Origin of the sequence: Sphingobacterium sp. UT-1RO-CII-1, from assembly GCF_026711005.1 — a bacterium.
In the GTDB taxonomy this organism is placed as follows: domain Bacteria; phylum Bacteroidota; class Bacteroidia; order Sphingobacteriales; family Sphingobacteriaceae; genus Sphingobacterium.
The window spans coordinates 1-57671 of record NZ_JAPPVJ010000008.1 but is presented as its reverse complement, the minus strand read 5'-3'; the positions used below and the strand labels follow the sequence as shown (position 1 = coordinate 57671).

At 36.0% G+C, this 57671-nt stretch carries 52 protein-coding genes (1 of these 52 running past the window's edge); 24 read left to right on the top strand and 28 right to left on the bottom strand.

The window, feature by feature from the left end:
- Positions 1 to 793, top strand: the end of a protein-coding gene (locus ORI89_RS16270) for a DUF5916 domain-containing protein (protein WP_268231574.1). 1865 nt of this gene lie to the left of the window's left edge; the window shows 793 of its 2658 coding nt (coding positions 1866-2658); its start codon lies off the left edge, out of view; it ends in the stop codon at positions 791 to 793.
- A 146-nt stretch (positions 794 to 939) separates the two neighbouring features.
- Here ORI89_RS16270 and ORI89_RS16265 read toward each other — a convergent pair whose 3' ends face one another.
- The 10 genes from ORI89_RS16265 to ORI89_RS16225 all read right to left on the bottom strand — a co-directional run bounded on the left by ORI89_RS16265 (position 940) and on the right by ORI89_RS16225 (position 9526).
- A complete protein-coding gene (locus ORI89_RS16265; RefSeq protein WP_268231573.1) occupies positions 940 to 2046 on the bottom strand; it encodes a hypothetical protein in 1107 nt (368 codons plus the stop codon).
- An 86-nt stretch (positions 2047 to 2132) separates the two neighbouring features.
- On the bottom strand, positions 2133 to 2966 hold the full coding sequence (locus tag ORI89_RS16260) for a glycoside hydrolase family 16 protein (RefSeq protein ID WP_268231572.1): 834 nt from the start codon (positions 2964 to 2966) through the stop codon (positions 2133 to 2135).
- Positions 2967 to 3016: 50 nt separating this feature from the next.
- A complete protein-coding gene (locus ORI89_RS16255; protein ID WP_268231571.1) occupies positions 3017 to 5062 on the bottom strand; it encodes a GDSL-type esterase/lipase family protein in 2046 nt (681 codons plus the stop codon).
- A 149-nt stretch (positions 5063 to 5211) separates the two neighbouring features.
- Positions 5212 to 6306, bottom strand: coding sequence for a hypothetical protein (locus ORI89_RS16250; RefSeq protein WP_268231570.1), 1095 nt, complete (start codon positions 6304 to 6306; stop codon positions 5212 to 5214).
- A gap of 102 nt (positions 6307 to 6408) precedes the next feature.
- On the bottom strand, positions 6409 to 6882 hold the full coding sequence (locus ORI89_RS16245) for a CPBP family glutamic-type intramembrane protease (protein WP_268231569.1): 474 nt from the start codon (positions 6880 to 6882) through the stop codon (positions 6409 to 6411).
- Positions 6883 to 6951: 69 nt separating this feature from the next.
- Positions 6952 to 7095 carry a hypothetical protein gene (locus ORI89_RS16240; protein ID WP_268231568.1) on the bottom strand — a complete coding sequence of 48 codons (144 nt, stop codon included), beginning with the start codon at positions 7093 to 7095 and terminating at the stop codon, positions 6952 to 6954.
- Positions 7096 to 7523: 428 nt separating this feature from the next.
- Positions 7524 to 8192 carry a CPBP family glutamic-type intramembrane protease gene (locus ORI89_RS16235; RefSeq protein WP_268231567.1) on the bottom strand — a complete coding sequence of 223 codons (669 nt, stop codon included), beginning with the start codon at positions 8190 to 8192 and terminating at the stop codon, positions 7524 to 7526.
- Positions 8193 to 8299: 107 nt separating this feature from the next.
- A complete protein-coding gene (locus ORI89_RS19310) occupies positions 8300 to 8896 on the bottom strand; it encodes a CPBP family glutamic-type intramembrane protease (protein WP_442800893.1) in 597 nt (198 codons plus the stop codon).
- 20 nt (positions 8897 to 8916) lie between these two features.
- On the bottom strand, positions 8917 to 9114 hold the full coding sequence (locus tag ORI89_RS16230) for a hypothetical protein (RefSeq protein WP_268231566.1): 198 nt from the start codon (positions 9112 to 9114) through the stop codon (positions 8917 to 8919).
- A 94-nt stretch (positions 9115 to 9208) separates the two neighbouring features.
- Positions 9209 to 9526, bottom strand: a complete 318-nt coding sequence (locus ORI89_RS16225; RefSeq protein ID WP_268231565.1) for a hypothetical protein — start codon at positions 9524 to 9526, stop codon at positions 9209 to 9211.
- A gap of 131 nt (positions 9527 to 9657) precedes the next feature.
- Between ORI89_RS16225 and ORI89_RS16220 the strand changes: the two genes are divergently transcribed.
- Positions 9658 to 10308 (top strand): rhomboid family intramembrane serine protease, encoded by a 651-nt coding sequence (locus ORI89_RS16220; RefSeq protein WP_268231564.1) that lies wholly within the window; start codon positions 9658 to 9660, stop codon positions 10306 to 10308.
- On the opposite strand, the gene ORI89_RS16215 is transcribed toward ORI89_RS16220, so the two are convergent.
- A complete protein-coding gene (locus ORI89_RS16215) occupies positions 10305 to 10445 on the bottom strand; it encodes a hypothetical protein (protein WP_268231563.1) in 141 nt (46 codons plus the stop codon). The genes ORI89_RS16220 and ORI89_RS16215 overlap by 4 nt on opposite strands.
- 186 nt (positions 10446 to 10631) lie before the next feature.
- Here ORI89_RS16215 and ORI89_RS16210 point away from each other — a divergent pair, with 186 nt between their 5' ends.
- The 3 genes from ORI89_RS16210 to ORI89_RS16205 all read left to right on the top strand — a co-directional run bounded on the left by ORI89_RS16210 (position 10632) and on the right by ORI89_RS16205 (position 11951).
- A complete protein-coding gene (locus ORI89_RS16210) occupies positions 10632 to 10919 on the top strand; it encodes a helix-turn-helix domain-containing protein (RefSeq protein WP_268231562.1) in 288 nt (95 codons plus the stop codon).
- Positions 10920 to 11053: 134 nt separating this feature from the next.
- Positions 11054 to 11299, top strand: coding sequence for a helix-turn-helix domain-containing protein (locus ORI89_RS19305; protein ID WP_442800892.1), 246 nt, complete (start codon positions 11054 to 11056; stop codon positions 11297 to 11299).
- 325 nt (positions 11300 to 11624) lie between these two features.
- Positions 11625 to 11951 (top strand): hypothetical protein, encoded by a 327-nt coding sequence (locus ORI89_RS16205; RefSeq protein WP_268231561.1) that lies wholly within the window; start codon positions 11625 to 11627, stop codon positions 11949 to 11951.
- Positions 11952 to 12006: 55 nt separating this feature from the next.
- On the opposite strand, the gene ORI89_RS16200 is transcribed toward ORI89_RS16205, so the two are convergent.
- From ORI89_RS16200 to ORI89_RS16190, 3 genes are read right to left on the bottom strand one after another with little or no spacing between them, the layout of a single operon-like run.
- Complete coding sequence (locus tag ORI89_RS16200; protein WP_268231560.1) at positions 12007 to 13389, bottom strand: RagB/SusD family nutrient uptake outer membrane protein; 1383 nt, start codon at positions 13387 to 13389, stop codon at positions 12007 to 12009.
- On the bottom strand, positions 13386 to 16586 hold the full coding sequence (locus ORI89_RS16195) for a SusC/RagA family TonB-linked outer membrane protein (protein WP_268231559.1): 3201 nt from the start codon (positions 16584 to 16586) through the stop codon (positions 13386 to 13388). The genes ORI89_RS16200 and ORI89_RS16195 overlap by 4 nt, the downstream gene beginning before the upstream one ends.
- On the bottom strand, positions 16579 to 19002 hold the full coding sequence (locus ORI89_RS16190) for a TlpA family protein disulfide reductase (protein WP_268231558.1): 2424 nt from the start codon (positions 19000 to 19002) through the stop codon (positions 16579 to 16581). The genes ORI89_RS16195 and ORI89_RS16190 overlap by 8 nt, the downstream gene beginning before the upstream one ends.
- Before the next feature lie 614 nt (positions 19003 to 19616).
- Between ORI89_RS16190 and ORI89_RS16185 the strand changes: the two genes are divergently transcribed.
- The 5 genes from ORI89_RS16185 to ORI89_RS16165 all read left to right on the top strand — a co-directional run bounded on the left by ORI89_RS16185 (position 19617) and on the right by ORI89_RS16165 (position 22407).
- Positions 19617 to 19841 (top strand): helix-turn-helix domain-containing protein, encoded by a 225-nt coding sequence (locus ORI89_RS16185; protein ID WP_268231557.1) that lies wholly within the window; start codon positions 19617 to 19619, stop codon positions 19839 to 19841.
- Positions 19842 to 20535: 694 nt separating this feature from the next.
- Positions 20536 to 20982: a CPBP family glutamic-type intramembrane protease gene (locus tag ORI89_RS16180; RefSeq protein ID WP_268231556.1), complete on the top strand. Its 447-nt coding sequence runs from the start codon at positions 20536 to 20538 to the stop codon at positions 20980 to 20982.
- Between the two features lie 367 nt (positions 20983 to 21349).
- On the top strand, positions 21350 to 21511 hold the full coding sequence (locus ORI89_RS16175; RefSeq protein WP_268231555.1) for a hypothetical protein: 162 nt from the start codon (positions 21350 to 21352) through the stop codon (positions 21509 to 21511).
- 460 nt (positions 21512 to 21971) lie between these two features.
- Positions 21972 to 22175 (top strand): hypothetical protein, encoded by a 204-nt coding sequence (locus ORI89_RS16170; protein WP_268231554.1) that lies wholly within the window; start codon positions 21972 to 21974, stop codon positions 22173 to 22175.
- A 7-nt stretch (positions 22176 to 22182) separates the two neighbouring features.
- Complete coding sequence (locus ORI89_RS16165; RefSeq protein ID WP_268231553.1) at positions 22183 to 22407, top strand: hypothetical protein; 225 nt, start codon at positions 22183 to 22185, stop codon at positions 22405 to 22407.
- Positions 22408 to 23677: 1270 nt separating this feature from the next.
- Here the strand turns inward: ORI89_RS16165 and ORI89_RS16160 are convergent.
- The 5 genes from ORI89_RS16160 to ORI89_RS16140 form a co-directional block, all read right to left on the bottom strand.
- Positions 23678 to 24637, bottom strand: coding sequence for a hypothetical protein (locus tag ORI89_RS16160; RefSeq protein WP_268231552.1), 960 nt, complete (start codon positions 24635 to 24637; stop codon positions 23678 to 23680).
- A gap of 313 nt (positions 24638 to 24950) precedes the next feature.
- On the bottom strand, positions 24951 to 25181 hold the full coding sequence (locus ORI89_RS16155; protein ID WP_268231551.1) for a hypothetical protein: 231 nt from the start codon (positions 25179 to 25181) through the stop codon (positions 24951 to 24953).
- A 53-nt stretch (positions 25182 to 25234) separates the two neighbouring features.
- On the bottom strand, positions 25235 to 25801 hold the full coding sequence (locus tag ORI89_RS16150; RefSeq protein WP_268231550.1) for a hypothetical protein: 567 nt from the start codon (positions 25799 to 25801) through the stop codon (positions 25235 to 25237).
- A gap of 10 nt (positions 25802 to 25811) precedes the next feature.
- Entirely contained in the window at positions 25812 to 27236 is a 1425-nt protein-coding gene (locus ORI89_RS16145) for a hypothetical protein (RefSeq protein ID WP_268231549.1), read from the bottom strand.
- Positions 27237 to 28161: 925 nt separating this feature from the next.
- Entirely contained in the window at positions 28162 to 28539 is a 378-nt protein-coding gene (locus tag ORI89_RS16140) for a hypothetical protein (protein WP_268231548.1), read from the bottom strand.
- Between the two features lie 487 nt (positions 28540 to 29026).
- On the opposite strand from ORI89_RS16140, the gene ORI89_RS16135 reads away from it, so the two are divergent.
- From ORI89_RS16135 to ORI89_RS16100, 8 genes are all read left to right on the top strand, one after another.
- Positions 29027 to 29944, top strand: coding sequence for a hypothetical protein (locus tag ORI89_RS16135; RefSeq protein ID WP_268231547.1), 918 nt, complete (start codon positions 29027 to 29029; stop codon positions 29942 to 29944).
- Positions 29945 to 30643: 699 nt separating this feature from the next.
- Positions 30644 to 31507: a M48 family metallopeptidase gene (locus tag ORI89_RS16130; protein WP_268231546.1), complete on the top strand. Its 864-nt coding sequence runs from the start codon at positions 30644 to 30646 to the stop codon at positions 31505 to 31507.
- 340 nt (positions 31508 to 31847) lie between these two features.
- Positions 31848 to 32495, top strand: coding sequence for a hypothetical protein (locus ORI89_RS16125; RefSeq protein WP_268231545.1), 648 nt, complete (start codon positions 31848 to 31850; stop codon positions 32493 to 32495).
- A 99-nt stretch (positions 32496 to 32594) separates the two neighbouring features.
- Positions 32595 to 33389, top strand: coding sequence for a GLPGLI family protein (locus tag ORI89_RS16120; protein ID WP_268231544.1), 795 nt, complete (start codon positions 32595 to 32597; stop codon positions 33387 to 33389).
- Positions 33382 to 33747, top strand: coding sequence for a carboxypeptidase-like regulatory domain-containing protein (locus tag ORI89_RS16115; protein ID WP_268231543.1), 366 nt, complete (start codon positions 33382 to 33384; stop codon positions 33745 to 33747). The genes ORI89_RS16120 and ORI89_RS16115 overlap by 8 nt, the downstream gene beginning before the upstream one ends.
- Positions 33737 to 36043 carry a hypothetical protein gene (locus ORI89_RS16110; protein ID WP_268231542.1) on the top strand — a complete coding sequence of 769 codons (2307 nt, stop codon included), beginning with the start codon at positions 33737 to 33739 and terminating at the stop codon, positions 36041 to 36043. Before ORI89_RS16115 ends, ORI89_RS16110 begins: the two co-directional genes overlap by 11 nt.
- 129 nt (positions 36044 to 36172) lie before the next feature.
- Complete coding sequence (locus ORI89_RS16105; RefSeq protein WP_268231541.1) at positions 36173 to 36547, top strand: DUF3658 domain-containing protein; 375 nt, start codon at positions 36173 to 36175, stop codon at positions 36545 to 36547.
- A gap of 429 nt (positions 36548 to 36976) precedes the next feature.
- On the top strand, positions 36977 to 39529 hold the full coding sequence (locus ORI89_RS16100; RefSeq protein ID WP_268231540.1) for a DUF3857 domain-containing protein: 2553 nt from the start codon (positions 36977 to 36979) through the stop codon (positions 39527 to 39529).
- A 1888-nt stretch (positions 39530 to 41417) separates the two neighbouring features.
- On the opposite strand, the gene ORI89_RS16095 is transcribed toward ORI89_RS16100, so the two are convergent.
- The 8 genes from ORI89_RS16095 to ORI89_RS16060 form a co-directional block, all read right to left on the bottom strand.
- Positions 41418 to 43955: a tetratricopeptide repeat protein gene (locus tag ORI89_RS16095; protein WP_268231539.1), complete on the bottom strand. Its 2538-nt coding sequence runs from the start codon at positions 43953 to 43955 to the stop codon at positions 41418 to 41420.
- Positions 43956 to 44256: 301 nt separating this feature from the next.
- Positions 44257 to 45504 (bottom strand): tetratricopeptide repeat protein, encoded by a 1248-nt coding sequence (locus ORI89_RS16090; protein WP_268231538.1) that lies wholly within the window; start codon positions 45502 to 45504, stop codon positions 44257 to 44259.
- Between the two features lie 257 nt (positions 45505 to 45761).
- Complete coding sequence (locus tag ORI89_RS16085) at positions 45762 to 47855, bottom strand: heavy metal translocating P-type ATPase (protein WP_268231537.1); 2094 nt, start codon at positions 47853 to 47855, stop codon at positions 45762 to 45764.
- 138 nt (positions 47856 to 47993) lie between these two features.
- Complete coding sequence (locus tag ORI89_RS16080) at positions 47994 to 48404, bottom strand: Fur family transcriptional regulator (RefSeq protein ID WP_268231536.1); 411 nt, start codon at positions 48402 to 48404, stop codon at positions 47994 to 47996.
- 166 nt (positions 48405 to 48570) lie between these two features.
- Positions 48571 to 49104, bottom strand: a complete 534-nt coding sequence (locus ORI89_RS16075) for a hypothetical protein (RefSeq protein ID WP_268231535.1) — start codon at positions 49102 to 49104, stop codon at positions 48571 to 48573.
- 228 nt (positions 49105 to 49332) lie between these two features.
- Positions 49333 to 50571: a beta-ketoacyl-ACP synthase II gene (gene fabF, locus ORI89_RS16070; protein ID WP_268231534.1), complete on the bottom strand. Its 1239-nt coding sequence runs from the start codon at positions 50569 to 50571 to the stop codon at positions 49333 to 49335.
- Between the two features lie 61 nt (positions 50572 to 50632).
- Positions 50633 to 51226, bottom strand: a complete 594-nt coding sequence (locus ORI89_RS16065) for a TetR/AcrR family transcriptional regulator (RefSeq protein WP_268231533.1) — start codon at positions 51224 to 51226, stop codon at positions 50633 to 50635.
- A gap of 254 nt (positions 51227 to 51480) precedes the next feature.
- Positions 51481 to 52119: a carbonic anhydrase gene (locus ORI89_RS16060; protein WP_268231532.1), complete on the bottom strand. Its 639-nt coding sequence runs from the start codon at positions 52117 to 52119 to the stop codon at positions 51481 to 51483.
- A 316-nt stretch (positions 52120 to 52435) separates the two neighbouring features.
- Between ORI89_RS16060 and glsA the strand changes: the two genes are divergently transcribed.
- The 3 genes from glsA (at position 52436) to ORI89_RS16045 (ending at position 54841) form a co-directional block, all read left to right on the top strand.
- Complete coding sequence (gene glsA / locus ORI89_RS16055; RefSeq protein WP_268231531.1) at positions 52436 to 53437, top strand: glutaminase A; 1002 nt, start codon at positions 52436 to 52438, stop codon at positions 53435 to 53437.
- Between the two features lie 306 nt (positions 53438 to 53743).
- Positions 53744 to 54541: an alpha/beta hydrolase gene (locus ORI89_RS16050; protein WP_268231530.1), complete on the top strand. Its 798-nt coding sequence runs from the start codon at positions 53744 to 53746 to the stop codon at positions 54539 to 54541.
- Positions 54542 to 54619: 78 nt separating this feature from the next.
- Entirely contained in the window at positions 54620 to 54841 is a 222-nt protein-coding gene (locus tag ORI89_RS16045; protein WP_268231529.1) for a hypothetical protein, read from the top strand.
- A 99-nt stretch (positions 54842 to 54940) separates the two neighbouring features.
- On the opposite strand, the gene ORI89_RS16040 is transcribed toward ORI89_RS16045, so the two are convergent.
- Positions 54941 to 55825: an OmpA/MotB family protein gene (locus ORI89_RS16040; RefSeq protein WP_268231528.1), complete on the bottom strand. Its 885-nt coding sequence runs from the start codon at positions 55823 to 55825 to the stop codon at positions 54941 to 54943.
- Between the two features lie 495 nt (positions 55826 to 56320).
- Between ORI89_RS16040 and ORI89_RS16035 the strand changes: the two genes are divergently transcribed.
- The 3 genes from ORI89_RS16035 (at position 56321) to ORI89_RS16025 (ending at position 57545) form a co-directional block, all read left to right on the top strand.
- On the top strand, positions 56321 to 56599 hold the full coding sequence (locus tag ORI89_RS16035) for a hypothetical protein (protein ID WP_268231527.1): 279 nt from the start codon (positions 56321 to 56323) through the stop codon (positions 56597 to 56599).
- Positions 56600 to 56782: 183 nt separating this feature from the next.
- Positions 56783 to 57067: a hypothetical protein gene (locus ORI89_RS16030; RefSeq protein WP_268231526.1), complete on the top strand. Its 285-nt coding sequence runs from the start codon at positions 56783 to 56785 to the stop codon at positions 57065 to 57067.
- Between the two features lie 22 nt (positions 57068 to 57089).
- Positions 57090 to 57545: a hypothetical protein gene (locus tag ORI89_RS16025; protein ID WP_268231525.1), complete on the top strand. Its 456-nt coding sequence runs from the start codon at positions 57090 to 57092 to the stop codon at positions 57543 to 57545.
- Positions 57546 to 57671: the final 126 nt, after the last annotated feature.

Here is a 57671-nt window from a genome sequence, read left to right as displayed (position 1 = left end):
TGAAACTGATATCAAAGAAACTTTCAGCTGGAACACCGTAGATAGCCGCCGCCTCAGAGGAGGCCCGGATATCCGTTACAATCCTAATATAAAAACTGAGTTCCTATTCAGTACAGACCGTGCTAAAAAAACAATGTTTAAACTAAATTACATTGGCCAACACTTCTTCAACCAAGAAACAAGCTATAACACCATCAACCCTAGCTTAACCCTACGTTTAGGCAATCATGTACTGCTAACAGGGCAGCTCAACTATGCACAGAACACAGACGATCTGCAATACGTCAACACCGTTACATCCAGTGACTGGAGCGATCAGACAGCCTATCTCATGGGGCGAATGAAACAAGAGACCTACGGCTTTACATTAAACTTCCAAACAAATATAACACCCGACCTTTCCATACAATATTACGGATCTCCGTTTACATCGGTAGCAAAATACGACAATTTCAAGCTCGCTGCCGACACACGTGCGAGCCGCTATGAAGATCGCTTTTCGGCTTTTCAAGCCCATGAAATCACCGAACAGAACGATCACTATCACGTCGAGCAGGGCAATAATAAAATGACTTTTAAAAACCCTAATTTCAGTTTCAATGAATTTCGCTCCAACTTAGTCGCTCGATGGGAATATCTTCCCGGCTCAACCATACACTTCGTTTGGGAACACAACCGTTCGGGACAAGATGCCAGATATTATTCCGGATGGGGAAACAACCTCGATCATATGTTTGGCCTTCCGGCAACCAACACGTTTATGCTGAAGATAAATTACTGGTTTAACTTATAAACACAGCGAAGATACTATGTGTCGCTTTAATCATCACCGAAAATGCTATCAATATCCTTATGTAGCAACTCTTCGGTGATGTTGAAAAAGCTTTAACGTCAAACATTTTAGACTTAGTTCCTAAGTCAATAACAAATTATTTAACCTTATTTAATAAATTGCAACTTGCCACCTAGCTTCTCTTGCAACCCTTCTTGAACAGGTGGAATATTATATTCGTCAAGATTCTCCCAAAACTTGTTTTTATAGCTACTCTTTTCGACAGTTTTATAAATACTTTTAACAAGATTTTTTTCAATCTCTTTATATTCAGCCATGCTTATAAAAGAACGTTCAATCACATAAAACTCGTTTAAACTTTCATAAGGAATGCGTCCAAAAACCGACTTTCGTTTTATAGTAGCAACTATATTCTGATATATACTTTGTAAATTTCTATAGTCGATCTCTTCTATATCCATTGATGAATAATTCTCCATCTGTACAGCACTTTTAGTCCTTGCCTCCAGTCTAAATATTTTCTCTTTTTTTACAGAATCGGGCAATACCATATCTATATAGAATTGTGTGCTTCCTTTTTCTTCCGATTGTGTTATGTATCCAACTTTCTTCCCTTCTTTTAATAAAGCAGTCCGTCCATTCTCGACCTCCTGTACGTCCAACTTGCTCAATCGTTTCGACAGCTTTATTTCAACTAATTTAGGAACTCTAGGTATCTGAAAAAAGGGCCCCATCTTTTCATTATATTCTTTTAAAAGCGCCGAGTCCTGAAAAACTCTATATTCCAAAAGCCTATACTTAGGTTTTCCTTTTGCTATCGGAATATAATACTCCATTATACCGTCAACAAAATACTTTTGCTTCAAATCAAAAGTCTCCAACGAACGATAGTAGCCTTTCAAAACAATCACTTCTTTGGGTGTTGTTGCATTGATCGCTATATCTTCAATAATATTAGATCGGGGACTTAAACTATAAGTCTGCTCTTCCGCAGCACTGTTTATGACCCAACTCATCTGTTCGTAAGAAATATGCTGAACTGTTATCTTAAGAGGCCATAAGTTCTTCTGATCTACGTTTTCAAGTAGCGAGAGTACGCCCTCTTTATCTGTAAAGCCTAGCAAAGTTCCTTTCTCACTGTAAATATTGACAGCAGGAACCCCCAGCCCTGTATCTCGATCGACAAACCTAATTTGTGCATAACCAGTATACAGAGAAAACAAAAGAGCAAACACCAAAAACAACCCTTTCATAAATACAGTGTAAAATCTCCCTATATTTAAATATTCTAACCCCTATTTAACCTTGTTTAAGAACATTACAGCCATACATAAAATCTTTACTGATACACCTTCACCCAGTCAATCACCATCTCTACAGGCAACTGTTTTCTGTCCACCTCTCCTACCCAGCTTCCTCCCAACTGTTGGTCTATTAATAAAAAGAAAGGCTGATCGTACGGCCATTGCGAAGCGTCTACACCTTCTACCCGCGGATATGTAAAAGTATCCTTCCCGTTCAATTGGAAAACAATACGATCTGGATACCAGCTTATCCCATATGTATTATAAACTCCTGCATCAATCTGTGCAGTACCATGATGGGGCGGGTTTGTTTTTTCACCTAAATCCAGCGTATAATATGAGTGTGTAGTTTGGTATATAATTTTATCAAAATTAAGGTGCTCCATAATATCAATCTCTCCATTTCTGGGATATTTCCCATACTTATCCAACTCGGCCAGCATCCACATTGCTGGCCACGCTCCCTGCGCACTACCAAGTTTTGCACGTATCTCCACCCGTCCATATTGAAATGCAAATTTACCTTTACTCCATATTCCTCCCGTCAAGTAAGGCCGAGGGTCCACGCTTGTATCTGGGTTATTAATTCCTAACAAATGCAGCTTTCCATTCTCCATCTTAAAGCAAGCATCATCTATACTCATGTGCCTATTCCAATCTGAACTACCTGCCGGTATTCTTGTCCACTTGCTTGTATCTATTACTGTTCCGTTAAAGTCGTCCTGCCATACCAACTTCCATTTTTTATCTTCCCGCCCCTCCTGCTGTACATAAATATGCTTCCTTTCGCCAATTTTGTTCGTCACAGCACATGAAGACATTATAAAAAGCCCTCCTACTATTAATGTTGCTAATTTCCTCTGTAACATTATCGTTTACCTTAGTTTTTATAATTCTTATTTCCTTAAATCCTGAATAACTACTTTTTCGTCTTTAAAATTTGCCCTATTGCTACTGCCCACTTTCTATACCCCTCTGTATTCAGATGAATTCCGTCTTTCGAATAATCTTCAAGAGCTATTGTTCCGTCGTCTTGAATAAACACATCCGTCATAGGTATATATATGGCTTTAGTACCTTTAACGCTCTCTTTCAATATTTCTTGTATAGCATCATACTTCTTTCTACGAGGGTCTTCTACAGACAAGCCTACGGGCAATGGACCTGTCAGAAAGAGTTTAGTATGGGGCATCTCTTCCAACACCCAATTATGAATATCCATGATCGCTTCCGCTATTTCCTCCGCAGAATCGCCGTCCAAGAAGTTATTAACCCCTATTGTTAAAACTATTGCTTTAGGTTTAGCATTTTTATACTTTCCATTCTTCAATCGCCAAAAAACATGCTGTGTCCGATCTCCTGCAATCCCTGCCGACTCCCATGTATACCCATGTAGCTGCTGTTCAAAAATTTCTTTTGCAGCAGGCTTATAGGCCAATTTACTCCTATTTCCTCCTAAACCTTGCGTTATCGAATTTCCTACAAAAAGCACATCCAATTGTCCTTCTTTTTCCAGCAACAGACTATCAATATCCGCATGCTGTCCCCACCAGCCCGCCCCCTCTTTCCAGCCTGCTCCTACCCTGTACTCTGCTCCAGGAGCAGCTATCTTAGCAAAATTTATTTTACGGCTTTCAGCACGAAGTATAAAGTCAACAATAAGCTGCGGATTAGGCAAACTATGTGGATGATGACCAATATGTGCTTTATGAACAATAGTTATATCTCCTTTAGCAGCTTTGATACGCTGCTCAAAAATTCCGCTATTCTCTGCCACGGGCACTACATCATCCACATCTCCCACCACATGTATTAACGGAACTCTCGTCCTTGCCACCTCTGCTGCCCTTTCTAAGGGCGTTTTTTTATACGTTAATGCTTCTACCTCAGTCAACCCATATACTTTCTTAAAAAGTTCCCAATCGCTAGGACTTCCCTTCCCAGCCCCCTTACCTCCAGGCCAACTCCTTGGATCGAGTACTGGTGCATCTGCATAAACAGCCGCTACACGTTCAGGATATTTCAGCAGCCAGTTGTACACATACATACCGCCCCGGCTCATACCTTCCATTACCGCTTTTTCTGCAAATCCCTTACCCTGCAGCATTCCATAAAAGTCATTCCACAGGGCGTTACTTTCTTCGTTTCCAAAAAGTTCTGCTACATCACAATACACCACGTGATAGCCCCGCTCCAGCATTGCAATATCAAACTGGGGCTCATGCCCCCAAAAACGTGCCCGCCACACCCAAGGTTTACCCTCGGCTACCAATTTAGGTGCAACAACAATAGCATCTCTACCTTTAAATTTAAAACTACTTCCTACATAACCGTTAAAATTCGTACGTTTAGCCTCTGGATACACATAAGTGCGTTCAGCTTTTAGCGGGGTTTGTACATGCTCATAAACACGCTTTGCAATAGCAGATGCACCTATCGAAGTCAATTCCTTGTCTGCGGTCATCAACACGTCATCTGTTGCTAATAGCGAGCCGACATCTAAAACTTCTAAGCCTGAGTCAAAAGCTAAATCCAACATCTTCTGTTTTTCTATCTGTAAATTTGTTGGTTCCACCTGATATAGCCCTGTCCATAATAATCCGAAACGCACTCCTCTTTCCAATAAGCTACGCAATAACTGTTTTACCCGGTTTTCATTCTCTGGTGCAGTTGCCAGATCTGCCAATTCCTTCGTCCACTCCACTAACAGCATATCTCCCTTTTCTGCTGGAAACGTCCATATCGACTCTGCTAATTCTGAGGCACTAACCATAGAACTATATTCTTCCAGCTTTTTTCCGTTCACACTTACTTGTACTGTTTCATTCAACATAGCAGCTAATTGCGCAGGATAGTTGTTTTTATCGGGCATAAACATCGTGCCGCCCAAAGTAATGTTTTGGCCAAAACAAACTACCTGTTTCACTCCTTGCGCAGCAGCGGTGTACACAATTAAATAAAACATGATAAATAACCCGATAAACTTCGATAGTTTTAGATTTTTTCCAGATTGATGTAGCATATGGTTCTATAAGTGCGACATAAAACTATGTATTATTTACGAAGACTGTGCATAAGTTTGCTTTTTGTTACAAGCGTTTTTAGAAACGAAAACTAATATTCTTTCAACTCGTTGCCCAGCTGCTTACGAACACCCTCAGCAAGCGGTGGGATGTTGTAACCTTTCAAATCCTCCCAGAAGGCTTTGGTATACTTACTTTTTTCTTCCAAGTAAATACTTCTTGTGAAGCTGCCTTCTAAATCTTTAACTTCCTCCTCACTCAGATAGGAACGTTCTGTAACATAAAACTCAGAAAAACTTTCCATTGGTACATAGCCATAGGCCTTCTTTCGCTGTACGGCCCCAACATGAGAAGTGACACGACTAATTAGATTTTCTATAGCTGGGTTATCTAGATCGGTATGGCTATAATTCTCTATGGTCAATCCTCGATACTGTTCCCCTCTTATCCTAAATAGCTTTCGCTTTATCACTGATTGTGGTGGCACACGATCAAAATAAACCTGCGTATTCCCAGACTTCGTATGCTGAACGAAACCTAAATTTAGCCCATCTCCTTTTATTACCCGTTTGTCGCCTTCTGCTATAAGGGAATTTCCTTTGGGTAAATGCCTTACGACAGATTCTCTAGAAAACGTAGGTAATTGGGGGCGTTCTGATAGTAGTTTACCAAATAGTTTATTAGCTTCCGCTAGACTCTCTTCATTCGCAAACAAACGATACTCTAGCAATTGAAATCTTATCCTATCTTTACCCTTTAATGGAATGTAAAAGGCTATCAATCCGTCATAAAGATAACGCGACTTATCATTCATCAAATCATGGACTCTAAAATATCCTTTCAACACGACATAGTCATCCTGACTTCTATCAGTCACTACTATCTCTTTGATCTCGATATTTCGCTGAGTTAATACAATTCTATTTGACATAGTAAATGCCTCGTAGGACAAGGTCATGTTTTCATAAGCGACATGTTGAATTGTAACTTGACTTATATCCACTTTTTTAAGGCTGTCTATATCTATCTTTCCCTTTTCATCAGACATACCTATAAACAAACCTTTATCTGAATAAACTGTAGCGCCCACTACGGGTTCATTCGTAACACTATCTGCCAGATTTATTTGGGCAAAAACCTCATAACTATAGCAAAGTAAAATAATCGAAAATATTATAGCTCTCATATATAAAATCACTTCATGAGCTCGCAAGCTCGGTTTATATTTCAATAATTAGTAGTTCAAAGTACGGATACAGTAAAGTCTTATATTATATTTTTCAAGAAATTAATCTGGAATAAAAGCTAGTAAGTTATTCAAAATATGAAGAAAGCTTATGAATAAAAAAGCTATTAAATCGTTAGCTTTCTTAGAAAGAAAAAAAAACGCATAAGCATAAATAAAACCAGAAAAAAAAGTAACCACAACATATACAACATTATAGTGATGTGCTAAAGCAAAAAAAAGCGTTGATAACAAAATAGTTAGATAATCTTTAATATTTAGTTTCCTTCCTATATAGAAAACCAAATATTGGAAAATTAATGTCTCAATAAAAGGAAATAATATAACTACCAAAAAGAAAGTAGCATATGTAGGATTATCTTGAACTGGGTTTGCTAAATATTCTTGTCCTATATAATTAGATACTAAAAAACTTAAGAAGCCTGTTACTAATATTTTTATACTAAAAAATAAAACGAACGCCCCTAATAGGCCGTATCTTTCATAAAAACCTGAAATACTTTTTTCTAAAAACATTTACCATATGTAAAGTACTGAACATATAGAAAAAACACCTCCATATGTTCAGCAATTAAATAGGTTTATTTAATAAATCATCATCTTTAAAAATCCGCCAACAAGTTTTCCTGCTTCAAATAGAACAATAGCACTCACAGCGAATAATCCAATTTTCACAAAATTATAAGTAAAACTATTTGGATCCATCAATACTTTTAATTTTTCTAACATAATAACTTAATTATATAATATGGTTTTTCATAAACTTCTCCGCACACCTTCCATAAGTCTTTTCATTTACTTCCAACTGCTGAACCCAAATTTATTAATTTCTAAACTACTCATTTTATTCGGTTTATATATAACATTTCATAAAAGTTTATAAAACAACGGACAAAACCAATATCGATCGATAGCAATACTTGCTGGAATTTTCAGCATATTTATTATCTCTAAAAGACTAATACTTTCTCAAATCTTTACCTAGTTTTTTACGAATCCCCTCAGCAAGCGAAGGAATATTATAGCCTTCTAAATCCTCCCAAAAGGCTTTAGTATAGTTACTTTTCTCTTCTGGATGACTTCATGAGCTCGCGAGCTCGGTTTATATTTCAATAATTAGTAGCATATCCAAAGTCCAATATAAGTTATTTATTGGATTATCTTGCTATGATAAGAGCAACCAAATTCGTGAACGAATGAAATAGAACTGCATAGCCAAATCCATATTTAAAGCGTATTGTCACAATGAAAAAACCTAATACAGTTTGTGGTAGAACATACAGCGGATAAAAAAACCAAATATCATTATTAAGGGGAATAAAATTTACCATATGTAGCAATCCAAATAGCACTGCGCTAATAATGCCCAATATTTTTTTCGGAATATATTTTACAACCATATCCGATAACGGAAATTGATCTAAAACCTTATACAAGATAATAGCTACCATTATAGCTATTGACAATATAAACAACCACCTTAAATTAAATATAATATATATTTCCGTAACAAAAAGAAGGTAGAGCGCAAGTGTTACAACCGCAATTGATATGTGAAGAGGCTTTAAAGACAACCATAAACGAAAAATAACCTCTTCAATGAAAGGAGCAAATAATACAACTATTAAAAAAGTATAAAAAAGATGTCCACCCGTAAAAAGTTTAATACGATCAAGCGGGCTACTCTGCTGTAAGCTTGGCAGATTTAAATAGTTAACTACTACTAAATGATCAATGAGCGTAACAAGTATAGCAAGAATACTATTTATTATAAAAAACAACAAAAATAATCGCCCTACGGCTTTCAGCTTTTCTTTAAATGACATCAGTTTATTCCAAAAAAAATGAAGATATGTGCTAACTAGTTAAAATTAGCACATACTTAAACGACTAAAAAAACAGCGTATATTTGATGTTATTTTTCCCATAATTTTTAAATTAAAATCAATCCCAAGCATAATAATATGCCATTAAATACCATATGATAAATCACACCATATAAAAATGAAAACCTCAATCTTATATAAGTCAAAAGTGCTCCAAGAAACAATTGAGAAAAAAAAGTAGAAAAAAACTCGAAAATATTCATAGCCTCCACATCATTAAAGGAGTAGTTTTCAATATGCATCAAGCCGAATACTAAAATTGACATCCCAATTGTGATGTATTTTAAAATATAGTTTTCTTTTATTCTATGTAAACAAAGAAAAACAATATAAATTACTGTAAGGATTTTAAGTATTAAAAACTTAAAACTCAATAAAAAAACTATACCTAACAGAACAGCCCCCCATATTTTTTTTTTCCGTACAAGAGGCCACCGAAAAACAAACTCTTCCCACAGTGGCCCTATTACCAATGCAAATAAAACATACGAAACTAGAGAATTCTTAAAGCCTCTTTCTACACTTGATTCAAAATTTCTAAGCTCAAAAATTAGATCTACTAAAACAAACCAAGAGATAACGAGCAGGATATGTATAGCTAATATTTTTAGTAATTGACGTATAGCTGAAAATTCATTAAACATTTATAACGGTGATTTATACTCTATTTCGAACAGCTGCAGTCAACGGAATCCCATCCTTCTTTAAAATCTGCAATTGCATCATATACCCCTACTAATTCTAAAAATTTTGAACCATAATTTCTCAATTGTTTCCACGGAATCTTCCCTCCCTCTACATTAATCATCTCATCTTTCTTCAACTCCTGAACGCCAAATTTTGTTAATTCTAAATTATTCATTTTATTTGATTTTAAAAATTTCCCCTACTCTAGTATGTGAGCCTTTTCAGATTCCTGCTCTTGTTGATCAACATCACTAAAGTACCGTCGTCCACTACACAAAAAAAGTAGTGGGACAAAAATTAGTATAAAAACATTGTCCCGCTGAGATATGCCGGGTTTGACTTGTTTCAAGTTCTTCTATCCTTACTGCTATAGAAATGGCAAACTCTTGCTCATAATAGTATGTCAATAATCGCCTTGAATAGCAAATCGGTGCTCCTAAGGTTTTAAGCTCATCCAAAACAACATACAGCCTAGAAACAGATATCCCCAATCTTGCAGATAGCTCATCTGGTGTACCGGTTCGTTTTTGTCGTATCAATTTGTCCAAAAGATTAATACGGTCTATGTTTATAAAAAGCTGTGTCATAACTTTCCTCCTTTATTAGTTTATAATATCGTACAAATCAAATATCCGTCTCAATAACCATTAATCCTACAACCCTGGGTTGTATTTAAAAATACTTTTACTTAGCTTCGCTTCAAGCCAAGCAACTACGTATGAACATTTTTGATATTCTACCATATTTTCATGAAGCACCATGGTCGTATATAGTTGTCCCGATCATGCTCATAACGAGTATAATTGGTTTTTATCATAAACCTTTTTTTCATGCTTTGCTATTACACCCATATGAAGTATATCGTGGCAAACGTTTACATACGCTATTAACCTCTGCCTTTGTACACAGGAACTGGCTACATATGCTCAATAATCTTTTAATCATATACGGATTGGGATACGATATGTTCGGAAACATAGAGCAAGAAAACAATACGTTTACTGCTAACCTATTAACCCCTATTTTATTTATCAGCATCATCGTTGTGCCCAACCTTATACAAACTTTTGTAAAAAGAGAAGACTTCCTATTTACGGCTGTGGGGGCGTCTGGACTTTCATTCGGCCTGTACGGATTTTCAGCACTTTACTTTCCTTTACAAAAGATGCGTAGCCCCATCTTTACCTTCGTCCAAAATGCTTTTCACGCTTCAATTCTTTTATTTATCTTGTTATTTGCCTTAACACTTATCAACAAAAACAATAATTTAATAAATAAGCATCTACACCTCTCAGCCTACATTATTGGAATAATACTTTCTTTAATTTCCAGACCTGACTCAGTAATAGAAATATTTAATTTGTTTTAAGTTGTCAATCCTAGAATCTTAGTCCATATAATACCGTACCACCCATTCCTTTTCTCATCCTTTCTTTGGCTACCACCATCAATCTCTCTTAACTCGCATTCATTCAGTTCTATCAGTTCGTTTTTTAGTTGTTCCATTTTTTGCTTTAATTATTTATCTGCAAAATTGATCACAACAGAACCCCAAAACCACAACTCAGCGTTGTAGACCAAAACCTAGCGTTATATCTCACAACCCAGGGTTTTAAAATGAAAATAATAGTAAGAATTTTATCTATCTGTAAAGATTTACTATTTTAGTCGAGTAATTAAGGTTACTATAAAATGAAGATCGGTGATTATATACGTGAAAAGAGAGAAAGCTTAAAAATATCGCAAGAAGCTGTAGCCTACTCGCTTGATATTTCTCAAGCTGCCTATTCTAAAATAGAACGTAACGAAACCAAAGTCAAAGTAGAACAAGTATACCAAATAGCTGATTACTTAGGTATTAGTGTATATGAAATACTTCCTCCTACATTAGCAAGTGATATTACCCATGAAAATATATTCAGCCTTGCCTATTTCCAACTTCTACGATTATGGAAAGCCATTGTTAGAAAAAAGAAGTAAAAACACCATACCTGTTTAGAATCCTTTTGACTTTGCCTGCTATACCACTTTCTATTATACAGATTTCTTCAAATACAGCTCACTACTGTTTTATAGATTGAACTAATGTATGTTTGTCTGACTGATTACCGAAGGTGGTGGTCTACAGCATAGATTTTCACCTGGGAGCAGAAACCATTGCACATATCAAACAATTATTATCCAGCCCTTACTCGCTGCTAGAAATCAGCATACAGGCCCGCTTTCATGACCCAAGCAAACTGACACGCTTTTTTAAAAAACACACCGGTCTTACTCCTCTTCAATATAGGCTTAGACAGCCTCAACCCAACCCTATATCCCAAATATCAAGTTTGGCATATGCCTCATATCAAGTTTAGCATACCAAGCCCCTTGTTTTCAACACTATATTTGTGTTAACACATTATCTAGAAAACAAGAATCAAGCAAAAGGAGGTAAAATATGCAAAGACAAACATTTCCGACTATCTGCTAAAGCAGGGCTTTGGGCAACGCACCGAGAGAGAAGCTCCTGCCGAGATAGCAATAAAAAAGACCCCTCTACCCTTTCGGAGGAAAAAGAAAGGAAAAAACAATTTAAATTCAATTATCATGATCACAATTAAAAAAAGTGGCATACGTGCCTTAATAATTACGCTGTTCACGATGCTTATCATAAGCAGCCTGGTCGTCATCGTCAAAGCCATGAACAGTAGCAGTGAAGAAAAAGTCGTAGAGAAAACAGCGGTTTTGGCTCAGCAAGCTTGGATTGAAGTTGAGGCACTGACTAATAGTGAGGATCCAACTGATCTAAACGTAAAAAGCGGACCATCTACTAGTCCTCCGAACTCTCCAGACTGTAATATCACCAATGCTGGTAAACCATGTGCGGCGCATTTATCCTTTCCTGGCGCATTGCCGCCTACATCGATTCCTACAGGAACTACACTTCAGGACTTGATGGATGACTATGGTGCTACTTTGGTATTAGATGACGAAGAAAAACCAGAGTTCACAAGAAAAGATCAATAAACATATTGATTACAGCAAGAAGGTGTCTAAATGGACACCTTCTTTTTATTTAATATTATCTCGGGTTTTGCTGATAGCCCCCTTCTTGCACAGCAAGATCAGGAAAAGGCCATGTCCATTTTGCATCATTTGGCAAAAGCATATACTGTTGATTTTTCATTGTTCTTAACAAGGATTTTTCACTATCAGTAAAAACATTCCATCTCCTGATATCCTCCCATCTCCTATTTCTAAATGCCAGTTCACGTCCACGTTCATTAAAGAGATATTCTAAGACTTTATTTTTATTTTTCTCATCATAAAGTATGTACGACAGTCTATCATATCTATTTTCTCTTAACTTATTAATATCCGCTAATGCTTCATCAAGCTTATTTAAATGCGTTGCACTTTCTGCTCTAACGAGATACATCTCAGCAGTCGTGAGTCCTGTAAAAAAACTATATGTGCCCATGTAGCTTCCTTTAAAGACTTTTCTTCCATTCGCAGTTTTATTAACGTAAGCTTGTCCTCTTAAATCACCAGCATCATATAAATCCAATAAATCCCCAGTAATATCCAATCTTGCTGCCCCCATAAAAGTACCTCCACTCCCATATTCTAAAAAAATAATCTCTGGATTTTCTTTGCCATTCACAGGAAATGGATACGCAGATGATACATCTAAGCTGTTATAATCTAACAGCTCATCATGTAGTGACAAACTTTGGTTTGCATATTTATTGGCATTTTCAAATTCTCCCATCTGCAAATACACCCGTGCTAACATAGCAAAACAGCTAGCCTTATTTGGCTTTTCAGGTATATAAGAATTTTCTTCCAACAAATCTAGAGCTTCTATTAAGTCGTTTATTATTTGTTCATAGGTCTTCGTGACCGATTTTCGATCTATGGCAGTAGCAACAGAAGAGGTTAGGTAAAACGGCAAGCCATATTGATCAGTGCCCTGCTCACCGTAAGGCGTAGCAAATAATTGCGCCAAATTATAATAGAAACGAGCCCTGTGAAAAAGAGCTGTTCCTTTAACTTGCTTATATTGCTTTCCGCTTTTATCTCCTTCATATTTATTCAAACCATCCAATACAATATTGCAAATAAGAATCCGTCCATATCCAACGTTATAGTCATGGGAATCTGCCCCTTCAAAAACATCATCTGCCCAAATGAACGCATTTTTTTGATAATACTCTCCTCCCAGCGGAAAGCTTTCCCACATATTTTCAGCAATAGTAAATGATTCCCCACCTATCATAGAAAGATAAGCGGGGAAACTATTGATATATCTGTGATCCATCATAGCCTGATAGTCATCTAAAGTAGAAGGAACTTGCTGATTTTGCACGGGCTTTTGATCTAGAAACGATTCTCCACAGCCAATGAAAAGCATCATTACTCCATAAAAGCACAATAAATAAATATATTTGAATATGTTTTTCATAATTGTAATCTTAATCCTGTTGTAAACTGAAAAGGTGCTGGATATTCTGATTTTGGGAAGTCAGGATCTAGTTTTTCTTTTGTTGCCCGCCATAGTATACCCACATTATAAAAATTAGCAAATACAGCAACATTCTCTACTCCCAATGAAGCAAACCAGCTTTTGGGGAAATTGTACCCTATATTAATTTGCTGGATTCGAAATACATCTGCTTTCTCTATCAATGATTCATTATTCATAGCTATACTAACCAAGTTGCCGTCAGTCGCGTCAATAGCAGCGGGCACGATCGTAGTATTTTCATCACCTGGTTTTTGCCAGCGTTTTCTATAATCCCGATGATACCTTGGTAGTGTAACTTCTAATTCTCCGCCGGGAATCATAGATGTCCGTCTAAATACGTGCCCCCAGCGCATTGCGGTAATGACATTCAGACTAAAACCTTTAAACTCAAATTGATTTTGCATGTGCATAAAATGAGGTGCTACCGTAAGCCCAGCATCGATTAACTCTTCCGGTTTATAGTTTCGATAATAGCTTCTATAATCTATAGACTGCTCGCCATCTATATATACAATAGGTAAGCCATTTTCAGGAGAAAGTCCATTCCAGGGCAACGCATAAATCATATCCAAAGACTTTCCATTTACAGGTATTCGTCTTGCAAAATAAACATTTGCATTTACCTGATCATTACCTTTGAAATTTCCTATTTCATTAGAAACATAACTATACAAAAAAGAAGCATTCCATTTTAATCTTTTTTGCATAACTTCAATATTAAGCTTTACATCTAGCCCTTTAGTTTCCATATCTGCATAGTTCACCTTATAATTGGCAAAACTGCTCGTTCCCTGAGTAGGGTCCGCTAAAATATTTCCCAAAAGATTAGAAGCCTTTTTCCAATAAGGCTCTATACTACCCGATACTCTATAGGCTTTCCAATCCAATCCAAAATTCAAAGTGGAAACCTTCTCCCAACTTAAAAAAGGATTCCCCGGATGGGATAAAGATGCAGATTGTAAACCTGTAACATTATTTAAAATATATGATATCGTAGGATATGAACTTTGCGTGCGGTCAACATTTCCGGCAACCCCGTAGGTAGCTCTAAGTCTTAGATAATGTCCTTTCTGTCTAAGAAAATGTATATCCTCACTGCTGTTCCACGCTGCCCCAACCGACCACAGAGGGGCACCTCGTTTATTTACCTCTACACCAAATAAGTTACTGCCATCCCAGCGTAATGAACCACTTAGCGCATATTTTTGCTTATGTGAATAGGCAATATTACTATAATAAGATAAATCTCGTCCAAAACCACCTAAACGAGAAACCCCTAAAGAAGGTATTTTTATTGCACTCCCATTCAGCCAAACGTTATACGATTTATCGAAATCATAATTTATAGAACCCATACCCAGATCTTTATCGTAGTTATAAACTCTACTACCCGGATTTCGCCAATTTTCTGACTTTGAGATCTCAGTCCCGACCAAAATATTTAAATCACCTCCCCAACCAAAACTATGTTGATAGTCTGACTGCAAGCGAAAACGATGGGCAGATGAAAGTTGCGGCTGCGCTATTTCCAATACTCCCTGATACGGAATTACACGCTTCAAAGTAATCGTATCGGTGAGCCTATTGACCAAATCACGTACATGATAACTATCCTTATCAAACAGCTCTCTACTATCAGATTGTGCAGAAGTATATTGATATCTAAACTGAACATTCCAACCAGAGGTCACTTCCTGCTTCATCCCAAATTGAAGCATTAAGGACTTCCTTTCCTGTGTATGGTCTTTTAACTGCTGTTCCTGAAGTGGTCTATAAGCCCAATCAACTAACCCCATTTCTTCTGCTCTACCTACCAGTGTAGACCTAATTCCTAACTGAGGCACAGTGGCAAACTCACCATTTTCTGTCACTAACTGATCATAGATATCCGGTCCGTATCCCGAGTAGCCTAATTCATTGAAAGGTACACCATTCAAACTTACATGTTGCCGTGCATAGTTCACGCCCAAGCTTAGCTCATTTCCCTTAAATAAATTGAACTGATTGTTGATATTAAAGCCCACATTATTACTCTCATTTCCTTTAATAGCAGCTTTTTCTCCTTGATAAAATCCCGAAATATGGTAACGATAACCTTTTCCACCGCCAGACAAGCTCAAATTATGCTGCTGATTCAATTGGTTCCTATACAAATATTTGCTTGCTTCATCCCTTAAATCTGTAGCTAAAAACCTTGCTTCTTGCTTTGCAAACTCCTGCTCACTAATAAGACCATCTCTTTGTGCTATTAATAGCTCCACATAATTTGGTAACATTGTTTGAATACGCTCTGTATAAGCTCCATTCAAAAATAGTTTTTTCTGACTTTCCATAACCTCGTGTGCATCCAGTTTATTAGGGCTGTAAAAAAGATTCGGTTTCTGCTGTATACCCATGTTTGCGCTATAATTGATCGTTGTTTTCCCCTCTCTTCCATTTTTCGACTCAATTACTATGACGCCATTCCCTGCCCTTGCCCCCCATATACTACTTGCGGCAGCATCTTTCAGTACAGTCACATTCGCTACTACATCTGGGTTAATATCCTCTATGTTACCCTCAAATGGAAAACCATCCCATATAATAAGTGGTGTCCGATCTGCATCAATAGTGCTCAAGCCTCTTACACGAATATTAAACCCGCCAGTCTCTTCTCTTGTCTGCTCGCTCCTATCAAACTGTAGCCCACTCACTACCCCTTCTAAACGGCCAATTATATTCGGGTGTACCGACTCTTGCAACTGCTTCTCACTAACATGTTCAAAAGAACCAGTAAGCCGTTCCTTTGGCAACTCATAATAACCTGTACTAACAACCTCAACTGCTTCAATAGCCGTAGCATCCTTATCTAATCGGATAATGATATCGTCTTGAATCTTAGCAGGCACAGCTATCAACTTCGAGTTATACCCTAAAGCCGTAAAGCGCAAAGAATCTTCACCTAAAAACACTCCTATTGCAAAAACACCCTTACTATCCGTCGCTGTCTTCTTTTTGCTAAATAGAGATACCACTGTCGCACGATCGATAGGAAGTCCATCGCTAGACAGTACTTTCCCTCTAATTATTGACTGTGCCGAAACAGAAAGAAAAAACAAGCTACATACTGCTACCAGTAAAAAAGACCTATACATCTTTTCCTCCTTCCTTACCTGTAATCAATAACTTTTTCGCTCGCTCTTTTGCAATCTCTACAACTAGACCATATTCTTCTAGCGCTACATTCAGTTCCTGCAAACTCCCGAAGTTTAACGGAAGTTTAAAATCTACCGCTAAATCTGGTCGCACTCCCGATTGATCTTCTACTTCTGCTACTGAAATAGCTAAGTCTTGTATCTTTTTTAAACGAAGCCCTACCGCATTGATAAAATGACTACCGAATGGTAAACATTCATAATGTCTAACCGAATCAATATCCAGATAAGTTTTCACCTTATCCTTCGTGGATTGTAGTTTATTTTCCACATATAATATCGGCTTCTTATTCTTTAACACGGCATAACTTACTTCTGCGGTAGGTATCAACTCACATTGTAGCCCGAGATGCCCCTGCATATACCCCGCAAATAATTCCCTTAACTTATCACTTTCCATCCCCTCTTTATATTTCCCCCTTTCGAAAGACAATTTAAGTCCTAATCTATCCAAAGCGTCAAATTCAGTAACATTTACATACTTATCCAACATATAAAACCCGCTGGGGTACCTCTTGTAAGGGAAGAAAAGCTCATTCTTATATGCGTAGTGTAAAACTTCTATGGGCCTTAAATTATTACCATAAAATATAATTGAATCAGTTGTTTCTTTTCTTTTAATACCTTCATAGATATAAAAAGTATTTTCTGCATACACTTGCAATTCGCCATTCTGATAAATCAGCTGTGCTCTTCCATTTTCGCCAGCAAACATCTCCTCATCTGGGTTAAGTATCTTATCGTTCAGAACTTCAGGCATTTGTATTTCCCCTGTCGTTAAGGCTGATTGTACTGTAGCTAAGTCCACATATTGATGTTTGGGCATAGCAATGACCTCTCCCCGGTTTATCCACACCATATGCGGAATGCCTACGTGTGGAAATACTTTTGATAAAATCGTATCTGCATATATACTTTTAAATCCTAATGCAAGTTGATCTCGTATACGGTTGATCTGGTCAGGCGACTCGTAATTAACCCCCAGAATCAAAACATCAGATTTATCTAAGTCTCTTAACAACCTATCCATTTTTTTTAATGACGCACGGCAAGGGCCACACCAACTTGCCCAAAAGTCAAGAATAACAAGCTTATCCTGATAATCTTCAAGCATTATTTCTCCAAGCTCACCAGTTTTCATATCGATACTTTGATGTTTAATTTTCGATAGTTTATCGGTCAAAAAATCACCCTTTCTCAACGTAGCTTCTGTAGGTTTATAAAATTGCCCGCTCACGATACCTCCCGTTAATAACATAAATACAGTAAAAAAAAGTATACGAGAAAAAACCTTTATAGATAGAGAACAGTCTCTTATACCTTTCTTACCGCTTGTACCAGTCGCCCCGCCAGGGCGGGGCTCCTGAGCCTGCGCTTCCATAGCGGAAGCAAAACTAAACAGCACACAAAATATCGCTATAAGCTGTAAGACATAGACCATAGGTCTTTTAATATCGTCACTTCTCTTCGTTCCGCTTGTCCCGAAAATCGAAAATTTATACTGGGATAGCTTCGTTCCCGTTTTGAGATTTAGGCGACTGACTGGAAATTTAGATGCGCATTCAAGGCTTTGAGCTCTTTGCACACTTTCTTTGTCAAACAGAAAACCACCCGCTTCATTTAAGCCGTTTTGAGAGCTCCTTTTATTTTTAATTAACATAGACTCCACTTTACCCCTAACCCCTTCGCAAATCGACTCAAACCACCTTAAAATCAACAGATTCATATAGAGATCATTCATAACTTTCCCGTTCTTGCAAGCAAAACGTGGCAATCTATTCGCCAATTCTTCGACTCGGCTTCGGGAGTTGTTCGACAATCCTTCGAGTGCTCTTCGACAGTCCTTCGACTGGGCTTCGAGTCGGCTTCGACACTTGTTCGACAATCCTTCGGGTGCTCTTCGACTCGCCTTCGACTGGGCTTCGACTCGCACTCGAACAGCACTCGAACAACACTCGAACAGCAGTCGAACACCAGTCGAACAAATGTGTACCAAAGTACGACCCAATTTCGAAGCAAGGCCGAACACCCCGGCTACCCTAGCCGAAGCGCTCTTAGTGTATGGCCTAAGTATTAGCCAAGTATGCTCGAAGTAGTAACAGTGTATAAGGAGTGTATTAAAACACATTACACTAGCCATGCTCCATGACGGCTTCATGACTGCTGGTTTCTTGCCTCTCCCACCTTCGCCAGTTGTCCCGCGGGCGCGGGACTCCTGAACATTACAACTAAACTGATAATAAATTGTGCTGAGAGACAGCAACAAACATTGAAAGCTATATAAAGACTGGTAATAATATTTCTTTATAGGTTTTGAAAGGGCGTACCTATCCCTTTTGCGTAAAAATCGCATCATAGTAACATAGATTTATAAAATTCATAAATGGTTTATAAAAAATAAAAATCCTATATCAGGGCGCCCTCTTCCATAGGAATACATCATCGTAGTCTAGCAAATAGACTACGAAACCCCATTATTCTGGAGGGCAAAAAATGTTTTGAAGAAATTGTTTTTTCATATGGCTTTGTTCCTCAAAGCCTCATGTATCCAAGAAAGAACTGCCCCCTAAAGGGCCAGGCCTAACTTGCTAAGCGAAACGCACACCCAGGTAGGAAATACTGGGGAGTAGTTCTAAATAACTTAGAACAACTCTGTTAATTCTTATAATTAAATAAGTAATTAACAAGGAAGCAAAACAAGAAGGCCTGGTGCCTATGAATTAATAATCCAAAGGGTATCTTACCAGGCGCTCACTTGCTCTCTTAGCTTCCAACTGAATTTCCTACGTTCGTTTCGCTTTTAGAGGCACTTTAAAGTGAGCACCTACTTTATATCATAGTATTTATGGTGCATCAAATTTATCAAATCATAATCATTATTTAAAATTACTAATCAAAGATAATAAATACTTTCATAAAGTCAACATATATGATGACTTTATGTAAATCTTTTTTCATGAGATTCGATTCATGAAGGAAATCACACAACAAGAATTTAAAGATAAGTTAGGGTCGAAGATATTTGAACTAAGAACAAAGTCGGGATTAACCCAAGAACAATTAGCTCACAAAATTGGAAAAGACAAACAGTTTATCAATAGATATGAGTTGGAAGGTGCTAATCCTACTGCATATAACTTATATAAGTTAGCCAGAGCTCTCGATGTAACCGTGGATGACCTACTAGACTTTTAACCACTTCCAAAAAACACAATACTATCTTAAAAATTTAAGTACAGATCTCGAAAGATTGACTTAGTTTCTAATCATTGACTTCATCCCACAAAAAAGTAAAACTAACCTGCTTCGTTTTGCCCGACAATCAGTTAGAAAGTAATATATAGTATCTATTAGAAACCAAATTCGACAGATTAAAACAGCCAAATACAATAGCATACTAGAGTTTTAAAAAAGTCCACTCTGCAATCTCCGAACAATAAAAATCTCACTACCATACACTATTAATTTTATACATATTTTCCCAAATGTGCTTCACTACTTTTTTTGTATAGTGAACAACAATAATTTAGTAACGTTGATCAACGAAAAGAGAAATCCGAAAATTTTTAAAAGGGTAGGAACTAATTTTTAATATTTAACAAAAATGAATAGTTTGAATGTAACAAAATTTAATGTTCAGGAGTTGGAGACAAAAGAATTGGTAGAACTTCAGGGAGGAATTGCATTATAGTTATTAGAAAAATTTGGAGAGTATTTGCTTAGCGAATTCATGAATGACCCTAAACAATTTACCTCTTCTGGATGGGACAGCACGCCATACGGGCATTACGGAGGAGCAAGACCGTAATATTTTGATAATTTTATATGCTAATAGCTGTAATATCTTTAATTTGCAGCCATCAGCATGCATATATTTAACATAACTTTGATGTTTAAAAATAAACTTATTCTTTTTTTTGCTTTTTTAGCGTTGGCGGTCCTTGCTCAAATTATATCAAGCGCAATTATTAATTTATTTTCTCCTCAAACCTTTGACCACATCCAACATATTCCCAGTACTAAACTGTTTGGAAGGCTTATGAATATGATTCTGATAGCCCCTTTAATAGAGACATTTATATTTCAGTTTTTAGGAATCGAAATAATGATGAGATTGCAAAAGTCTATTATATTTGCTGTAATTGTTTCTTCTGTAGTGTTTTCGATATGCCACACCTATAGTTTCCATTATATGATCTTTGTTTTACCTGTAGGGCTCACACTTGGGAGCTATTATGCCTTATTGAGAAAAGAAAATACATTCTTAGCTTATTTAGCTGTTTGTGGCGTACATTCGTTTGTCAACCTATTGGCCTTTATTGTAAACTATTCATAACAAAGAAATCGCTATATAAAAATACAACTAGAGGAGAATGGATTACAAGTACTTACAGCCTTTACAAGCTCAAAATAATTAGATTTAATAATTGAAAATGCAACTATTTATCTATAAAATATATTACGTTACTTTTTTATTTTATTCAAAACACGATGAAGAAACACCATGGATTAGGGCACAGATGGTATTACTTGGTTGCTTTGGTTCTTTAGCTGTTGGCTCTTTATATATCATTGGTTTACTATCCTTTACAAGGAATATTTTTCACATCCCAAATACATCTGGACAATTAACTAAATACATTTTTGTGTTTTTTTTATTATTTTCTATTTGGAAGGGACTTTCATATCTTCTCTATAAAAAAATGCAAATATCGAAGGTAGATGGTAAAAGCCCACTATTTGAGTTTACTCCAACAAAAAAAGATAACATACTGACACTAACTTATGTTTTAATGTCCGTCTTCTCTATTTTTTTTATTAAAGGCATTGAAGCAATTGTTTTGGCAGTTTATGACAAGACCTAGAGAAATTGGGTGTTTTTAAAACTTGCCATCTAAAATATGTTGACAAGCTGGTTAATAAGAAGCTCTTATCGTAGTGGGCAAATAAGAGCTTCTACATATGTTACATCTGAAGTAAGGAGAAATATACTCCTTAACGCCAAGTAGAGCTATATGAATTCTTATATTGCAGATGGATTACAAATCAGTTAGAAAGTAATAATAGTATCTATTAGAAACCAAATTCGACAGATTAAAACAGCCAAATACAATAGCACACTAGAGTTTTAAAAAAGTCCACTCTGCAATCTCCGAACAATAAAAATCTCACTACCATACACTTAGTTTGATACAGATTTTTCCAAATGTGCTTCACTACTTTTTTTGTGTAGTGAACAACAATAATTTAGTAACGTTGATCAACGAAAAGAGAAATCCGAAAATCTTTAAAAGAGTAGGAACTAATTTTTAATATTTAACAAAAATGAATAATTTGGATATAACAAAATTTGGTTTGCAACCCCTGAAATGTAACGAATTGTTAGAAATAGATGGTGGCTTTATTCTTGCATCTATAACAGCCATTTTAGTGGGGGGATTTATATTTGAGACCATAAATAATTATGATAAAATGGTAGAAGTCGCTAATGAAGGATATAGAGATGGGAAAAACGCTACAAAAAGATAAGGTGATTATGAAAGCAAATCTATCAAACAAATTAATTGACTTATCATATGATGAACTTATAGATACTTCTGGTGGTGGTATTTTCGGTGATAAAACCATGACAGAATGGAAACATTACGGAACTGCAACTGTCTTAGGACATATTGTTCAAGCATGTGAGAATGCTATAGCTAGTAATTGGGAAACAGCCAAAAACACACCCTATGGTCATCACGGGGGAGCAAGGCCCTAATATAAAACATTCTTGTACCAAGTTTAAACGCTTGGTACAAGAATCCATATACACGTATATTAACAATTAAAAATCTAATGAAAAAGTCGTATTTAGTACTCACCATACTCTTTTTATTTATTGGTTACTTATTAAATTCTGTATATAGGCCTTACATTTATAAAAATAAAATTATGGATTATGGTCTTGCTGATATTGGAAATAATTTAATATTTGTTCCAGGTGTTTATTTCCTACTGTTGTTAGTTAGAAACAAACCAATCACTAATTATTTCTTTGACATTATATTAATTCTTAGTGTATATATCGGGTTGGAAATATTCCAAATATTTAACTTTTTCCCTGGTACATTTGATTATAATGATATTAGTGGTCTATTATTAGGAGGCATCACAACCGCACTAATTACCAATAAGTTACACAATGCAAGTAATATTAATAATAGATTTTCAGCCTACAATTGCAAAAAAAAGATAAATTAAGCGCTTTCAGCACTCCTATTAATAAAGATGTTTTGTAAATAGCTATGAATACACTTGTCGGAAAATTAATGAAGGTAAATACAATAGCTTTGTATTTATTAGCCATTATTTCTATTTTAATATACGCCGTAATTCTAGGGTACTCATTTTCTGTATTATTGAAGAATGACTATAACCTAGGAGAAATCACTCGCGAAACAAGTGGGCTAGAAGGCTTTAAAACCTTTATTTTAGTTACTATAATAGCCCCATTTATAGAAACATTTTTATTTCAGTATTTGGTTATAAAAGGTTTACGTAGGATACATAATTTAAAGAATTCATGGCATCTTCATTTTTCAATTTCCGCCACACTATTTTCTTTATCGCACACTTACTCCTTGTACAATATGATTTATGCATTTGGCATTGGTTTAGTCTTGGCAATATTTTTTATAATCTTCCTCGAAAGAAAAGAAACAGCCTTTCTACATACTTTTTTTTTGCACGCTATATATAATTTTTTAGTCTTTGTTTCCAAAATATACTTCTAATACTCTTTTACAACACAAGCTATTTCTCACAGAAAACAGGATAGCTAATTAAATATGATGAAGCAATTGTTTTAGCTGTTTATGACAAGACCTAGAGAAATTGGGTGTTTTTAAAACTTGCCATGAAACTTAAAGGAGGTTTATCCTCAAAACTTCAATAAATCAATTAACATGTAGTTCGTAGGACGGATATGACCAAAAAAAAGCCATTCAGTAAACTGAACGGCTATGTATATTTTTTTGCTGATGCTCTCGTTAGAGCTTTTCTATCTCTTCTATAGATAAGCCCGTACCTTTAGCAATATCATCAATAGGCAACCCCATTTTCTTAAATTCTAAAGCGATAGCGATAGCTTCTTCTCTTTTTCCATCAGCTTTTCCTTTTTCCAGTCCGGTCTGCATTCCTTTTTCCAGTCCAGCCTGCAGGCCTTTTTCTCTTTCCTGTCTTTTGATTGTTTCTATTACACCCATTTGTATTGTGCCTCCTGTCACTTGATAAATGTATTGATCAAAATTACTATTTAAATCCTTATCTCGTATAAAAAGAAAACTTTTTAAAAACACTAAAAAGCTCATTATACGATCTTTACTATATTTATTGGTCTCGATTAGCGCACGCGCTATCGTACTCCGCTGCTCAGCAAGCTCCTCTTCAGCAATCTTATTTTCCGAAAGTGCTTTCTGACAAGCCAGTACAATATACGCAAAAATATTGTCCATAACAAGAAGCTCATCTTCCTGATGGTCAAAGATCTGATAGGTAAGATAACGGAACGTCAGTGAAGTGCCGAATACAAAATAGCTATATTCGCCAGGCCGGCCCTGCGCAGGTCCGCCTGTAAATACAGCAATGGTTTCCACCGGTACACGATACCGATCCAAAAGCCGGTAATGGTACTGAAACATGCGGTACGGAAAACCATCATCATTGCCTCCTTCGATCTCGGTATGCGCTAAGATCCACTTCTGGGTTCCGTCTTTCAGATACACTTTCACTAAAAGGTCAGCGATACGCCTACCCTTTTTACGTTCTCGGTCAGGCATGATCTCGAGCAGCTCTTTGTCCATAAAGGTAAGCCCTTTTTCGAAATCAAACATAGTATCTGCTTCAGGATACATAAAGCGGAGAAAGTCGGGAAAGTTCTCTTCAAAAATAGCCTTGAGAAGCTCATCGCTTTTCCTAAACGGCACACTTCTTTTGGTTAACTGACTCATAATTAAGATTATTTAATTAAATAAAGATAGTAAAAAAAGAAGTAAATTAACTTAAGTAACTAAAAGCTAGATAAATTATATATTTACACAATACATTTTAGATAATAATGATTCCAGACCTTTCAACTTTAATGATATAATCCGGTATATAAAACCCATTGTGCTTTTTATTGAAAAAGAATCCGCCATCAATAGTTGAGTCTTTCGCGTAGTCAATGATATAATCTGCTGGATCATCGTCTATCCGTTTTATTTTATAAAAACTGTTGACAATTTCTTCAATTGGAGTTGTACTGCCGGTGTTTCTTAGGTGTCAAACTTTTAAAAGCCCTTCCTCGTCTGAGGACGCATTCTTTTTATAGAAGACTTTAAAATAAGCAGTCCTTTCATTTATTTCCTCAACTTGAGCAGGGTGACTTTCACCAAATTGTTTATTATAAATGGTGTTTTTTAGCTGGTTAACAGCAGTAACGGTCTTCAACTCATTAGCCGCAAGGATATATTCATTGGAAATATAGTTCAATACCTGTTGTTGGGCATACAAACTATGACCAACAAAAATGACAACAACACTATGACAGTCCTAAATCTCATAAACTATTTAAACTTCGTTTTCAATATAAAATCCTTCGCAAAGGCTATTTTTTGTTCCGGTGTCAGATGGATTTCAACATAAGCATATAAAAAATTCTTTGTTAATCGTGATTTTGTATATATATATATACCATTGTGTTTTTTATTGAAAAAGAATCCGCCATCAATAGTTGAGTCTTTGGCGTAGTCAATGATATAGTCTGCTGGATTATCGTCTATCCGTAATATTTTATAAAAACTGTTGACAATTTCTTCAATTGGAGTTGTACTGCCTGCATTTTTTAGATGCCAAACTTTTAAAAGTCCTTCCTCGGCTGAGGATGCATTCTTTTTAGAGAAGATTTTAAAATAAGCAGTCCTTTCATTTATTTCCTCAACTTGAGCAGGATGACTTTCACCAAATTGTTTGTTATAAATGGTGTTTTTTAGCTGGTTAACAGCAGTAACGGCCTTTAGCTCATTCGCCTCAAGAATATATTCATTGGAAATATGGTTTAATACCTGCTGTTGGGCTACACAAGGTACTGCAGTTAACAGAGACAGTAATAGGATATATATTGTTTTTTTCATAACATTCATTTTAACAGGGTTTATTTGATTTGACTTTATTTTTTCCGTCACGTTTAATGGTTTTATTGCTATTCGTTTCGCCTATTTTTTGTTTACTCAGGTTGATTTCATTACCGTACAGTTTAAGCAGGGCATGTTCTCCAGCGGCTTGGTAATCTGCAGGTGTCGGTTGAAATATGTTTTCTAAATATTCGTTAACAGATTCTCTGTATTTTGTATTCTCCTTTTCTTGGATTTTCTTGTCAAAGAATGCATCCCTCATATAACTAAAATTGCGGGCATGTTTAATGGTAATCGTATAAATATAACCATTGCTGACCACTATAGATGCAAAGTTATCAATATAGTTGGTAAGCTGAATATTGGAAACCGAAGGATTATTGTACATCTGGTTCAATGAATGTGCAGCGTTATAGACATCAGATGGACTTGGTGCGCTACCACTTGGATGGTTATGGATAAAACCCATATGATAACCATTTGTTTGATCCCATCTTGGACTGATGTTGATACTGTTCCCTTCCCCTTCAAATTCTGTACCCACGGCAAACGAATTCGGCATGTTGGGGTTGTTTGAAATGAGATATGCTCCCCACTCCACATTCTTTCCCTTTATCCTGCTGATAAGATCTATAACAGCCTGCTTGGCCAGCAACTTATTAGCCTTGGTAGCGGCATCACAGTCGTCGTCGGTTTTATCCATCGGATTTGGATCGCCAGCGTTATTACCATCGTTCCCTCCACCTGTGCTACCCCCACCTTCACCATTTCCTCCAAAGTAATCATCGATTGTGCTCTCCTGATCTATGGGGTTGCACTGCAGTTCAAGCCGATCCCCACATATATCAGGAGCTCCTCCATTATTTATATCACCTACACACACCGACCCTACTTTTACCCATGCGCAGTCACTGCTTGTGGAAGTGGTAATCATCCCTTCTGCCGCAGGATGCTGAGTCCCCAGAACCCTTTCATTGTGTGCATATTTCGCAACTTTCACATCCCCTTTAAAAAAGTCCTCTAGTAATACTGTGCCCGTGAAACTCCTTGTGCTCGACAGGCTATCACTCAAAAGGGTAATCATCTCATAGTTATAATCGCCCGTCACACTATCTTTGTACGTGGCAAGAACTACCCGATGGGGTAACCACCCTTCACTCTCGTCCGTGGTCATGCCTTCGGAAAGCCTTAGCCGCACCGGAACAAATACTTTATTATTTTGTCTATAAGCTCGTTCCCAAAGAATGATCCTTTGCAAGGACTGTCTAAAATTGTAATTAGGTCGATTACCTGCGTAATAGGCCGTACTGTCCTTTTTGAAAAACTCCTTCACTGACCCAAGCTCATCTTGTCCAAAATCCTCCAAGGGAACCTCGATCTTGCTACAGGCATGTAAAGAAAACAATAGTGTTAGATAAAGTAGTAATCTTCTCATGTTTTAATGATTAATGTTATATTTATCGACTAAGAAAGGAAGATATAAGTATCTTGTCATTTTTTTTCGACCAACCCCTTTTTAACTTCGGCGAGTAGGCGTTTTTAAGCGATAAGAAATAGAATCAAACGGTTAAATAACATGACAGCGCTTTAGATGTGAAATGATGAGCATTGCCAAAAAGGTTAAGCAAAAAGTAAAAAATAAATAAAAAAGCGCCTGACAATCATGCCAGCTGCTTCTTACTATAAATGCAAATATCGAAAGTAGATGGTAAAAGTCCCCTATTTGATTTTACTCCAACAAAAAAAGATAACATACTGACACTAACTTATGTTTTAATGTCCGTCTTCTCTATTTTTTTTATTAAAGGCATTGAAGCAATTGTTTTGGCGTTTTAGTATTATCACTGGAAATAGTGAAAGATTTCCTAGAACCACGCAAACACGCACATAAAACACTGTAATACTAAACTTTAAATACATTATCACACTACAATTTATTATTTTCTTTTGAGGGTTTGTTACTATTAGTTATCTAAAAGATAATTCTATTGCATTCCCCAATCTTCTTTATTTCTGACCGCAAGAAAATATCTTTAGAATCCATGACTTTTGCTGTATACTCGACACTAATATCAATCAGTATATTATGGCAAATAAGACGATTCTACATTGAGAAAATATGGGGTTCAACACAATATAACTCATAATTTACATACTAGTTGTGCCAGTCTATAACAAAGTTGAAGCAACCTACGCTAAAAAGTTCAACATGTTAGAGCTTCTTTTTTGTAAAAGATACGTACGGAAAACTTTAAAAGATCTAAGAAGTAGATTTACCCCTTGGTGGAGTCGGGAATATGGAAAGGTTTAAAAAATTTAAAGAAGTAAGTTGCTCCCTACTTCTTTAAATTTTCTCACCACTACATAGGGTAATAATTGCCATCATCGATAGTAACAGTAAGCGCAGGCCCACTTTCTGTGGCTACAACTAGAGAAACACCGCTACACCTCACTACTGAAGGCGAAGGATCTATCGAACCAGATGCTATGAAAAATCCGGAAGGATGTCCCCCACTTCCCGTTACATGCATCGTATAAGTGTACGGAGAAAGATTAGAGTGCATAGTATTATTCTGAACAGTTACCACTAAGTTTATCCCTACACTACTTGTTGGAATAACTATAACAGTATTTGTTTGGTATAGCGAAGAACTACCACTCACAGGCGAGAAAAATGTACTCCCTACAACAGTAAAAAGTACAAGTAAACAAACTTTTAAACTTTTTAATTTTTTCATGATTTATAGATTTTAATTAAAACTGATTATTAACCAGTTAACAAACAAAAGCTTAATTTGTTTTATGAAAATTTATTGGTGCCTCCTTTCTCATAATTTAGTCAAGCTCTTCGTCTATGTTACGAAAGCATTTGGTGCGCTACGAGATAGCTACCTGCAAAAACTTTATGTAAAACTAGACAAACTGGTTCATGGCTCACATCGAATCAAGTCATAACATGAAAGTATAGAAAAATGAAAAGACTGATAGTTTGGTAACAATAGCGTAAAATCCTTATTTTTAGTCCATTCATTTAAATTCTTATGGAGAGCCTAATTTAACAGAATACAACGATGCCTAAATATCTGTTTGACCCTCAGGATATGGGAGAATATATTGATGATTTAGCTCTTGCAATAATTTCGTTCAATAATACTATTACTCTTTATGATGCAAAAATTATGGCAAAAGTTGGTATAATTAATACAAACTACAGAAATTCAATATATGGTACACCATGCATATCAACTCAATAAAAAAACAAGGTTCATTTTCACCTTCTTTTTAATTCTTATTTCTACTTTATCTTTTGGGGTGCCAAAATATTTTGTTATTGAAGAAGATAGCCCAAAATACGATATAAGAAAATATGTATTAAACACAGAAGATACATACGGCTACCAAGGAAAGGTAGAGCTCTATAATATACTTTCTACAGCTGTCAGGCCAGAGTTACAGGATATTATACTTTTTTCGATTTTACCTGACTTTGAAAATACAGAAAACTGGGAAGAAATTGAGCAAGAAATTATAAAAGAGAATCTCCTAACAACAAAAGAGCTTTTCGATTTAAAGGAAATTTCTCTCTTTCAACGATTTGATAAGTTATATGGCGAAAAAACAAAGTTTTTTAATGAATACATCTTAGTCTTAAAAAAAAACGACAAGTATTTTGCTGCAAAACACTGCCTTTTACAATTTTTTGCAGTCCGCAACCGAACAGATATTTTCCCTAATTTCTATGGAACAATTAATATACTACAGAAGCCTGTTACCATCACATCTTTTAAAAAAGTTTTCCACGAGCAATTTAAGGATGAGGTTTTTCCTTTGGAAACTTGGTCAGTCCCCTATTCCAGCTTTGATAGACTTAGAGATAGAAGAGAGTTTTTATCCAAAAAGTTTGAATATAATGGCTATTGGGCGTATCAATTTTGGACATATACAGATTGGCATGAACCAACATATTTTTATGAAATAGATAGAGGTATTGACAGGTTTGTCTATATTCCTGAAAAAGGAATAGTTGGTGGTTCTTTTGATTTTTACTTTTATTTTCATCGTAAACAATTCGGATTTACAATAGCTGATTTTAAACAAAATATGTATGAGGAAAAAGTGATGCTGGCGCAGGAATTGGAATAAAGAATATGACGACTTTAAATGAACATCCTAATAAAGTTATTATCGACAATTATTGTACAGCATATTTTCACAGAAGAGAAATTCCTAAGTCATTTTTTTAGAACTTCATCACGCAGGTAAACATCCCAAGACCTTTTTTCCAATATTGAAAAAAGATAAGCAAATTATTTTTAAAGCTTATTTAGCAAACGACATACGGGCAAGTATATTAGGTAGCTCCTGCTGTAATATTATAACACTACAATTTATTATTTTCTTTTAATAGTTTAGTACTATTAATTATTTAAACGATAATTCTATTGCATTCCCCAATCTTCTCTATTTCTGACCACACAAGATTTCTTTAGCATCCATGACTTTTGCTGTATACTCGGCACTAATATCAATCAGTATACTATAGCAAATAAGATGATTCTGCTTTGAAAAAACACGGGGTGCAACACAATATAGCCTATAATTTACATACTAGTTGTGCCAGCCTATAACAAAGTTGAAGCAACACACATAGCGTCTTTCTTTTCCATACTCTAAGTCTGTCATTAAAAACACAGGATATATTTGATAGGAAAAGTCTATATTGTCATTAATATAGACTTTTTATTCCCCAATAAGTGTTATTCCACGTTTTTTTATAGGTAGGTTATTATAAAAAAGACAACATGGTATTTAAGAAGTTCGCTCACAATTAAAATCAGAAAAATGAATACAATACATTACTTTTTTATTGGAGTAGCTTTATCAATAGCGATATATATTGTTCGGTTTATTGCTGTTTTTTGCATATCGAAATATTATAAAGTAGAGACTCCATTTGAACTTAAATTTAGTGTCCGAGATTTATTTTTCGAAAGTATTATTGTCGGTTTACTGTTTTTGATCTTTGGGTTTTTATCTACCTATTTGCTAAAAGGCTTTAGTTCTTTACTGATTACCACACTTGTCCTCTCTCTTTTTCCAACTTATTTTTATGTTTTCAAACCTATTCAATACTTGATAAAAAAACACAATATATTTCATTTTCAAAACCCTGATAAAGATTCACAAGAATTAATAAAAAAATATTCAATCAAGATCGTTGATACACCGGAGATTAACGCTTATGCAACAGGAATTTTCCCTTTCTCCAAGACTATTTTAATTACAAAACCGCTTTTAGATAATTTAACAAAAGAAGAACTACAGAGTATTCTCTTACACGAAGTTGGGCATCTAAAGCGCAATCATTTATTTAAGCTTTATATTGTAGTATTAATTCTTACTGTTTTTTCTGGTTTTTTATTTCAGATGCGAACTGTACTTTTTACAGACGTCCATTTTGTTATCGACTTAGCATCAGTTTTCATTACGGGCTGTTTAATGGGATTATTATTATGGTATTTGCCTGGTAAAGTACAATATAGATTTGAATTATCAGCTGATAAATTTGCTGCAAAAATAAACGGTCCCCATAATCTTATAAGTGCTTTGCAAAAGTTAGATAACTTAACTGCTGGAGAAGTATCTAAAGGAGGAATTACACATCCAACATTATCTAAAAGAATTTCACATATAAACTGTGTATAAAATATTTCTCAAGTCTACTAGCAGTCATTTATAAATCTTAACTATCAAAAACCACTTCGTTACATTAAAGAAAAACCTATAATTTTCGATCATCTAATACTCTCTAATAATAGCTGTCTATAACGGAGGTCATTGGACCACCCTGCCTTAAACTGCTTATGTTGCTATTGCATAAACATATTACAGCAGAATGGTAAGATAATGAGATGATAAAATAAAACTCCGAACACTGAACCTTATTAAGAAATAACTGAGTAAAAATAAAACTTATCACAAAAATGTGTATATTAAGACAATTACAGAATAAAACACTCATAAACAGCCAATTAAAATAAAAACTATGAGACAAGAACTTTTAAATGAAATAAGCCAGGCTTTTGAAAAAACCGATCAGAAACTAAAAGCGGCAAACAAACTTTTTGATGAGCAGCAAGTAGTATTGTCTATGTATAAAAGTAGTCCCGAAAAAGAGAAAAAAGTTAAAAACCGCCTAAAGAATTATCTCCTAAAGCATCAAGATAAATGTGAAAAACTGGCACTAAAGTTCAGAAATAACATTGAAGAGGAAATAACCAGATTAGATAAACTGCTGGAGCCACTAATCACTCATAAAAACATGCTTTTTAGCGTTTTAAGCAATAACCCTAATAGCATCTTATACGATAGCGATGATACCATCGAATATATAGTTGCGACACCTGCGTGGATTAATATAAATATAGAAGCGCCTTATATTTTGGTTGGTAATCATTCTCCTGAATTCATGCCCTCCATGTTGTTTTTTTATGTAGACATTAAAAAAGAAGTCTGCTGCGTTAGTATTTGTAATCCGGATAGGTTGGATATAGAATATAATTCGAAAACACCGTGGCTAAAGTTGGCCGAATTTCCACTAGAAAACTATAATATAGAAGAGGTACACCAAATCATAGTAGATTACTTGACTAACGATTTGGCTTTCTTAGGTGAAATACAATGCCCAAGTTAGATTTCTTAATAAAAAACACATTCAATAAAAATCAAACAGTTGATCGGCTTCTACATACATAAAACCAAGAAAATCCAGAAATAATTAAACATCTTAAATATGAGAATCTGCTTATTAATTTTATCATTGCTGGTTTCACTTCACTCGAGTTCCCAAATTGTTAAAAATTTAGAAAAGAGATTTATTTTTCGCTTAGACTACAAACCAGACTCTAACAACTTTAATCGTATTGAAACTGAGTTTTTTTTTCTAGATATTTCAGAGGAACAATCTGTATTTAGAAGCGAATCAACACATATTAAAGATTCCATTTTGAATTCAGATAATCCAAACAGTCTGATGCAAACTCCCAAAACTCAGTTTCGATATACAATAGTCAAAAACTTTTCAAATAATAAAATTAAGTCTTTTCATGATTATACAACATTTAAATTTGCTTTAGAAGAAGAAGATTCACAGATAAATTGGCAAGTCCATAACGATAACAAAGATATTCTGGGATATAATTGCTCAAAAGCAACTGCAAAATATAAGGGAAGAGAATATACTGCCTATTTTGCACAAGAAATACCATTTTCTGATGGGCCTTACAAATTTAAAGGCTTACCCGGAATGATATTACAACTGCAGGATAGCAATAATGAATACAATTTCGAAGTAGTAGGTATTTCTAATTTAAAAAATTATGACTACTACTTAGCTAGACATGAAAACTACAAAACGATTTCAAAAAAAGAACTAGCAGAGTTTGAGGATAAGATAAAAGAAAAACCATCTTTAATATTAATGAATCCTGGGATTCAACTCTCTCAAGAAGCTTATGAAAAATACGATAGAAACCATAGAGAACGGAATAAATCCCGCAACAATCCAATAGAGTTAACGCGTGACTAGTAAAGTAGAAAAATCGTTAATGTATCTTATTCGAGCGAGCCTTTGTTCGCTTTTTCTTTTATTTTCATTTTTAAGCTACGCCCAGAATCATATTAATGGTAAAGTGATTTCAGCCGATGGTGCCCCTCTCGGAGGAACAAACATAACTATTCTTGGCAACGACAAAAACTTAATAAATTTTACTGTTACAGGAGAAAATGGAGAGTTTTCAATCAAAATTGACAAAAGTATACCTGGTCCTCTCCAAATTAACGCCAGAAAAATGAATTATGCCTTTTCAAGCCAAACAATTGAAAATAAAAGCCAGAATATTGAATTTTCAGTCAACTATTATCGAAGAAGTGATAGTGGAAAATAAACGACCAATCTCTCAAAGGGGAGACACTTTATCCTACGATGTAAATAGCTTTGCTGAACAGAAAGATCGAAGCATTGGCGATGTTCTATCAAAACTTCCCGGAATTGACGTTCTTTCAGATGGTCGAGTGCTATATCAAGGGCGGCCAATAGAAAAATACTATATCGAAGGAATGGATCTATTGGAAGGTAAATATAATCTTGCCAACAATAACTTACCATACAAAACAGTTTCAAGTGTTGAAATTCTCGAAAACCACCAACCAATACGTGTACTTGACAGTCTTATTACCAGTGATCGTGCCTCACTAAACATCAGGTTAAAGGAAGATATCACTGTAACTGGAGTGGTCAATCTAGCTTCGGGCGCAAAACCTCTCTTATGGGAAGCGAATTTGACGCCTATGCTATTTAAGAGAAACCAACAAGCCATAATATCATACCAAACAAATAATACAGGAATAGATGTAGGAAAGGAACTGAAGACCTTAACCATTGAGGATTTATTAGAGCAATTTGAGAACTCAACACAAAAAAAAGATCTGCTGTCGTTAACATCACCAATGTTGCCTAATATTCCCAGTAAAAGATTTTTGGACAACAATGTCCATATGGCTACCGCTAACTTTCTTTCTAGACTTAAAGATAATACGGAACTGAGATTAAACATATCTTATCTTCACGATTTTCAAAAACAGCATGGAGAAAATATTACTACTTATTTTCTTCCGGAAGGAGAACTATCCGTTAACGAAAGTATCTATAATAAAGTCTTCGTGCGGGATATACAAGCTAATTTAACTGCGCAAAGAAATACAAAAAACAGTTTTTTTAAAAATAGTCTTAAAACTGAAATCAACTTAGATAGGCAAAAAGGTGAATTGTATTTAGGGGAGTCTACTATTCAACAAAACCTTCAAAATCCATACTATGCAATTACTAATCAGCTAAAATGGATTACCCCAATTAGAGGACAGTTATTTACCTTTTATTCATTTCTAAATTTAAATAGAACACCTCAGCAACTTTCTGTTTATCCTGGTAAATTTGCTGACGCGATTAATAGCGATGTTGACAGTCTTAACCTCGAACAGGACGCTGAAAAAAAGATATTCCAAACAAACAACTACTTAGAATATACAGGTAAGATAAAACGCTTTACAATAGGTGCTAAATTAGGATTTAATGTAGTTTCGCGAAATACGGAAAGTCAGCTATTTAGTGACAAGGAGGTTTTACAAGATCAGTTTACGAATGATCTTAAAAGCACTAATTATAGAGTTTATCTGCAACCGACTTTCGCCTATAAACACCTTGATTGGGATCTAAGTCTACAGTTACCTGTATCATTTCAACAAATAAAATTAAATGAGATAATCAGAGCAGAAAGACGACCGGCCACTTCTGGTACAGTGATAAACCCAAAGTTCGTTGCTAGGTATAACTTAAGTCCTTATTGGCGGGCCATTGTTGGGCTCGGGTATAACAGTGAATTTCAAAATGCAGAGTCGACATTTTTTGGTTATATGATGACGAATTACCGTACATTACAAAGTATGAATTACCCTATAGATCGCAAAGTGTCACAAACTTTTAACATAGGTTTGAATTATCGTAATCCTATCAAATCATTATTTTTCAGCACCTTCTATCTATTTTCAAACAATCTGTTGCCATACCTTGTTGGTAATACTGTAAAGGACGATGGAAGCATTACGCTTACAGCCATTCAAGGAGAAAACAGGAACATAAACCATACTTTAAATTCAAAAATCAGCAAATACTATAGTCCAATAAAGACTACTATCTCTGTTGGTGCAGACATACAAATAGGGGCAGCAGATCAATTGATAAATTTAATGATCGTTAAGGCAAAGAACCAAACTATAAAACCAAATCTCAAATTTAACACCAGATTTTATGAATGGATCACGACTGAATACAATGTAGAAACAATATTCAATTCGAATAAAACCACCAATCAAAAACGAAAGAATACCAGTATTCTTTCAGAAGGTCTGAAAATAAATATTTATCCTAAAAAAAATCAATATATTGGAATGAGCTTTGAACATTATTTTAATAATTTTTTCAATGCTGATAAAAACAATTTTTACGCAGACCTCAGTTACAGATACACATTTGAAAGAAGTAAAATTGATATAGAATTTAGAATGATAAACTTATTTAACGAAGATAGATATATTAGCTCAAGTTTTACAGATTTTTATCTTTACCAAAGTGTTTTTCATATACGGCCAAGACAAACTTTAATCGGAGTAAAATTTAATTTCTAAAACCCATAAAAGTAATGTAAATTGGAAAAACCTGGGACCTCTTCCCTACCGCTATACCTACGGACGAGCAGGTCGATATCCGCTACAAAAAAGTGCTGAAAAAAGAAGGATGACACAGACTCTAAACTGATGGATAGTGAAGTAGTTATGAATATGCAAAATCTACTAGATATAGCACCTAACTTTGAGGAAATGAATGCTCAAGAAATCCAATCTTTTGCCTCGCTATGGTCTACATTGCAAACAAACGACAGTGCTATCCGTATCTTTGACAAAAACGGCAACCTGATTGAAGGTAGTGAATCTTTCTTCGACCAATATCTATTGAACAGATGTACCGCAACTAATCAATCATCGGCTTACATATTGGGCTGTGCCATGTGTGACATCTGGGAAGACTATAACGACATCCCTACAGGGGATATATTCCTTTTTCACAGATTAAAACCAGCTCGGAAAGAATGGAAAAATAAAGATTTCCGAGCGAAGAGAAGGAAGAGGTAATATACTGTTTCAAGTACGGAAAATTTAAACTGAGGGACTCTATAAGATATATAAAAAATAATTATAAACTTGATGTACACAAAGTTAGTATTTTCATGTATGTTTGATAAAGGCATGTAAAACCAGTCGAAAATGCGTCTCAGAGCTATCGATTCCGTATTGACTCCGAGTCATCTCCGTGCTGAGACCGAGTGATACATTGTAGCAAAACAGTAGCACTTCCAGCACATTCCCCATACAGACCCTTGCTTAACACTACCACCACACAGCAACAACCCAAGGAACACCCAAGGATGAGCCTACGAGCATACTGCAGTCGTAAGAAAAAGTGAAGACTACCCAAATATCTTACTATTTAGAAACTATACTTTGTGACATTTTTTTATCATAAAGGTTATTATTATATTCGTTATCTAGCTAATTGAACCGATGAAATTTATTAAGACCATTACAGTTACTGTTTTTTGTATTTTATTACAAATAATATGCTTTGCAGAAAGTCCATCATTAACAAAAAAGCCTGTACCTAACTGGATACGCCCAACAAACTTGCAACCCAAAATACCTGACCTACAGGATATAAATGATGGTTACTACTTAGAGTCTACGGAATATCAAGTCGATCTAAATACAGAAACAAAATTCTACCGCACCAAAAAGGTTTTGACAGAAAATACTGGTGCAGAAAGTGCGGGGCAAGTTCACATTAGCTTTGTTCCTCAATACCAAACATTAATTTTACATGAATTATATGTCCTACGTGATGGAGAAAAACTTGATCGACTGGACTTACAGAAATTTAAATTGATGGCATATGAGACTGAATTATCTCGATTTATATATAACGGCACTTATTCTGCATATCTATTAATAGATGATCTCAGAAAGAATGATAAAATTGTACTCTCTTTTTCAATAAAAGGTTTCAATCCTGTATTTAAAGGATCTTTTTATGACAGCTATCTATTACAGGGGCTCGAACCTACTGGAGCTATACATATCAACTATATTGTTCCTAAGCATCGTAAACTTTATTTTAAAACTTTTCTAGGAGCAGCTCCCCCTAAAGAACAGGATTTGGGCTCTGCCATAAGCTACTATTGGGAAGAGACAAATACGGAACATATTCCACATGATTTTAATACACCTGCATGGTACCCAACTAGACAACGTATTGAGTGTTCCGAATTTGAGAAATGGGCAGATGTCGCAAAATGGGCAGACGAGATCAATCCAATACCAAACTTATCTACCAAAGGAAGGCTGCATGAGTTTGCAGATGAGCTATGGCAAAGGGCACAAGGAGATTCTATGGCCTACGTCAGAGAAGTTGCTGATTTCGTACAGAACGAAATCCGATATATGGGTGTTGAAGTTGGCGAGTATTCGCATAAAGCGAATCTGCCAGAACAGGTATTTTCCCAAAGATATGGTGATTGCAAAGACAAATCTGTATTAATGTCCACCATGCTAAGACATAAGGGAATACAGACCAAACTTGTGCTTGTAAATTCTCTAGAGGAATATAATCTAGAAGCTTATTTACCCTCACCCGGTGCTTTCAATCATATGGTAGTTTATCTTATGGTTAATGATCGTGGACAATACATAGACCCTACTATTAGCAACCAAGGCGGCCATATAAGTAAACGTTATTTTCCCTTCTACGGAAAAGTACTTCATATAGAACCAGGAGGGGAAATACACAGTACGGAGAAAATTGTATCAGGTAAAACCCGCATTGAAGAACGTTTTATACTTGAGAAAAATGGGGCAGCCACCTTAAATGTTCTCACAACACACTCAGGATCAAGCGCTGATATCATAAGAATTCAACTAACACAGATAGCGAAAAATAAAATTGAAAAATCTAACCTTGAATATTATCAAAACTTTTATAAACAAATAAAGAAGTTATCTCCACTGAATATTGAAGATGATAAGCTCAACAATATATTGCGCATAAAGGAGTCTTACAAGGTTGAAAAAATAGCAGAGGTGGAAAAGCTAACCAATAGATTAGCAGTGTCAGTATATGCAACAGGTTTGAGCCAATATGTTCCAGAAATAATAGAAGCTCGTACAACACCCATCGTATTAGAATACCCATTAATGCTAGAGCATGATGTTTACATAGTTAACCCTGACGGCGTAAATGCTCCAAATATTAAAGGTAATATTTTTGTCTCTAGGGATAGCTATCATTATGGCAAAAGTATTACAGTAAGCAACGATACATTAAAAATAGCTTTCAGGTTAGGCTTTCACGACACTTACGTGAAAGAAAATCAAACCCAAGAGTTTATAGAAGATTTTTCGGATTTAGACAATATTTTCTCTAGTGCAGTTTATATAAATAACGATGGCTTTATAATAGGATCGAAAACGCAAAACCAAGTAAACAGTTGGCCAACAATATCATTTATAGCATTACTCTGCTTGTTCACCTGGATAATTTTTAAATTCTATCATAGACGAACAGCAACATCAATAATATATCTATACGATAGCCCAAGCTATAACTCCATAGGGGGATGGTTAATTGTACTTGCGATTTTTCTTTGTTTAAGTTTATTTAGTATCTTCTTTAGCTCAATAACCCTCTATTTATTCGACGAATCGGTATGGAGCACATGGGGTGCCCACCTCGGTATTTCACAAATACTATTTGGTTCTCTATTAATTTTTGAGTTTATTATTAATACTTTCTTGCTCTTTATGTACGGATATTGCCTCTACTTATTGATAAAAAAACGTGATATCTTTCCACAAACTATATTAATGACACTGATCGTACAAGTGGTATTTGTGTTATTAGATACAATGATAGCTTTCATAATTTTCAAACAACAAGTGATTACACCTAAAGAATATATAGCTTTTTTTAGAACGATGATTTTGGGAATCACATGGGTTTTATATCTATTTAAATCAACTCGTGTAAAAGGTACATTTGTGATAAAAGCAAACAACAACAAATGAATGCCATTCTTTTAAAAAGAAAGTTTATTTATCGCCACATATAGTGAGACAAACAGCTAGTGGTAGAATCTTATTTCTACACGGCTTAAACGCCTTTTGTAGAACGCACGCATATAACGAAAGATATTGCCATAGCGAGAAGTTAAATTTCTTCGCATTCAAAGTGCAACTCTTTAATACATGGATCCAACCTCTTTTTTATATGACAGTATAATAAGATATCAGCCAGATATGGATATCGGGGATAGAGTCTGAAAAAAAATCTGTATATTTATCATGGCTGTAGATTGATTTTCAACAAATTAAATGTAACAATCATTGCTATAGAAAATTATCGCCTTTGTCACTTATTTAGAACGCTACCAATAACGAATATAAAGTTTTTTAAAACCAAGGTAATTGGAAAGAAATTACTTTTGATATAGCAAATATATTTTCAGAAGCTTGTACAATTGGATGGGTTCTAGCAGATTTTATTAATTGTTTATAAAAAAAGGAATGGATATAAAAAAAACGAGTACAGTATATTTGATTCTCTCATTACTACTTTTTCTCTGCTTTCCCTTTACAGGAGCTTTGGCTCTCTATTATGTGATAAAGGCAAGAAACATAATAGAAATTAGTGAAGCAAAAGCTCAAGAATTTTTGGAAAAAAGTTATAGGTGGCTTATTATTACTACAAGCATTTTCTTTATCCTATACCCCCTACTTGTGCTTTTCTTTTTTATCCTACCAAAGATGTAGTCTGCCCTATATAAACAGAATTCTCCCCGCAAACATGTAATGGTTGATGGCGGCCTTTATTGGTAACAGTAGCCAGAGCGATTGTTTCTTCAATCCTTATATTAGTAGTATTGTTCAGATCTATACTCTTGGTTTTGAGGATTATTACCCCCTAAATCAGATGCAAACCAATTATAAAAAAAACATAATATTGTGCTAAACGAAAACAAAAATGTTAGGAGATATTTATCTCTAAAAGGAGTAATATAGTTATAATTGAATCGCTGTTCAAAGAGTGTTAACAACATGATAAAACAGACTTAAAAAGAGACTATCTCTACTAAATGGTCCATTTTGAAGACATACATGAACAGTAAGGCCTTTACATGAACGGCCAAGTATAATGACTTAGCCGGCTATGTATACTATTTTGTCTGCTAAGTCAACATACTTAGCCCTCAATGAATAATTCTTTGCCCCATTTTGCAACGTTTGGCCGTTTTTGTAATTACACCACCCCACAAACATCAAGACAACAAGCCCTATGTAAAAAACATTGACGGCAAAAACAACATACATAGGCTGATTTACACATTACAACAAGGCCATGTAATCACAAAATGAGCTAAGTATGTTACGTTAGCGGCTATGTATGCTGCGCGAATGACCATATTCTCAGCATTAGCGGCTATTTATACTACCAGAACATAGTTGTAAGACGTGTATATGAGCAGGTTTTTGCAGCTAGCAACGAAATCTCTCACAGTCGCTGTTCGTTTACTAGACATAGCCTTCTAAGATGTGAGCTCACATCTTAGAAAGTAAGATTTAAACGTGAAATATACAGCGGTTGGACAGGAATAGTAGGTTATTGCTCTAAAAACATAAGACAACATGGCTATGTAAGAATCATTAATCATCGGATCAGATACTGTATGGAATATATCACTGTGTTTAAAAATATCTAGCGGTTCTTTCTCCATCTATCAAACTGGCCAAATCAACCTGCAGCTACAACAGACTCAAAAAAACATCGCATGAAAAATAAAGCCATACAAAATGCCATATTTATGGGCTCTGCAGAAAATAATATTAGTTGACTACAGAACTCCATGGATAGATAGCCCAGATTGCGCGTCATAAATGACATTACGAGACGAGCCTGTTATTTCATGTTCAATTTCTTTAAGCGTTCTTTTGCTGCAGGAATGATATCATCATCTTCGTCATAATTTTCAATAACACTTTCCAACGTGCTCTTCGCCTGAAGTTTATTGCCTTTGGCAGAATAGGTATCTGCAAGCAAGATAAAACTTCTCGCTACCCAGTAGTCCTGCTCTTCCATATTATTGACGACATCAAAAGCTGTTTCCTGGGCTTTGTCATATTGCTTATTGTCATATTGCAGCTGCGCCATACGATAACGCGCCTCTGCACCAACCGCCAATTGGCTCTTCATTGTCGCTGCATTGAACTCTTTCATGGCAGATGTCTTGTTTCCTTCTTTTAACAAAGCTCGTGCACTGTACAAATGTGCTTTGGCTATGTCTTCTTCGGATGATCGAGCCGAATTCTTGATCAATTGTACATACTTGGCCACTTGATCGAAATCTCCGATTTCATAATAACAGACCATCAGGTTGGTTAACGCAAAACTATAGTTGTCTTTAAATTCAGAGTTAATTTCCAGCTTTTTAAGATGCACGATAGCTTCATTGTACTGTCCAAGATCCATGTATAAAGCCACCGCCGTCAGTAAAGTATTCTCCGTGTATTTGCTCGTCCAGTCGTTCAGGATAATATTCAGATCATGCAGTGCTTCCTGCGGGTGTCCGGTATGGTACAAACTCACCCCGCGAATATAACGGGCATGCTTTTCCTGTCTGGCTTTTGGAAATTTATCAAAGTATGCATTGACAGCTTCCACAGCAGGCCCGTACTGTCTTTTTCCAAACAGAGAATAGGCTGTCTGGAAAATCAAGTTATCCTGCTCTGCTGGACTCAGATTTTTGAGATTGGCGCCGAGCGCATAATGAATATAACCCGTAGCATCTCCCTCGTCTATATAAATATTTTCAATGGAACGAAGCGCCTGAGCTGCTTCATCCGTGGTAGCATATTCTTCTACGATCTTCTGAAAAGAAGCCTTTGCTGCTTCAGCATCCCCCTTATTGTATTGTACAAGGCCAATGGTCATCAGTGCGCGGGGAACATAACTGCTTCTAGGGTAACGTTTGACCATCTGTTGCAGCCCTTCGATCGCGGTGTCGTAATCTCCCATAGTAAAATACGTATAGGGAATTTCAAAAGCCACATCATCCGCATAGTTCGAGTTCGGGAATTGTTTTACAACCGATGAGAGCGTGCTAATCTTCGCTTCATTATCGCCTTGCAACCCTTGGATAATACCGCGTTGGAAGAAAGCATAGTCCTGATTCGGAGCTTTACTTTTAATTAACTCTTCATAATGCCGTTTGGCTTGTCCGTAATTTCGCACACTCAAATACGAATCTCCCAAACGGGCAATCACATCATAACGCACACTTGCTTCTAGCGATTTACCCTCGCTTGCCAGAAAGCGCTCGAAATACTCAGCTGCCATGTTAAAGCTATTGCTTCGGAATGCCGCATAAGCTAACGCATAATGCGCAAAACTATATACATCGGTGCGGCGAGCGACGGGCAAGCTAAGAAATTGGGAAAAGTTTTCAACTGCCTCCTTGTATTTGCGCACTTCGTACATCGCTTCTGCTTTCCAATACGTCGCCAAAGCTGCCATTTCTGCATCGATTGGAAATTTTTCAGATCGCATAAACATCGATATGCTGTTTTCAAAAGCACGCTCGTTATAAAACTCTAAACCACGGTAATACGTTGCCCTTTGATAGGTCATATCACTTTGGCGCCCACGGTTGTTTAACGATTCTAGCAGGCTCACCCCGGCATGGAAGTTACTTGTACCCAACAAAACTTCGATCGAAAGTTCTTCTGCACTTTCTGGTTTTTTGTCACCAGGAGTTCTCCCTACATATTTCTTACTAAGATACTGTTGGAGGACGTCTAGTGCAGCACTGGTAGAATCCAACTCCTGTAAAGTCTTAGCATAGTTAAACACCGCATCCTCTTTTAAAAGCGGATCAAGGTTTAGTTTCATCGCTTTGACAAAAAAATCTCGTGCACGTTGTTTATTGCCGGTTTCTAAGGCGATATGCCCCAAGGTAATTAAGGAGCCTTGATAATAGGCGTCAGAAGTTTCCACCTTCTCCAAAATAGAAGTCGCACGTGGGTATTCCCCTGCTCCGTAGGCCAAATAACTGATTCTGTAATTATCAATATTATTACGCGAAGCATTGGGGTGGCGTTTGAGCAACTCATCGTTATAAGCTTGTTTGAACCTATTCCTTTCAAAATATGTAGCAGCGGCTATATAGCGCAATTCCATGTCAATTGCTTGCCGGTTGATATCCATCTCTGGGCTTCGGCGCACCTTTACGGCATCAGCCAACATTGGCCGGTAATCACGCACCACGTCAATGGATTCCATAACTGGGGCTTGCCCTGCATGCTGTTCACTGCCTTGCCGCGTATCTTTCTGCTGCTTTTCCTGCTCCTGCGCATACCCTATAGTTAGCAACACTGAAAAAACTCCAGTGATCAGGTGCTTTATATAGTAATTACCGCTGTTGTTTTCTTTCAATATCATTGTTCGTCCGTATTTCTGAGTTTTTCCAAACATACCTTCACTGAGAAGATAATGATACAATCTTCTAGCCAAATATCAAAAAATATCAATTAATTATGTGAATCGTTAAAAAAAATTAAGGATCAAAACAATATTCTCTAAAACAACAGTAATTCACGGAGTGTACAACAATTCGTGAAATTATTGATCTACAGAATATCTGCAGACTAAACTAAGCAAAAAAAATTTACTTGGATATAGTTTAAGTTGGCCCCTCACCTAATAAGGCAATTGTTTAAAACTGGCAACTGTGCAAAGCATATTAAAGACCGGTATCTTTTCTCTTTAGAAGTGATGAACGACTATCGATATTTAATATTTCATAAATAACCTTCAAATGATATTTAACCGTATTTTCCGAAATGAAAAGTATCCCTCCTATCTCTTTATTTGTTTTGCCCTCCCGAATTAATTGGATAATCTGTATATGCCTATCTTTAAGATCGTACTTTTCTAAATTCAGAGAAAGATTATCACCCGGCTTACCATCACTTGACTGTTTAATATAAAATTCTAATCGTGCCCGCATATGCTCCACTTCTTTTTCCATCAAGATCCTCCGTTGCTTATTCGACTGAAAGAACTTGAAAAGAACAAATAACAAGGCTAATAGCAGTACGATAACAGCAACGAGCACAACACCCATATTTTTTTTATTCTTTAGCTCTATATCATTTCTCTGTTGCTGTAGCTCTTTCTCTAAATTATTCAACTGCCCACTACGATTGGCTGCATCATATTTTCTACGCTGCTTGGTAACTTCAAGCTGAGCCAAATAAGCTTCCTCATAGCGACCGTTGCTGGCATAGAAATAAATAATAGTCTCCAACATCGTGATTTTATAAATATCTATTCCAAACTGTTCAGCATAGGACATACCTGTTTCATAAGCAGCAATCGCTTTTTGCTGTTGATTCATTAAGTTATAGAGCTCTACCTTTACTTTATATATGATGGGAAGATGCTTGGGGTTTTCTTTTTCCAAAAGCGCAATACAAGCGTCAAAAAAATCATCAGCAGCAGAGTAATTACCTTTACGCATCTCCAAATGCCCCATAATACATTCATAAAAAGCGCGCGTTTCGCTGTCAATGTATTGCAAGTGTTCGGGTGTCACCTGTTGCAATGCAGTATCAAAATCTTCGTTTCTTTTCGTATCAAAATAAATAAAAATCTTCTCGATAAGGACACGGCTACTGGCTTCTTTAGCAAAGTCACTTCCTTTCGCAGCTTTTTCTGCTAGGTCCAAATTAATCAGTGCCCCAGTATAATTGTAAAGACTTTTGTAGGTTAATGAACGTAGTAAATAAGCTTGATAAACGTCATTAGATGTAGATTTTGAATTGGCAATTACTCGATCAAGGATTAGAATAGATTGTTCATGCTGGTTTTTATCATTAAGACCTAAAACCTCGATTTTCAGGGAATCTGAACTGATTTTTTGAGCATGCACGGCCACGAAGAAAACCATCGCCAAGTAGGTTGACAAAAACCTCTTAAAAATAAACATAAAAAGCTAAATAATTTGGATAGTAACGTGCACAGCCAATAGTTGATTAATTTGCAAATATAAATAAGATTAACTTTTATTTAGCATTTACGTAACAAAAATGCAAGGGATAAACATAATGGAAATCTGCTCACGAGAGCAAAAAATCTAACTTTGACGACAACGAACAATTTTACAGTTATAATGCAAAAAGGCCGAAATACTAATGGATTTCGAACCTTTTTGCATTATAACTGAATAAGATGTCAAAAAATTGTCTAGAATTTCATCCGTTGTATTCTAACAGCATTTAAAATAGCTAGCAGTGCAACCCCTACATCTGCAAAGACCGCCTCCCACATTGTTGCTAAGCCCCCAGCGCCAAGCACGAGAACAATTGCTTTAACACCAAAAGCTAAACTAATATTTTGCCAAACGATCTTTTTTGTTTGTTTTCCTATATATATAGCCATAGGTATTTTACTTGGCTTATCGTCCTGTATAACCACATCGGCTGTTTCAATGGTGGCATCACTTCCTAAACCGCCCATAGCAATACCAACATCACTTAAAGCTACCACTGGCGCATCATTTACCCCATCACCTACAAAAGCAACACTCTCGCGCCCAGCCTTAATTTCTTTTACTTTATTGACCTTGTCTTCAGGTAGCAGATCACCAAAAGCCTGATCAATTCCTAGTTTATCGGCAACATACTTCACAACTGTACTTTTATCGCCGCTAAGCATTGTAGCTTTTATACCCAATTTGTGCAATTGTTTTATAGTGTCCTGAGCATCTTCTTTGATGCGGTCTGCGATTGTTATATAACCAATAAAAGCACCACCATAGGCAACAGAAATAGTCGTGTAGACAATGCTGTTAGGGTCTACTTCATAATGTACGCCAAACTTGTCCATAAGTTTGAAATTACCGACCAACAAATCTTTACCATTAACAGTCGTTTTTAACCCATGCCCTGCAATTTCTTCGGTATTCTCTAAACGAATTTCACTATTTAGGCTTCCAACATATTCATGAATAGCAGTAGCTACAGGGTGGGTGCTTTGGCTTTCTAGCACATTGACCATCTGAAGAATTTCTTCTTTATTATAAGCCGGATCAAAGACAACTTCTTGTACATTAAAGACCCCCTCGGTCATTGTGCCTGTTTTATCCATGACCACATTCTGAATATCTGCCAGCGCATCTAAAAAGTTACTTCCTTTAAATAGTATCCCGTTTTTACTTGCAGCACCGATCCCACCAAAATAACCTAAAGGAATACTAATAACTAGTGCACAGGGACAAGAGATGACCAAAAAGATTAACGCTCTATATAGCCAATCTTTAAACTGATAGTCAGCGATGAAAAAGTAAGGAAGTACACATATGGCAACCGCTAGCAGAACGACAATAGGCGTATAAATTCTAGCGAATTTTCTAATAAATAATTCGGTAGGCGCTTTCTGCGATGTCGCATTCTGTACAAGCTCTAATATTTTACTAAGCTTACTGTCCATATAAGCTGTCGTTACCCTTATCTCCGAAACAGTGTTAAGGTTGATCATACCGGCTAATACTGTTTCTCCTTTATACTTTGTATCTGGTTTGCTTTCACCTGTTAAAGCTGATGTGTTGAAGGAAGCTGTTTCCGACAATAACTCTCCATCCAATCCTAACTTCTCTCCGGGCTTGAGCTGGATAATATCGTCAAGACCTACCGTTTCGGCCTTTACCTTTTGTGCTACATTATTTTTTAAAACAGTGACCTCGTCTGGCCGCTGATCAAGCAAGGATTTAATATTAGACTGTGCTCTAGATACCGCTAAGGTTTGAAAAACTTCGCCTACAGCATAAAAAAGCATAACCGCAACACCTTCAGGATATTCACCAATAGCAAATGCGCCAATGGTAGCAATACCCATTAGGAAAAATTCAGAAAAAACATCTCCCTTTCGAATGCTTTTAACAGCATCCCTTAGCACAGGCACCCCCACAGGAACATAAGCTGCAGTATACCACAAAACGCGTATCCAGTCGTTAAACCAAGGTTGATGCAGCCAGTTATCAAAGGTAATACCGAGAAGCAAGAGCACTAAAGAAACAATAGCTGGTAAAAACATTTTGAAAACACTACTATTTTCATCTATATGTGAATGGTCATGCCCGTCATCATCAGTATGGTCATGATTGACACGTTGCTTATCAGGAGTATGACTGATTAACTCTTTTGCGCCTGCATTTGTATAGACTTTATCCTCAAGCGTACAACAAAGCTGCTTTCCCGTAGAATCATATTTATGCTGATGTTTCATACCTGTATCCGTTAGTTTTGATATGGTGTTTTTATTGGTGCTTAACTTTTTCATAAATTGTGTACTTTGTTAAAACTTACTTCACTCTGAACAGATTATCATAAAGGCTCGTTTAAGTCGTTTTAAAATAACCGTTGATCAACTGTTACTATCAAAGTTAAGTAGAGATAGCATGCAATGCTATTGCAAAGATTATTTCAAACACTTTTCACAGACGCCCTTTGCAAAAAGCTTAATCTCATCAATCCTATATTTGTGATCTGAAACTGAAGGAAGTATAAACTCTTCTTTGCACGTTGTCTCTTGACATACTTTACAGTAAAAGTGTAAATGAGAATCATTATGCATTTTTGAATCACATGCATCATGGCAAAGAATATATTTACTCGTGTTGTTTTCTTGAATACTATGGACAATCCCCTTCTCTTCAAAGGTTTTCAATGTTCTATAGATCGTAACACGATCAGCCTTATAAAAATGTCTTTCCACATCAGATAAAGACATGGCTACCTGCTGTTGCTCCAGTAGTTCATATACCAAAATTCGCATACTTGTCGGACTCGTATTCTTCGCTAACAACTTTTGTTCGATATCTTTTTTCATTTACAGGAATTAATATTTTATGTCTATATAATTAATCAGCTCGCGTCCTCTAAAAAAGTTTTATTAGTTAACATATAATGGCATCCAGAACTATGATATTATTTTGGATATCTTACTACATGCAAAAAACGAACCTTTATTAAAAAAGATGTCTATTCCACCTATTTTACAACACTTGCAAGCTTGAGCCTTTTGCCATAGCTTTCAGTATGCTATTTTTTGCAGAACGTACAGCTGGTGATAGGTCTCCATCTAATAACTGTATAGTAGAGCGTAGTTCGTCATGTAGCTCAGGAGTTGTACAGCACATTGCATAAGCTAATTTCATACAGAGAGATTGTATGGCTAAAGGTTCTTTACGTGCTAATATTCCCTGCATACAAAAGTCGAAAAAATCAGCTCGAAGAGGTTCAAGGAATGGTTGTCTAAATAAAATGGTAAGAAACAAGCGCCGCTTTCCTATATGTTCACACCGCATAGCCAAGTTTATCAGTTCATCGTGCTTAGTATATAACCAACGATTATCAGCAGATGAATAATGGGTCATAATCCAAGCAGCCTGATAAGAAATTCGATCATTCGAATCAAAGCACAAATCGTAAAGTTCTTGTTTCCGCAGATTGTTCCCTTGCACAAACCCAAGTATGCTTGATATTGTACTCAAACCTATACGCTGTGAAATTATTTCCTTTAAATTCATATGTGTATAATTACTGCCTGAGCTCGCAAGCTCGGTTTGTTTTTTTAATAACCATATGGAATATCCAAATTATATATTATGCACAGATTCTTGTAATTGGTGTGCATAATGCTTCACAGTCATTCCTATTTTTGTAGTGTGTACTACATGGATATTTCATTTGCAAATAAAACAAAAATACCGTTTTCCTGGAAAAGAAAACGGTATGATATAACATATTATTAGAAGCTAGATTTGCTTAAAAAGAACGGTTGCATTATGCCCCCCAAAACCAAATGCATTACTCATAGCCGTGCTGACTTTCTTCTCTATCGGGTCGCTAACGACAATCTGTATCCCCTCGGGAATCTCTGGATCCAGATTTTCAATATTAATGGTCGGAAGAAGTATGCCCTCATTTATACTTTTAATACTTAGAATAGCTTCTATCGCACCGGCAGCCCCTAACAAGTGCCCCGTCATAGACTTTGTAGCACTTACATGAAGGTTCTTGGATCCCTTAAACACACTATTTACGGCTTTCAATTCGGCAATATCACCGACCGGTGTGGATGTAGCGTGTAGATTTAAATAATCTAGCGCCTCAGTTGGTAATTGCGCTTCTTTTAAAGCAAGTAACATGGCTTTAGATGCTCCAACTCCTTCTGGATGTGGAGACGTCATGTGATAAGCATCAGCTGTCATGGCTGCTCCCACTAACTCGGCATATATTTTAGCCCCTCTTTTCTTAGCATGTTCGTATTCCTCTAAAATGAGCGCGCCTGCCCCTTCCCCCATAACGAAACCATCACGATCTTGATCAAAAGGGCGACTAGCTGTTCCAGGATCATCATGTCTTGTAGACATCGCCTTCATAGCCGAGAAACCACCAACAGAAGCTGGTGTAATTGGAGCTTCTGAACCGCCCGAAACAATAACCTTGGCTTTCCCTAAACGGATGTAATTAAACGCGTCCATTATAGCTGTATTAGCAGTGGCACAAGCAGAAACAGTTGTATAATTAATACCTTGCAAACCATATTTCATTGAAATAAGGCCCGAAGCCATATTTACAATAAGCTTAGGTACAAAAAACGGGCTAAAACGCGGATTATATTCTCCTAAAACATACCCCTCTACTTCTTTTTCAAAAGTTTCCATCCCCCCTTGTCCTACACCCCAGATAACTCCAGTATCAAATGGATCCATCGTGGAAAAATCTAACCCTGAATCTTCTATCGCCTGTGCAGCCCCATAAAGTGCATATTGTGTGAAAAGATCGCTACGCTTAATTTCATTTCTATCCAGATAAACCTCTGGGGAAAATCCATTTACTTCACAGGCGATCTTTGTCCGAAATCGACTAGCATCAAATTTGGTTATTAATGCGCCGCTACTTTTACCGGCCACAGCATTATTCCAAAAATCTGCTATAGTATTACCTAACGGATTAACTGTTCCTAAGCCTGTTACTACTACTCTTTTCATTCTTTACAATTTTAAATATTTCAAGTTTTTCGGAAAAAGACCTGTACGGTAAACCGAAAAATCAGTTTTTAATTTCTTCTTCTATTATTCTAATAATCCGATCCAAAGCTATGGATAAATGAGTATTACTGCCCAATGTTCTTGATAATAAAATTCCTCCCTCAATAAGCATCATAAAAGTACTAGCATACGCAGCTGGTTCAATATCAGTTTTAAAACTACCATCATGAATACCGGATTGGATAATTATTTCCACCTTTTGATGCCAACCTATAAAACTAGCTTGTACGGCGTCTTTAAGAAACAACAAATGATCATCAGATTCGGTCGCAGCATTAAGCATTGGACAACCGCCCTCTTGCATAATTTTATCAAAAGCGTTTCTATAAAATTCAACCATGGCTAACAATTGCAAAAAAGAACTGCTTTCATTTACAATAGCAGCATGCATAGCAACACGTAACCTAGATACATTGTACTTATAAGCTTCGACAACAACTTCATCTTTGTCTCTGAAGTTACCATAAATACTGCCTTTTGTAAGTCCAGTTACTTCGATAATATCGGAAACTGTCGTCACCGCATAACCCTTAGTATTAAATAAAGGAGCGGTTTTTTCTATTATATATTGACGCGTCTTTTCAGCTTTACCCATTACTATTATGAACAAATACCAAAGCTAAGGTAGTAATAAAAATATACCTATCGGTATATTTTTATTAAAAATTCTAAGATTATTAAAAAAATAAAATACCGTTTCCTTTTATCCCAGGTCACGGTATTACACGGTAAATACTTTTACAAAAGTTAATACATGCCGTCAAAGAAGCTAAAAAGTTCAGCCCCAAAACAGTAAATCATCTACGATAGTAAATATAACTTGCCTAGAAAGCCTGTACCCTATTCAAACTACTTGACATGATAAATCTTAATTGTTTTTAATTGGTTTTCTTTAACAACTTTTAAAAAATCTTGTGTCAGATCGATTAATTCTCCTGTTCTTACATCAAATACCCAACCATGTAACGCCAATTGATGATTAAGTATCGCTTGTTGTACTTCGGGTATCTTCGCTACATTCAAACACTGCTCGGCAACGTTTAACTCAACCAACTTGTCACAACGTTTGCCCAGATCCTCAATAGCTTCCAATCGATCTCGATGCAATCGGTAAACATCTCTAATATTATTTAGCCAAGGATTAAGAATACCCAAATATTCATGTTCCATAGCAGCTTGTATACCCCCACAGTTGTAATGTCCACATACTACAATATGTTTTACTTTAAGGTGGCTTACCGCATACTCTATAACAGATTTAGAATTGAGATCGGTATTAGGAACAACATTCGCAATATTTCTGTGCACAAATACCTCCCCTGTAGAAAGTCCCATAAGCTCTTCCGCCGTAACACGGCTATCAGAACACCCAATGTAAAGAACTTCGGGTTCTTGTCCAGCCGCTAAATTTACAAAGTAATTTTGATCAATGGCCAGTTTCTGCTTAATCCATGCTTTATTGTTCTCGAAAATACTATCAATTTTCATAGGGATTGATTTTGGGTTATACTATTATGTTCATTTTATTGCCCACGTTTCAAAAAAAATGCCACTATCTAAAACAGATCATAATGCTATATAAAAATTACAAAACACAAAAATTAATAAACTCAAAATCGGATCATAGATCTAAATGGAACTAAAATTCATTATAATTGCATTTTTACTATTTATATCCCGTTATATTATGAAATGTCTATATTGAACAAGTTTGAAGTAATATATATAACGACAAAAATAAAATTGCACATTATACTAACAAGGATATTTCAGATAAAAGATAAAAACATACGCTATTACAAATATGCAGACCGCACATAAGATAAAAACAATACTTCTTTTCTTGATCATCAGCACGACTACCGCAATATATGGACAAGAGAAGAGCAACAGCACGATAACAGCCACAGCTTTATCGAAAATAATGGAGGCAAATAAACAGTACTATAAAGATGGAAAAGTAGCAGATTACATTCCTGAACTGAGCAAAATGGAAGCAGAAGCTGTAGCTCTTTCCATCGTTGATAAAAACGGAAAGATCATCAGTGTTGGAGATAAAGAAAAAAAATTCACGATGCAAAGTATATCAAAAATCATTTCCCTAATGATAGCCGTACAGGAGAATGGAGAGGAAACGGTATTTAGCAAAATGGGTTATTTTGGTACAGACAAGCCTTTTAATCATTTCGCCAATCTAGAGACAATGGGCAAACCACTTAATCCGATGATGAATGCAGGTGCTATCCTAACAACAACAATGATTTCAGGCGTAAAAGGAGAAGCGTCCGAAAAAATCTTGGATATGGTGCGCTATATAACTAAAAATCCGACCATAAATTATAACATAGCTGTATATAATTCAGAAAAGGAAACAGGGCACCGCAACAGAGGCATGTTTCATTTGATGAAAAACACGGGCCTTATAACAGGTGAAGAAGATCAGCTAGATGATTATTTCCGACAATGTGCGATTGAACTCACAGCGGAAGACTTAGCAAAAATAGGCTATTTCTTTGCCCATGAATGCACACGCTATGATGGAGACAAAACCTATAAAAACAGAGAACTGTCTAAGCTTATCCTATCGCAGATGTTGACGGCAGGTATGTATGAATTCAGCGGCGAATATGCCCGGACAGTGGGGCTTCCCAGTAAATCAGGTGTAGGCGGCGGTATAACTGCCAGTGTACCTCACGAGATTGGGATTGGGGTCTTTAGCCCAGCACTAGACACGCACGGCAACTCCCTATCGGGCTACAGAATGATTCTCGAACTGGCGAAAAAATATGAACTTAGCATTTTTTAAAGAACTTGCACCTCATCGACCACCACACTTACAACCAACAATTTAAAACCGATTCTGTGCATAAAAACTTGTAATGGTTTTGAGTGAAGTGTTTTTGTGGCGAAGAAATAATGCATAGCTATTACGGGATACAACCAATCTAATAACTTATAAATAATAGTAATAAAACATACCGACGCTTAGCAAACAAATTTGGGATGTAAACAACATAAGAGAACAAAATCAATAAAATAAGAAAAAGGTATATACTTAAAAATGTTAACTTTATCCTGTTAACTGATCGGTATACAAAAACTTCGTACATTAATGAATATCAAAATATCCCTACTGCTCCTTTTTATTTCATCATTCTCCTTCGCTCAAGAACTTACTTATGAACTGCGAAAAGACATCACTTATACTTTGGGTAAAGACTCCTATAGCCTTGAAAAAGGTAAACTTGATTTCTATTTTCCTAACGAAAGTAAGGGCTTCACAACAGTTATCTGGTTTCATGGAGGAGGCTTAACTCAAGGAGAAAAGACAATCCCGACGGAATTAATGAACAAAAAAATAGCAGTAATTGGTGCCGGGTATAGACTAGCCCCTCATGTTAAGGTCGAAGATATAATTAACGATGCAGCTGATGTAGTACAATGGGCCTTTAAAGAAGTTGAAAAAGTGGGCGGCGATAAAAACAAAATAGTTATTGCTGGTCATTCTGCCGGTGCATACCTCGCGTTGATGCTGGCACTGGACAAAAGCTATCTGCAACAACGAGAGATAGACGCGAATGATATTTTAGGCATAGGCTCATTCAGTGCACAAGCTATCACGCATTTTACGGCGCGAAAAGAAAACGGTATCGAAGAGTTACAACCTATAGTAGATCGACTTGCTCCTTTATACTGGGTAAGAAAAGATGCTCCCAGAATACTATTGCTTACAGGCGATAGAGATTTAGAGATGATGGGGCGCTATGAAGAAAATGCATACCTAGATCGTATGTTGAAACTTACTGGACATAAAGAGGTACAACTTTATGAATTTGAGGGCTACGGTCATAATATGTTACACCCCGGTTATCCTATTCTCATTCAAAAACTCGAAGAGTGGAGTAAATAAGGCAAAATTATTAGCGTAAGAAAAAAATACGTTTTTTAAAAAATAACAAGTAATATTGAAGAAATAAAACAATTAATTATGTTCGGTATTGGAATTATTTTCATGTATATAGTATGGGGCGGATTTGTCGCTATCATTTTATACGCTCTCTACAGGGTTTTATCTGTATTATTAAACAGATATTTAACTTACAAACAGGATCAGACTGCTGCTATACGAGAGCAGAATGAAGCACTGAGAGAAATTGCAGCAGCTCTTAAAAAACAAAACAACAATAGCATACCGCCCGAATTGCCTTAGGTGTTGTTTTGGTATTACATAAAATTGGTATTGTATAAAAAAGGCGTTTGTATATATACAAACGCCTTTTTTATACAACCTAATGCATGGAAATAAAAGCTAAAAATCAGATTCGCTAGCTTCTGTTGTTTCAGGAGCTTTATCAATCAGTTCCATAAACTGATCAAGTTTAGGCGTAATAATAATCTGAGTTCTTCTATTCCTAGCTTTACCGTCAGGTGTACTGTTATCAGCAACCGGGTTATACTGCCCACGACCTCCTGCTGTCAAACGCTTAGGATCCACGCCATACTGATTTTGCAATACTTGCACGACAGAAGACGCTCTTAATGTACTCAAGTCCCAATTATTACGAATATTTGTTTTCGAAATAGGGTCAGTGTCTGTATTACCTTCGATCAATACATCATAATCTCTATAATCTTGTATGATCTTAGCAATTTTACTTAATGTCTCTCCCGCTTGTTCAGATACTTCGTATCCACCTGATCTGTATAGCATATTATCAGATAAGGATATGTATACTACCCCCTTTAATACTTTAACATCAACATCGCGCATTTCCTCACGGCTCAATGAACGTGTAAGATTGTTAGTTAACACCATATTTAAAGAGTCACTCTTATTTTTAGTGTTCACTAAATGCTGTATATATTTGTTGGAGGCATTGATTTCATCAACCAATTTAGAAATATTCACGTTACCTTGCGTGTTCTGCGTTATACTCTTATCTAAAGAGCCTTGCAAACGTGCCAAAGCTTCTTTTAACGAAGCATTATTCTTGCGCTCGTAATCTAATTGATCTTCCAGACTTTTAACTTTAGCCCGGCTTTCAGCGAGGTCCATCTGGCCTTGCTGGTAAAGCTCTCCTAAATCTCGATGTTGTTGCTCCAAAGCAAGGTGAACTTTTTTGCTAACACCACAAGCCGAAAAGAACACAGTCGCTAACAAAATAGCTATAGGTACTATTCTTCTTTTAATCATAATGATATTACTTTTAATTTCTGTCTCTAAGATATGACAAATTAACGTGAAAAACATCGTTTTATTATCATTTTAAATGCGGCTTCACTAAGCTTTAGTTTCTCTGAAGCAGAAAGAAGACTTCAGGTTTTTAGTCAGTTTTATTTTGAGGAAAATCAACATTTCATTTCCAAGAATAAACCCTATATTTGCGGCTATGATAAATGTATCCAACCTATCACTAAAACCACTTTTACAACTATAAACCAATTAGTTGAAACAATAAAAATTACACCTAATAAATTATTTGTAAATTAATCTAACTGTAACACATGTACTTACATAAATTTAAAACATAACCATTTGGTTATGTTTTAAATTCTTCACACCTTTGAAACATCAACAATTCAGGAGTGCAGAAACTGAATTTTAAACATAAGATATTTTTAGCCTGATTGGGGGCGGAGACTGCACTTCTCTAAACCCGATCAGGCTTTCTTATTAGAACCAATAATCATGAGAAACAAAAGTCTTAAAATTCAAAAAAGCGTAATCCCTTTAGACTGGAACCCTAAAGACCCGAATGGATATAGCAACTGGATGAAAATGATTGTTCAAGAGAATAAAAATGCATCAGGTATGTTCAAAGATCCTAATAAACCAATAAACGAGTTTATCACCCCAGAACCAAGATTTATTGGAGAAATTATACAAGAGTTTACATCTCCTGAAACATCTCAAATGAACAAAACTGTATCTCTTGCTAAAGAGATCTTAAACAAGGATAAAATATGAACCTCATCCCCTACTCTTACAAACGCATACTCTGCAATAAAAGATTAAGAAATAGAGAGAGCTTGATGTATAAAGACAAGGTGAATGAAATTTTAAGAACTGGACAAACAGAATTAAATGGACTCCTCTACACATCAATTGCCGAACTAACAATAACGTTTTACGAAAAAAAGAAAGCAAGCAATGGCTAAAATTATTAAAAACGAGAAAGGATTTAAAGTCATTTCCTGCTCAATGAGTGAGACAACTAAGTTTTGTGGTATGGGTATATGTGATAGTTGTAGTAAGGCTGCGTTCAATGGCTATGTTGTTTGTGTTCTTAATAGATGGTATTGTGAAAAATGCTACCAAGAATGGAACAAAGAAGCTACCTATTACCCCGAAGATGTCAACTATGAACTATCAAAGTTTAATCAATTCAAAAAAGTGTTAAATCTAACGGAGGCAGACAATGAGAAGGCTAATTAGAAATATAAAGTCCAGACTTAGCATGAAACGAGTATGCTCTCTTTTTACAGATACTGTTTCTGGTCAAAGTGTAGAATTATACGTTGATAAGTACGGTGTTGAATACATGGCTAATTACCCTTTTTTAATATTCAGCTTTAGAGCAAAAAGGCATGCTTCCAAAAAGTTTTACAGAGTAGGTACTAGCGATGGCGGTGGCATGTGGTATCATCCAAATGGAGAATTTCATGGATCAATGAACACAAAAGCTTTTAGTATGCTTCAATGCCACAATGTAGAAATGCCATACGACAAAGGTATTGTCGGGTACTTATCTGTAGCGGACAGCTTGGAAAGTCTTAAAAAATGGTTTAGCGATGAAGACATGAAAGTTCTTAGCCCTTTAGGATTCAAGGTTATTACATACGAGGCAACGGACTACCGAATGCACAATAATCATTGGGTTATTAACCAAGAGACTAGCAGAATATTGAATTAACCCCCTATTTACTAAAAGAGAAAGAAACTATGGATAACAAAGTAATCATAGAAATAACACCAACAGGATGGACAAAGAAGGTCGTCATAGGTGAAAAGGAATATACCGAAAATTGGAAGCTCACCT

Excerpts from the sequence above, each read along its gene's own strand:
- ORI89_RS16175 (WP_268231555.1), top strand. The coding sequence starts at position 21,350 with ATGCAAATATCGAAGGTAGATGGTAAAAGCCCACTATTTGAGTTTACT.
- ORI89_RS16045 (WP_268231529.1), top strand. The coding sequence starts at position 54,620 with ATGTTCGGTATTGGAATTATTTTCATGTATATAGTATGGGGCGGATTT.
- ORI89_RS16035 (WP_268231527.1), top strand. The coding sequence starts at position 56,321 with ATGAGAAACAAAAGTCTTAAAATTCAAAAAAGCGTAATCCCTTTAGAC.
- ORI89_RS16120 (WP_268231544.1), top strand. The coding sequence starts at position 32,595 with ATGAGAATCTGCTTATTAATTTTATCATTGCTGGTTTCACTTCACTCG.
- ORI89_RS16200 (WP_268231560.1), bottom strand. The coding sequence starts at position 13,389 with ATGAAAAACATATTCAAATATATTTATTTATTGTGCTTTTATGGAGTA.
- ORI89_RS16040 (WP_268231528.1), bottom strand. The coding sequence starts at position 55,825 with ATGATTAAAAGAAGAATAGTACCTATAGCTATTTTGTTAGCGACTGTG.
- ORI89_RS16105 (WP_268231541.1), top strand. The coding sequence starts at position 36,173 with ATGGATAGTGAAGTAGTTATGAATATGCAAAATCTACTAGATATAGCA.
- ORI89_RS16265 (WP_268231573.1), bottom strand. The coding sequence starts at position 2,046 with ATGAAAGGGTTGTTTTTGGTGTTTGCTCTTTTGTTTTCTCTGTATACT.
- ORI89_RS16130 (WP_268231546.1), top strand. The coding sequence starts at position 30,644 with ATGAATACAATACATTACTTTTTTATTGGAGTAGCTTTATCAATAGCG.
- ORI89_RS16260 (WP_268231572.1), bottom strand. The coding sequence starts at position 2,966 with ATGTTACAGAGGAAATTAGCAACATTAATAGTAGGAGGGCTTTTTATA.
- ORI89_RS16190 (WP_268231558.1), bottom strand. The coding sequence starts at position 19,002 with ATGATGCGATTTTTACGCAAAAGGGATAGGTACGCCCTTTCAAAACCT.
- ORI89_RS16135 (WP_268231547.1), top strand. The coding sequence starts at position 29,027 with ATGGTACACCATGCATATCAACTCAATAAAAAAACAAGGTTCATTTTC.
- ORI89_RS16215 (WP_268231563.1), bottom strand. The coding sequence starts at position 10,445 with ATGGAACAACTAAAAAACGAACTGATAGAACTGAATGAATGCGAGTTA.
- ORI89_RS16225 (WP_268231565.1), bottom strand. The coding sequence starts at position 9,526 with ATGACACAGCTTTTTATAAACATAGACCGTATTAATCTTTTGGACAAA.
- ORI89_RS16150 (WP_268231550.1), bottom strand. The coding sequence starts at position 25,801 with ATGAAAAAAACAATATATATCCTATTACTGTCTCTGTTAACTGCAGTA.
- ORI89_RS16060 (WP_268231532.1), bottom strand. The coding sequence starts at position 52,119 with ATGAAAATTGATAGTATTTTCGAGAACAATAAAGCATGGATTAAGCAG.
- ORI89_RS16090 (WP_268231538.1), bottom strand. The coding sequence starts at position 45,504 with ATGTTTATTTTTAAGAGGTTTTTGTCAACCTACTTGGCGATGGTTTTC.
- ORI89_RS16240 (WP_268231568.1), bottom strand. The coding sequence starts at position 7,095 with ATGTTAGAAAAATTAAAAGTATTGATGGATCCAAATAGTTTTACTTAT.
- ORI89_RS16050 (WP_268231530.1), top strand. The coding sequence starts at position 53,744 with ATGAATATCAAAATATCCCTACTGCTCCTTTTTATTTCATCATTCTCC.
- ORI89_RS16185 (WP_268231557.1), top strand. The coding sequence starts at position 19,617 with ATGAAGGAAATCACACAACAAGAATTTAAAGATAAGTTAGGGTCGAAG.
- ORI89_RS16080 (WP_268231536.1), bottom strand. The coding sequence starts at position 48,404 with ATGAAAAAAGATATCGAACAAAAGTTGTTAGCGAAGAATACGAGTCCG.
- ORI89_RS16145 (WP_268231549.1), bottom strand. The coding sequence starts at position 27,236 with ATGAGAAGATTACTACTTTATCTAACACTATTGTTTTCTTTACATGCC.
- ORI89_RS16255 (WP_268231571.1), bottom strand. The coding sequence starts at position 5,062 with ATGTTTTATTTAATTGTGTACACCGCTGCTGCGCAAGGAGTGAAACAG.
- ORI89_RS16165 (WP_268231553.1), top strand. The coding sequence starts at position 22,183 with ATGAAAGCAAATCTATCAAACAAATTAATTGACTTATCATATGATGAA.
- ORI89_RS19310 (WP_442800893.1), bottom strand. The coding sequence starts at position 8,896 with ATGTTTAATGAATTTTCAGCTATACGTCAATTACTAAAAATATTAGCT.
- ORI89_RS16235 (WP_268231567.1), bottom strand. The coding sequence starts at position 8,192 with ATGTCATTTAAAGAAAAGCTGAAAGCCGTAGGGCGATTATTTTTGTTG.
- ORI89_RS16180 (WP_268231556.1), top strand. The coding sequence starts at position 20,536 with ATGTTTAAAAATAAACTTATTCTTTTTTTTGCTTTTTTAGCGTTGGCG.
- ORI89_RS16085 (WP_268231537.1), bottom strand. The coding sequence starts at position 47,855 with ATGAAAAAGTTAAGCACCAATAAAAACACCATATCAAAACTAACGGAT.
- ORI89_RS16250 (WP_268231570.1), bottom strand. The coding sequence starts at position 6,306 with ATGAGAGCTATAATATTTTCGATTATTTTACTTTGCTATAGTTATGAG.
- ORI89_RS16125 (WP_268231545.1), top strand. The coding sequence starts at position 31,848 with ATGAGACAAGAACTTTTAAATGAAATAAGCCAGGCTTTTGAAAAAACC.
- ORI89_RS16220 (WP_268231564.1), top strand. The coding sequence starts at position 9,658 with ATGAACATTTTTGATATTCTACCATATTTTCATGAAGCACCATGGTCG.
- ORI89_RS16160 (WP_268231552.1), bottom strand. The coding sequence starts at position 24,637 with ATGAGTCAGTTAACCAAAAGAAGTGTGCCGTTTAGGAAAAGCGATGAG.
- ORI89_RS16075 (WP_268231535.1), bottom strand. The coding sequence starts at position 49,104 with ATGAATTTAAAGGAAATAATTTCACAGCGTATAGGTTTGAGTACAATA.
- ORI89_RS16230 (WP_268231566.1), bottom strand. The coding sequence starts at position 9,114 with ATGAATAATTTAGAATTAACAAAATTTGGCGTTCAGGAGTTGAAGAAA.
- ORI89_RS16025 (WP_268231525.1), top strand. The coding sequence starts at position 57,090 with ATGAAACGAGTATGCTCTCTTTTTACAGATACTGTTTCTGGTCAAAGT.
- ORI89_RS16195 (WP_268231559.1), bottom strand. The coding sequence starts at position 16,586 with ATGTATAGGTCTTTTTTACTGGTAGCAGTATGTAGCTTGTTTTTTCTT.
- fabF (WP_268231534.1), bottom strand. The coding sequence starts at position 50,571 with ATGAAAAGAGTAGTAGTAACAGGCTTAGGAACAGTTAATCCGTTAGGT.
- ORI89_RS16095 (WP_268231539.1), bottom strand. The coding sequence starts at position 43,955 with ATGATATTGAAAGAAAACAACAGCGGTAATTACTATATAAAGCACCTG.
- ORI89_RS16245 (WP_268231569.1), bottom strand. The coding sequence starts at position 6,882 with ATGTTTTTAGAAAAAAGTATTTCAGGTTTTTATGAAAGATACGGCCTA.
- ORI89_RS16030 (WP_268231526.1), top strand. The coding sequence starts at position 56,783 with ATGGCTAAAATTATTAAAAACGAGAAAGGATTTAAAGTCATTTCCTGC.
- ORI89_RS16065 (WP_268231533.1), bottom strand. The coding sequence starts at position 51,226 with ATGGGTAAAGCTGAAAAGACGCGTCAATATATAATAGAAAAAACCGCT.
- ORI89_RS16210 (WP_268231562.1), top strand. The coding sequence starts at position 10,632 with ATGAAGATCGGTGATTATATACGTGAAAAGAGAGAAAGCTTAAAAATA.
- glsA (WP_268231531.1), top strand. The coding sequence starts at position 52,436 with ATGCAGACCGCACATAAGATAAAAACAATACTTCTTTTCTTGATCATC.
- ORI89_RS16170 (WP_268231554.1), top strand. The coding sequence starts at position 21,972 with ATGAATAATTTGGATATAACAAAATTTGGTTTGCAACCCCTGAAATGT.
- ORI89_RS16140 (WP_268231548.1), bottom strand. The coding sequence starts at position 28,539 with ATGAAAAAATTAAAAAGTTTAAAAGTTTGTTTACTTGTACTTTTTACT.
- ORI89_RS16205 (WP_268231561.1), top strand. The coding sequence starts at position 11,625 with ATGAACAGTAGCAGTGAAGAAAAAGTCGTAGAGAAAACAGCGGTTTTG.
- ORI89_RS16100 (WP_268231540.1), top strand. The coding sequence starts at position 36,977 with ATGAAATTTATTAAGACCATTACAGTTACTGTTTTTTGTATTTTATTA.